The sequence below is a fragment of the Streptomyces longisporus genome (assembly GCF_039532765.1).
GTDB lineage: Bacteria > Actinomycetota > Actinomycetes > Streptomycetales > Streptomycetaceae > Streptomyces > Streptomyces longisporus.
In genome coordinates this window covers 242,938-295,162 of record NZ_BAAASG010000024.1, presented here as the reverse complement: position 1 = coordinate 295,162, position 52,225 = coordinate 242,938, and the positions used below count along the sequence as shown (strand labels likewise).

At 71.5% G+C, this 52,225-nt stretch carries 40 protein-coding genes; 20 read left to right on the top strand and 20 right to left on the bottom strand.

What is annotated here, in order from left to right; genetic code table 11:
- Window positions 1-508: 508 nt before the first annotated feature.
- Window positions 509-958: a PTS sugar transporter subunit IIA gene (locus ABD355_RS39205; protein WP_344405899.1), complete on the top strand. Its 450-nt coding sequence runs from the start codon at window positions 509-511 to the stop codon at window positions 956-958.
- A 77-nt stretch (window positions 959-1,035) separates the two neighbouring features.
- Window positions 1,036-2,706 (top strand): phosphoenolpyruvate--protein phosphotransferase, encoded by a 1,671-nt coding sequence (ptsP, locus tag ABD355_RS39200; protein ID WP_344405898.1) that lies wholly within the window; start codon window positions 1,036-1,038, stop codon window positions 2,704-2,706.
- Between the two features lie 79 nt (window positions 2,707-2,785).
- On the opposite strand, the gene ABD355_RS39195 is transcribed toward ptsP, so the two are convergent.
- Window positions 2,786-3,679, bottom strand: a complete 894-nt coding sequence (locus ABD355_RS39195; RefSeq protein WP_344405897.1) for a hypothetical protein — start codon at window positions 3,677-3,679, stop codon at window positions 2,786-2,788.
- 22 nt (window positions 3,680-3,701) lie between these two features.
- Window positions 3,702-4,916, bottom strand: coding sequence for an MFS transporter (locus ABD355_RS39190; protein ID WP_344405896.1), 1,215 nt, complete (start codon window positions 4,914-4,916; stop codon window positions 3,702-3,704).
- 111 nt (window positions 4,917-5,027) lie between these two features.
- Here ABD355_RS39190 and ABD355_RS39185 point away from each other — a divergent pair, with 111 nt between their 5' ends.
- Window positions 5,028-6,347, top strand: coding sequence for an aminotransferase class I/II-fold pyridoxal phosphate-dependent enzyme (locus tag ABD355_RS39185; RefSeq protein WP_344405894.1), 1,320 nt, complete (start codon window positions 5,028-5,030; stop codon window positions 6,345-6,347).
- Window positions 6,348-6,357: 10 nt separating this feature from the next.
- Here ABD355_RS39185 and ABD355_RS39180 read toward each other — a convergent pair whose 3' ends face one another.
- Window positions 6,358-8,325: an acetoacetate--CoA ligase gene (locus ABD355_RS39180; RefSeq protein WP_344405893.1), complete on the bottom strand. Its 1,968-nt coding sequence runs from the start codon at window positions 8,323-8,325 to the stop codon at window positions 6,358-6,360.
- A 213-nt stretch (window positions 8,326-8,538) separates the two neighbouring features.
- Between ABD355_RS39180 and ABD355_RS39175 the strand changes: the two genes are divergently transcribed.
- Window positions 8,539-10,905 carry a glycoside hydrolase family 31 protein gene (locus tag ABD355_RS39175; protein ID WP_344405892.1) on the top strand — a complete coding sequence of 789 codons (2,367 nt, stop codon included), beginning with the start codon at window positions 8,539-8,541 and terminating at the stop codon, window positions 10,903-10,905.
- Window position 10,906: 1 nt separating this feature from the next.
- On the opposite strand, the gene ABD355_RS39170 is transcribed toward ABD355_RS39175, so the two are convergent.
- Together ABD355_RS39170 and ABD355_RS39165 are read right to left on the bottom strand one after the other, a co-directional pair.
- The gene (locus ABD355_RS39170; protein WP_344405891.1) at window positions 10,907-11,443 is read right to left on the bottom strand and encodes an NUDIX domain-containing protein; all 537 of its coding nucleotides are present in this window, start codon (window positions 11,441-11,443) and stop codon (window positions 10,907-10,909) included.
- 47 nt (window positions 11,444-11,490) lie between these two features.
- A complete protein-coding gene (locus tag ABD355_RS39165) occupies window positions 11,491-12,300 on the bottom strand; it encodes a M15 family metallopeptidase (protein ID WP_344405890.1) in 810 nt (269 codons plus the stop codon).
- Window positions 12,301-12,478: 178 nt separating this feature from the next.
- Between ABD355_RS39165 and ABD355_RS39160 the strand changes: the two genes are divergently transcribed.
- The 4 genes from ABD355_RS39160 (at window position 12,479) to glpK (ending at window position 17,847) form a co-directional block, all read left to right on the top strand.
- Window positions 12,479-12,904, top strand: a complete 426-nt coding sequence (locus tag ABD355_RS39160) for a Zn-ribbon domain-containing OB-fold protein (protein ID WP_344405908.1) — start codon at window positions 12,479-12,481, stop codon at window positions 12,902-12,904.
- On the top strand, window positions 12,901-14,091 hold the full coding sequence (locus ABD355_RS39155) for a lipid-transfer protein (protein WP_344405889.1): 1,191 nt from the start codon (window positions 12,901-12,903) through the stop codon (window positions 14,089-14,091). Before ABD355_RS39160 ends, ABD355_RS39155 begins: the two co-directional genes overlap by 4 nt.
- Before the next feature lie 107 nt (window positions 14,092-14,198).
- Window positions 14,199-15,851, top strand: coding sequence for a GGDEF domain-containing protein (locus ABD355_RS39150; protein ID WP_344405888.1), 1,653 nt, complete (start codon window positions 14,199-14,201; stop codon window positions 15,849-15,851).
- Between the two features lie 484 nt (window positions 15,852-16,335).
- Window positions 16,336-17,847, top strand: coding sequence for a glycerol kinase GlpK (gene glpK / locus ABD355_RS39145; RefSeq protein WP_344405887.1), 1,512 nt, complete (start codon window positions 16,336-16,338; stop codon window positions 17,845-17,847).
- 76 nt (window positions 17,848-17,923) lie between these two features.
- Here glpK and ABD355_RS39140 read toward each other — a convergent pair whose 3' ends face one another.
- From ABD355_RS39140 to ABD355_RS39120, 5 genes are read right to left on the bottom strand one after another with little or no spacing between them, the layout of a single operon-like run.
- On the bottom strand, window positions 17,924-18,529 hold the full coding sequence (locus ABD355_RS39140; protein ID WP_123963798.1) for a GTP-binding protein: 606 nt from the start codon (window positions 18,527-18,529) through the stop codon (window positions 17,924-17,926).
- The gene (locus ABD355_RS39135; protein ID WP_344405886.1) at window positions 18,510-22,139 is read right to left on the bottom strand and encodes a hydantoinase B/oxoprolinase family protein; all 3,630 of its coding nucleotides are present in this window, start codon (window positions 22,137-22,139) and stop codon (window positions 18,510-18,512) included. The genes ABD355_RS39140 and ABD355_RS39135 overlap by 20 nt, the downstream gene beginning before the upstream one ends.
- 24 nt (window positions 22,140-22,163) lie before the next feature.
- Entirely contained in the window at window positions 22,164-22,559 is a 396-nt protein-coding gene (locus ABD355_RS39130; protein WP_344405884.1) for a DUF742 domain-containing protein, read from the bottom strand.
- Window positions 22,560-22,568: 9 nt separating this feature from the next.
- On the bottom strand, window positions 22,569-23,006 hold the full coding sequence (locus ABD355_RS39125; protein ID WP_115909427.1) for a roadblock/LC7 domain-containing protein: 438 nt from the start codon (window positions 23,004-23,006) through the stop codon (window positions 22,569-22,571).
- Window positions 23,003-25,927: a sensor histidine kinase gene (locus ABD355_RS39120; protein WP_344405883.1), complete on the bottom strand. Its 2,925-nt coding sequence runs from the start codon at window positions 25,925-25,927 to the stop codon at window positions 23,003-23,005. Before ABD355_RS39120 ends, ABD355_RS39125 begins: the two co-directional genes overlap by 4 nt.
- Before the next feature lie 418 nt (window positions 25,928-26,345).
- Here ABD355_RS39120 and ABD355_RS39115 point away from each other — a divergent pair, with 418 nt between their 5' ends.
- Window positions 26,346-26,888 carry a hypothetical protein gene (locus ABD355_RS39115; protein WP_344405881.1) on the top strand — a complete coding sequence of 181 codons (543 nt, stop codon included), beginning with the start codon at window positions 26,346-26,348 and terminating at the stop codon, window positions 26,886-26,888.
- Window positions 26,889-26,917: 29 nt separating this feature from the next.
- Here the strand turns inward: ABD355_RS39115 and ABD355_RS39110 are convergent, their stop codons facing one another.
- The 4 genes from ABD355_RS39110 to ABD355_RS39095 form a co-directional block, all read right to left on the bottom strand.
- Window positions 26,918-31,555, bottom strand: a complete 4,638-nt coding sequence (locus ABD355_RS39110; protein WP_344405879.1) for a hypothetical protein — start codon at window positions 31,553-31,555, stop codon at window positions 26,918-26,920.
- A gap of 37 nt (window positions 31,556-31,592) precedes the next feature.
- Complete coding sequence (locus ABD355_RS39105; RefSeq protein ID WP_344405877.1) at window positions 31,593-32,483, bottom strand: hypothetical protein; 891 nt, start codon at window positions 32,481-32,483, stop codon at window positions 31,593-31,595.
- Window positions 32,484-32,514: 31 nt separating this feature from the next.
- Entirely contained in the window at window positions 32,515-34,041 is a 1,527-nt protein-coding gene (locus ABD355_RS39100) for a hypothetical protein (RefSeq protein ID WP_344405876.1), read from the bottom strand.
- 102 nt (window positions 34,042-34,143) lie between these two features.
- The gene (locus ABD355_RS39095) at window positions 34,144-34,839 is read right to left on the bottom strand and encodes a GntR family transcriptional regulator (RefSeq protein WP_344405874.1); all 696 of its coding nucleotides are present in this window, start codon (window positions 34,837-34,839) and stop codon (window positions 34,144-34,146) included.
- Between the two features lie 175 nt (window positions 34,840-35,014).
- On the opposite strand from ABD355_RS39095, the gene ABD355_RS39090 reads away from it, so the two are divergent.
- From ABD355_RS39090 to ABD355_RS39070, 5 genes are read left to right on the top strand one after another with little or no spacing between them, the layout of a single operon-like run.
- On the top strand, window positions 35,015-36,310 hold the full coding sequence (locus ABD355_RS39090; protein WP_344405873.1) for an MFS transporter: 1,296 nt from the start codon (window positions 35,015-35,017) through the stop codon (window positions 36,308-36,310).
- Entirely contained in the window at window positions 36,307-37,128 is an 822-nt protein-coding gene (locus ABD355_RS39085; protein WP_344405872.1) for a putative hydro-lyase, read from the top strand. The genes ABD355_RS39090 and ABD355_RS39085 overlap by 4 nt, the downstream gene beginning before the upstream one ends.
- An 18-nt stretch (window positions 37,129-37,146) precedes the next feature.
- On the top strand, window positions 37,147-37,905 hold the full coding sequence (locus ABD355_RS39080; RefSeq protein ID WP_344405871.1) for a LamB/YcsF family protein: 759 nt from the start codon (window positions 37,147-37,149) through the stop codon (window positions 37,903-37,905).
- Window positions 37,902-38,519, top strand: a complete 618-nt coding sequence (pxpB, locus tag ABD355_RS39075; RefSeq protein WP_344405870.1) for a 5-oxoprolinase subunit PxpB — start codon at window positions 37,902-37,904, stop codon at window positions 38,517-38,519. The genes ABD355_RS39080 and pxpB overlap by 4 nt, the downstream gene beginning before the upstream one ends.
- The gene (locus tag ABD355_RS39070) at window positions 38,516-39,394 is read left to right on the top strand and encodes a 5-oxoprolinase subunit C family protein (protein WP_344405869.1); all 879 of its coding nucleotides are present in this window, start codon (window positions 38,516-38,518) and stop codon (window positions 39,392-39,394) included. Before pxpB ends, ABD355_RS39070 begins: the two co-directional genes overlap by 4 nt.
- On the opposite strand, the gene ABD355_RS39065 is transcribed toward ABD355_RS39070, so the two are convergent.
- From ABD355_RS39065 to ABD355_RS39045, 5 genes are all read right to left on the bottom strand, one after another.
- Window positions 39,363-40,274 (bottom strand): SGNH/GDSL hydrolase family protein, encoded by a 912-nt coding sequence (locus ABD355_RS39065; RefSeq protein ID WP_344405868.1) that lies wholly within the window; start codon window positions 40,272-40,274, stop codon window positions 39,363-39,365. The genes ABD355_RS39070 and ABD355_RS39065 overlap by 32 nt on opposite strands.
- Window positions 40,271-41,428, bottom strand: a complete 1,158-nt coding sequence (locus ABD355_RS39060; RefSeq protein ID WP_344405867.1) for a glycosyltransferase — start codon at window positions 41,426-41,428, stop codon at window positions 40,271-40,273. Before ABD355_RS39060 ends, ABD355_RS39065 begins: the two co-directional genes overlap by 4 nt.
- On the bottom strand, window positions 41,425-42,570 hold the full coding sequence (locus tag ABD355_RS39055; protein WP_344405865.1) for a glycosyltransferase family 4 protein: 1,146 nt from the start codon (window positions 42,568-42,570) through the stop codon (window positions 41,425-41,427). Before ABD355_RS39055 ends, ABD355_RS39060 begins: the two co-directional genes overlap by 4 nt.
- A gap of 186 nt (window positions 42,571-42,756) precedes the next feature.
- On the bottom strand, window positions 42,757-44,175 hold the full coding sequence (locus tag ABD355_RS39050) for a HEAT repeat domain-containing protein (protein WP_344405864.1): 1,419 nt from the start codon (window positions 44,173-44,175) through the stop codon (window positions 42,757-42,759).
- A gap of 301 nt (window positions 44,176-44,476) precedes the next feature.
- Window positions 44,477-44,869, bottom strand: a complete 393-nt coding sequence (locus ABD355_RS39045; RefSeq protein ID WP_123963814.1) for an ankyrin repeat domain-containing protein — start codon at window positions 44,867-44,869, stop codon at window positions 44,477-44,479.
- Between the two features lie 260 nt (window positions 44,870-45,129).
- Between ABD355_RS39045 and ABD355_RS39040 the strand changes: the two genes are divergently transcribed.
- Together ABD355_RS39040 and ABD355_RS39035 are read left to right on the top strand one after the other, a co-directional pair.
- The gene (locus ABD355_RS39040) at window positions 45,130-45,324 is read left to right on the top strand and encodes a hypothetical protein (protein WP_016434155.1); all 195 of its coding nucleotides are present in this window, start codon (window positions 45,130-45,132) and stop codon (window positions 45,322-45,324) included.
- Between the two features lie 40 nt (window positions 45,325-45,364).
- Window positions 45,365-47,044: an ATP-binding protein gene (locus tag ABD355_RS39035; protein ID WP_344405863.1), complete on the top strand. Its 1,680-nt coding sequence runs from the start codon at window positions 45,365-45,367 to the stop codon at window positions 47,042-47,044.
- 48 nt (window positions 47,045-47,092) lie between these two features.
- Here the strand turns inward: ABD355_RS39035 and ABD355_RS39030 are convergent, their stop codons facing one another.
- Window positions 47,093-48,592, bottom strand: a complete 1,500-nt coding sequence (locus ABD355_RS39030) for an SCO1417 family PLP biosynthesis transcription factor (protein WP_344405862.1) — start codon at window positions 48,590-48,592, stop codon at window positions 47,093-47,095.
- A gap of 100 nt (window positions 48,593-48,692) precedes the next feature.
- Here ABD355_RS39030 and yczE point away from each other — a divergent pair, with 100 nt between their 5' ends.
- The 4 genes from yczE (at window position 48,693) to ABD355_RS39010 (ending at window position 52,147) form a co-directional block, all read left to right on the top strand.
- Window positions 48,693-49,346: a membrane protein YczE gene (gene yczE / locus ABD355_RS39025; RefSeq protein ID WP_344405860.1), complete on the top strand. Its 654-nt coding sequence runs from the start codon at window positions 48,693-48,695 to the stop codon at window positions 49,344-49,346.
- Window positions 49,343-50,110, top strand: coding sequence for a glycerophosphodiester phosphodiesterase family protein (locus tag ABD355_RS39020; RefSeq protein WP_344405858.1), 768 nt, complete (start codon window positions 49,343-49,345; stop codon window positions 50,108-50,110). The genes yczE and ABD355_RS39020 overlap by 4 nt, the downstream gene beginning before the upstream one ends.
- A gap of 60 nt (window positions 50,111-50,170) precedes the next feature.
- Complete coding sequence (locus ABD355_RS39015; RefSeq protein ID WP_344405856.1) at window positions 50,171-51,505, top strand: MFS transporter; 1,335 nt, start codon at window positions 50,171-50,173, stop codon at window positions 51,503-51,505.
- A gap of 267 nt (window positions 51,506-51,772) precedes the next feature.
- On the top strand, window positions 51,773-52,147 hold the full coding sequence (locus tag ABD355_RS39010; protein ID WP_003977404.1) for an RNA polymerase-binding protein RbpA: 375 nt from the start codon (window positions 51,773-51,775) through the stop codon (window positions 52,145-52,147).
- Window positions 52,148-52,225 lie beyond the last annotated feature (78 nt).

Genomic DNA, 52,225 nt, shown 5'->3' with positions numbered 1-52,225 from the left:
ATAAGCCCGGCCGTTCACAGCGTCCTCGCTGTGTATTTCAAAGGAACCTCGCCACCAGGAAAAGCTTCCCGGTGTCGGGGTATCAACATATCTGGCGTTGATTTTTGGCACGCTGTTGAGTTCTCAAAGAACGGACGCTTCCTTTGTACTCACCCTCTCGGGCTTTCCTCCGGGCGCTTCCCTTCGGTGTTCCAAACTCTATCAGTGTTTTTCCGTCCCCCTGACCACCTCCCTGCAGGCATGCAGAAGGTGACCCAGAGATAGGATCTGACAAGTGTGGGTGCCGCTGAAGCCAGGACGCTCAGTCGCGCCGCTCGGCCCCAAGCAGGAGTACGACTGTACACGCGGCCGGGAAGCGGGTGCAAATCGATGGAGCTGGTGGTCTAGACCACTATCCGGTATCTTCCATGCGGAACCGGCAGTTCATCTGACATACCCTGCTCCACAGTGCGCCGTCCGGCACAAGCAGTGACGGCCCCTATGGATCTCCACCTCTGGGAGGCTTCCCATGACCACCGTGACGTCCCCGATTGCAGGACGCGCCATCGGCCTGGCAGCAGTGCCGGATCCAGTCTTCTCCGGGGCCATGGTGGGCCCGGGTACGGCCATCGACCCCGTGCGCGAGCCGTCAGAGGCCGTTGCTCCCGTGGCCGGAGTCATCGTCTCTCTCCATCCGCACGCCTTCGTCGTTGTCGACGAGCACGGGCATGGCGTCCTCACACACTTGGGTATCGACACCGTGCAGCTCAACGGTGACGGCTTCGAGCTGCTCGTGAACAAGGGCGACACCGTGACGCGGGGACAGGGCGTGGTCCGCTGGAACCCGGCCGCCGTGGAAGCCGCCGGCAAGTCGGCGGTGTGCCCCATCGTGGCGCTCGAGGCCGCTGCCGAGGCTCTCTCCGATCTTCGTGACGATGGGGACGTGAAGGCGGGCGACAGTCTCTTCGTCTGGAAGTGACGTCAGTGCCGTCCTATGACGGCGAGCAGGACAACCACAGCGGCGGCGGGACCCGCCGCACTATCGGAGACGGTGAGATGGAGACAACGCTGCGAGGCGTCGGTGTGAGTCACGGTGTGGCGATCGGCGAGGTTCGGCACATGGGAACTGCGGTGCTGGAGCCGCCTGCCAAGCAGATACCGGCGGAGGACGCGGAGCGTGAACAGGGGCGCGCCCGCCAGGCCGTGGACGCTGTGGCGGCCGATCTGATGGCGCGCGGCAATCTGGCCGGGGGTGAGGCCCAGGCGGTGCTCGAGGCGCAGGCCATGATGGCGCAGGACCCCGAGCTGATGGCGGATGTCGAACGGCGTATCACCGTCGGGAGCACGGCCGAGCGTGCCGTGTACGACGCTTTCGCCGCGTACCGGGCCCTGCTGGCCGGTGCCGGCGAGTACCTGGCGGGTCGTGTGGCCGACCTGGATGACGTGCGGAACCGTATCGTCGCCCGGCTGCTCGGGGTGCCGATGCCGGGTGTTCCGGACAGCGACGAGCCGTACGTTCTTATTGCACGGGACCTTGCGCCTGCCGACACGGCGCTGCTCGACCCCGCCCTGGTCCTCGGTTTCGTCACCGAGGAGGGTGGGCCGACCAGCCACAGCGCGATCCTGGCGCGGGCGCTGGGTGTTCCTGCCGTGGTGGCGCTGCCGGGTGCCGGTGAGCTGGCCGAGGGCACGGTGATCGCTGTCGACGGCAGCACCGGCGAGATCTTCGTGAACCCCAGCGAGGAGAAGAAGGGGCAGCTGGAGGCCGCGGCCGCCGAACGCAAGGCGGCGCTCGCCGCCTCGACCGGCCCGGGCGCCACCTCCGACGGTCACAAGGTGCCGCTGCTGGCCAACGTCGGCGGGCCTGCGGACGTACCGGCCGCGGTCGAGGCCGGGGCCGAGGGTGTAGGTCTGTTCCGCACTGAGTTCCTTTTCCTGGATGACAGCAAGAACGCCCCCTCGGAGGCGAAGCAGGTCGAGGCGTACCGGCAGGTACTCGAGGCGTTCCCCGAGGGCCGTGTGGTGGTCCGTGTGCTGGACGCCGGCGCGGACAAGCCGCTGGAGTTCCTCACGCCGGCCGACGAGCCGAACCCGGCGCTCGGCGTACGGGGTCTTCGGACGCTGCTCGACCACCCCGAGGTTCTGCGCACCCAGCTGACGGCACTCGCGAAGGCCGCGGAGGGGCTGCCGGTCTACCTCGAGGTCATGGCCCCCATGGTCGCGGACCGTGCCGACGCCAAGGCGTTCGCGGACGCGTGCCGTGAAGCGGGACTGCAGGCGAAGTTCGGCGCCATGGTCGAGATTCCTTCGGCCGCACTGCGGGCTCGGTCGATTCTGCAGGAGGTCGAGTTCCTGTCGCTGGGCACCAACGACCTCGCGCAGTACACGTTCGCGGCCGACCGTCAGGTGGGTGCGGTGTCCCGTCTGCAGGATCCGTGGCAGCCCGCGCTGCTCGACCTGGTGGCGCTGTCCGCGGAGGCGGCGAGGGCCGAGGGCAAGAGCTGTGGTGTCTGTGGTGAGGCGGCGTCCGACCCGCTGCTCGCGTGTGTGCTGACCGGTCTTGGTGTCACCTCCCTCTCCATGGGTGCGGCATCGATTCCCTATGTGCGGGCCACTCTCGGCAAGTACACGCTGGCCCAGTGCGAGCGTGCGGCCGCGGCGGCCCGGGCCGCGGAGAGCGCCGAGGATGCGCGCAACGCGGCTCAGGCGGTGCTGTCCGGCGAGTAGCCGAGTTCGGCCGTCGGCTGTTGTTGCACCGGCTGTTCTGAGGGGCGCTCCACCCGCGGGTGGAGCGCCCCCTCTGCTTTCAGTGGCGGTGCCCCGGTGTCTGTCCTTCCTCTCCGAGGTCCGGCGGTACGCAGTAGTCGACGTCCGATTCCGGGGAGATGATGTCTCCGGATTCGATGTCGGTGCAGTAGGCGTCGAACACCTCACCGGCCGTGAGGGGTTCGAGGCCTTCTCCGCGCAGACGCCAGCCGTAGACGCGGTCGGTGGTGCCGGAGGCGCTGGTACGGATGACGAGTCCGCCCGGGCTCCGGGTGGCGATGCCGAGGGCCAGGACTGTGGTGAATTCGAGGGCTTCGGCCTCGTCGAGTTGGATGGCGCCTTGGTCGTCCTCGTCTGCGTGGAGGACGGAGACGAGTGTTTCGGGTGTTGCCGTGACACTGCAGACGAGGTGGCGGTTGCCTGCCCCTGCTGTGTCGAGGATGCGGACGAGAAGATGCGAGGCGCGTGTGAAGGCGGCGCGGCCGATGTCCTCGCCGCAGGAGGCGCAGGCGCCGAGGCGGGCGAGGAGCGTGGAGGCGTACTCCCAGGTGGCCTGTCGGACCGCTTCGTCGACAAGGGCCGGGACAAGGTCGGCCAGGGGCTGGCCCTCGTAGGGAAGCACGGGTCCGGTGGTGGCCAGTTCAGCGGTGAAGCGTGTGCGGCTGGACTGGACGTCGGGGTCGAGGCCTGTGTCCGCGCAGAATTCTGCGTACTCCTGCGGGTCGAAGAGGGCCACCGTGGTGTGGCTGCCTTGGGAGGCGCGCGTCTTGAGGAGCGCCTCGACCTGTTGGAGGTAGCTCGTGTGGTTGTCGAAGGTGAAGCTGCGGTAGCGCCGCATGGCGCGGAAGTCGTGCTCGTCGGTCAGCAGGCCGATGGTGCCTGCGATTTCGCGGCGCAGGTCGCGTCGCATGGTCTGGTCGTCGGTGTGCGCCATGTTTCCCCCTGTGCACGGTCGATCAATGCTCACTCACAGTAACCGTCGGCACTGACAATGGCGTCCGAGCGAGGCGATCGCGGACCAGGCGGTGCTGAATCAGGCTGGTCAGGCCGATGATGGCGCCGAAGGTCAGCCAGCCGGCCGGGCCGGTGGTGATGGCCGCGGTGACGGCCAGTGGCCCGACGCTGCGTTGGGCTGACTGGGCCAAGCCGTGCACGCCGAGGTAGGCGCCCTGCGCGGTGCCGGGGGCGAGGGCGACGGAGAGTTCCCAGGAGACGGTGGCGTGGAGCATCTCGGCCAGGGTGAACGCGGTTGCCGAGGCTGTGAGGAGCAGGGTCGCGGTGGCGGTTTCCCGGGTGGCCGAGAGCGCCATGGCGATGCCGCCGAGAGCGAAGACGGCTGACAGCGGGAGGAGAAGCGCGCGGGCGGCCGAAGTGGTGGTTCCGAAGCGGGCCAGGGGACACTGGAGGGCCACCACCATCACGTTGTTGAGGACCAGTAGCAGGGGCGCGAGGCCGTGCGGCGCGTTGCCCGCGTGGGCGATCCACAGGGGCAGGCCGACCTTGAAGACGGCGTCGTCGAGGAAGAGAACGGTCTCGGTGGCGACGTAGGCGAGGTAGGTGCGGTCGCGCCAGGGATTTGTGCCGGCCGGCTTCGTCGGGGGTGCCGGGGTCTTCGAGGTGGCGACGATGCGGAAAGCGGACGGGGGCTCACCGCAGCGCAGGGTGAGGAGGGCCGAGGCGAGGAAGGAGAGGGCGTCGCCGGCGAGGAGCCACTGGTAGGCGGTGGTGGTGTCGAGGGCCAGGGCCGCCGCGGCGGCGAGGCCGCCCAGGGCCCAGCCCGCGTTGGCGATGGTGCGGTGGACCGCCTGATAGCGGACGCGGTCGGGTCCCGCCACCCGGGTGGCATAGAGCCTGGTGAGGACGCTCGCCGCACGGTCTCCGAGGCTGCCGAGCGCGGAAAAGGCGAGGAGCAGGGTGTAGTCGTTCGTGGTCAGGAGCGCCAGGGAGGCCAGTGCGCGCAGGAGTTGGACGGCGAGCAGAACGCGGGTGAGCGGGAATCGGTCGGCGATGCGGCCCCCGAGGGGCGCTCCGGCGATGCCGATGGCTCCGGCGGTTGCGGCGAGCGTGCCGACCTGGGTGACGGACAGGCCTGAGACGTAAGTGAAGTACAGGACGGACACGGAGGCCCACAAGCCGCTGCCGATGCGGTCGACGAGGGCGATGGTGAGCATTCTGCGTCCGTCTCGCCCTCCTGGTATGCGGCTCGACCATGCGGCTGCGCGGCGCATCGGTTGCACTGCTCCCCCTTGTCTTCCGTTATGTACTGGTACATAATTTCCAACGTGGCAACACAATATGGGATCTCTGGTACGACGGCCAAGGGAATTGCGGCGTCCGTCGAACGGGCCGTGGCGGAGGGGTCGTTGCGGCCCGAGGCCGCGCTGCCTCCCGTGCGACGGCTCGCGGACGACCTCGGGGTCAGTCCCGGCACCGTCGCCACTGCCTACAAGGAGCTGCGCGGGCGAGGCATCGTCGTCACGCGCGGGCGGGGCGGGACCGTGGTGGCGCCGGCTCCCGCGGTGGCGTCACGGCGGCCGCCCAAGGTCCCGCAGGGGCTGCGGGACTTGTCGGGCGGGCACCCGGATCCCGCGCTGCTGCCCGCTCTCGTGCCGCCGTCACAGCTGTCCCCCGGCGGCCGGTCGCACCGTTCGACGCCGAGGCTGGCGCGGCTGGAGGACGCCGCGCGGGACTGGATGGGGGCCGATGGGGTGCCCGTGGAGCATGTGACGTTCGCGCATGGGGCGTTGGATCTGATCGGGCGGCTGTTGTCCGTGGAGTTGCGGCCCGGCGACGCCGTGGCGATGGAGGACCCGGGGTATCACCATCTGCTGGACCTGATCACGGCGTTGGGGCTGCGCATCGTGCCGGTGGCCGTGGACGACGAGGGTGTACGGCCCGAGGCCCTGCGGGTGGCGCTGCGGGCCGGTGTGCGGGCTGTGGTGTGCAGTCCTCGGGCGCAGAATCCGTACGGCGGTTGCTTCTCAGTGGCACGCCGGGACGCGCTCGTTGACGTGCTCGAGAGCGAGCCGGACGTCCTGGTCGTCGAGAACGACCACGCGTCCGCCGTCGCCGCCGCGCCGCTGCACTCCCTGACCGGAAGCGGATTGACGCGATGGGTGCATGTGCGCACGGTGAGCAAGTTCCTCGGGACCGATCTGCGGTGGGCGGCAGCTGCGTGTGACGCGACCACCCTGGCCCGGCACGACGGACGATTGCTGCTGACCTCCGGCTGGGTCAGTCATCTCCTCCAGGAGACCGTTCACGGGTTGCTGACCGACGCCGCCACGCGCGCGTTGGTGGCGCGTGCGCAGGAGACGTACGAAGAGCGCCGCGGCGCACTCCTGCGAGAGCTGGACGATCGTGGCATTCCGGCGTGCGGGGCCAGCGGGATGAACCTGTGGGTGCCCGTGCAGGACGAGTCGGCCGTGGTGAACGGGTTGCGCTCGTACGGCTGGTGGGTTGCCGCCGGGGCCCGGTTCCGGTCGTCGTCACCCCCGGGGGTGCGGATCTCCGTGGCCGAGCTGGAGCCGACCGACGCGGCGCGGCTGGCCTCGGACTTCGCTGACGTGCTCGGCGAGTCCGAGGCCACCTACGGCGGTTGAGCCGCCCCTGTCAGGCGCGTTTGCGGGCGAGGTCCTCGTAGAAGTGCAGCAGATCCAGGTTGTCGATGGAGCCCGGATTGACGGCCTTTTCCAGCGGAGTGCCCTGGAGGAGGCGCTTGACGGGGACCTCGATGCGCTTTCCGGTGAGGGTGTGCGGAATGCCGGGGACCTCGATGATCTCGTCGGGGACGTGGCGCGGTGAGAGCTGCTCGCGAATGGTCTGCTTGATGCGGGCCAGCAGGGCATCGTCCAGGGTGGCGCCGGGAACCAGGTGCACGAACAGAGGCATCCAGTAGCCGCCGTCGGGTTGTTCGACGCCGATGACGAGGGATTCCCTGATCTCGGGGATGCGCTCGACGGCTTCGTAGATGTCGGCCGATCCCATGCGCACGCCCTGGCGGTTCAGGGTGGAGTCGGAGCGGCCGTGGATGACGACGGAGCCGCGGGAGGTGACGGTGATCCAGTCGCCGTGGCGCCACACACCGGGATAGGTGTCGAAGTAGCTGTCGTGGTAGCGGCTGCCGTCGGGGTCGTTCCAGAAGCGGATCGGCATCGACGGCATGGGGTTGGTGACCACGAGCTCGCCGACCTCGTCGATCACGGGCTTGCCGGTCGGATCCCAGGACTGCAGGTCCGTGCCGAGGCCGGGCGCCTGGAGCTCGCCGATGTACACCGGGAGGGTCGGTACGGCCCCCGCGAAGCAGGAGCACACATCCGTGCCGCCGCTGACGGATGCGATCCACAGATCGTCGCGCACCTCCTCGTGCAGCCAGCGGAATCCGTCGGGCGGCAGGGGAGATCCGGTGGTGGCGACACACTGCACCTTGGAGAGGTCGAAGTCGCGGGCCGGGTGGACGCCGGCCTTGCGGCAGGCCATGACGTACGCCGCCGAGGTGCCGTAGAGGGTGGCTCCGGTCCGTTCGGCGATGCGCCATTGGGCGCCCGTGTCCGGGAAGCCGGGGCTGCCGTCGTAGAGCACGATCGTCGTTCCGGTGAGGAGGCCGGAGACGAGGAAGTTCCACATCATCCAGCCGGTCGAGGTATACCAGAAGAAACGGTCCTCCGGGCCCAGGTCGCAGTGCAGGCCGAGCTGTTTGAGGTGCTCGGTCAGGATGCCGCCCTGGGACTGGACGATCGCCTTGGGCAGGCCGGTCGTGCCGGAGGAGTAGAGCACCCAGAGGGGGTGGTCGAAGGGCACCTGCTCGAAGACCGGTTCCACGTCCGCGCCGGTCAGGGCGGACCAGTCCAGGGCACCTGCGGGGGGCTCCGTCCCGAGAAGGGGGATGTGGACGACGGCACGCAGCGTGGGCAGTTCGTGGCGCAGCTCGGCGACGATGTCGCGTCGGTCGTGCTCCTTGCCGCCGTAGCGGTAGCCGTCGACGGCGAACAGGACGACCGGTTCGACCTGCTGGAAGCGGTCCAGGACGCTGCGGGCGCCGAAGTCGGGGGCGCAGGAGGTCCAGACTCCGCCCACGGCGGCCGTGGCGAGGAGGGCGACGACGGCCTGCGGGATGTTCGGGAGGTAGCCGCTGACCCGGTCCCCGGGGCGTACGCCGAGGGCGCGCAGTTCGGCGGCCAGGGAGCCGACCTGGCGGCGCAGCTCGGACCAGGTCACCGGGCGCGGCTCGTGTGTCTCGTCGACGTGCAGGAGGGCCGGTTCGTCCGCGCGGGTGGCGGCCGCCCGCAGGGCGTGCTCGGCGTAGTTGAGAGTCGCCCCGGGGAACCACTGGGCGCCCGGCATCGAGCGGTCGCCGAGTACGCGCGCGTAGGGTGTCGAGAACCGTACGTCGAACCACTGGGTGACGGCTTTCCAGAACGTGTCCAGTTCGTCGACGGACCAGCGGTGCAGTGCCGCGTAGCCGCCCTCGGCGGGAGCGCCGTGCTGCTCGGCCGCCCAGGCCTGGAACTTTGTGACCTGCGCCTGGGCGATGCGCTCCGGATCTGGCTGCCAGAGGGGCTGGGGGTTCACGGTCGACATGGGGCGGCTCCCGGACTGTGCGCGTCGTATGCGTCGGTCGCGCACGAGCTGGGGTGTGCGCGTGACGCGGCTGACACGGACGATGCCATGTGATCGACTTCTGCACCAGGGCGCGCCCCACATAGTCGGCGTCGTGAAGATGTGGTCCCGGCACGGGTGAACGGCAGTTGAACGACACACGCGCGTGGGGCGGTCAATGGCAGGGTGAGCAGCATGGACGGTCGTGACCTGGTGCGTTCGATAAGGGTGGTCGGTTCGGTGAGGTCGGCCCAGGGGTTGCGTACCGTGCGGGCGGCGTGGCGCAGGAGGCGTGCCGACGCCTCCGCGCTGCCGTCGCGGGGTGCCGAGCGCGCGCGGGTGCCCGGGCCCGTGCAGGAGGTGGAGCCCGGTCCGGGCGGTGGCATCGTCCGGTTCGGACGGTCCGAGCTGCGCATCTTCGTCGCGGTGAACGGAGCGGTCTTCTGGGGCTGGGACGGGGCCTCTCCCGAGCCGTCGTACGCGCTCCCGGGCCGCTGTCCGGAGCCGGATCCCCGGGCGGTCCTGGAGCCGGACAAGGACGGCGGCTGGCGGGTCGTGGCCGAGCGGGTGACGGTCGTCGTCTCGCGGCACGGCGCGATCGAGGTGCTCACGCCCGGAGGTGTACCCCTGCGTCGTGATCTGCCGCCCCGTTGGTGGGAGCCGGTCGGGGGCGGCACCGCACGCTGGATGCAACGCTCGGAGGTGGCCGCGGACGCGCGATTCTTCGGGCTCGGCGGGCGGGCGTCGGGCCCGCGGCTGCGCGAAGGAACGTACCGCCTGTGGAATACGGACCCGGGGCGCGCGTTCGGTCCCGGTGAGGATCCGCTGTACCTCACGATGCCGGTGCAGCTGGTGGTGGCCGACGCGGCGGCGCATCTGGTGTTCCACGACACCTCGTGGGACGGCACGGTGACGTTGCGCGAGGGCGAGGAGGGCGCCGGTTCCGGGCACGACCGGGCGGGGACGTGCGAGCTGCGGATGGACGGCGGCCCGCTGCGCTGCTGGGTGGTCGTGGGCACCCCCGCGCGCGTGCTGCTCACCTGGGCCTCGCTGACGGGCGCGCCCGCGCTCCCGCCGGCGTGGGCGCTGGGGCATCACCACGCGCGCTGGGGCTTCGGCAGTGAGCAGGAGGTGCGGCGGATCGTCTCCGGCTACCAGGAGCGCGGGCTGCCGCTCGACGCCGTCCATCTGGACATCGACCACTACGACGAGCATCAGGTGTTCACGGTCGACCACGAGAACTTTCCGAAGCTGCCGGTGCTGGCCGAGGAACTGCGCCGGGACGGGATCCGGCTGGTGTCGATCGTCGACCCTGCGGTCAGGGCCGCAGAGGGCAACGCGGTGTACGACAGCGGGGCCGCCGTGGACGCCTTTGTGCGGGACGCTTCGGGGCGGCTCGTGCGCGGGGTCGTGTGGCCCGGGGAGGCGGTCTTCCCGGATTTCACGCACGCGCGCGTGCGTCAGTGGTGGGGCGGTCTGTACGAGGAGCGGCTCGCCCAGGGCTTCTCGGGTTTCTGGCACGACATGAACGAGCCCACTTCGTTCGCCGCGTTCGGGGAGTCGACTCTGCCGCGTTCGGCCAGGCACTCGCTGGAAGGGCGGGACGGAGACCACCGGGAGGCACACAACGTCTACGCGCTGTGCATGGCCAGGGCTGCCTACGAGGGGCTGCGCGAACTGGCTCCCGAAGAACGGCCGTTCATCTTCTCGCGTTCCGGTTGGGCCGGTCTGCAGCGCTACGGGGGAACGTGGTCCGGTGACGTGGCCACGGGCTGGCCGGGGCTGCGTGCCTCGCTGTCGCTGGTCATGGGGCTGGGGCTGTGCGGAGTGCCGTATTCGGGGCCGGATGTGGGCGGTTTCGACGGCAGCCCGTCGCCGGAGCTGTATCTGCGCTGGCTCCAACTGGGGGCGTACCTGCCGCTGTTCCGCACGCACGCGAGCCTGCGGGCGGGGCGGCGGGAGCCCTGGGAGTTCGGTGCCGAAGTGCTGGAGCACGCGCGCGTGGCGCTCGTCGAACGTCGTCGGCTGCTGCCGTACTTCATGACGCTCGCGCATCTGGCCCGGCGCACGGGAGCGCCCTATGTTCGGCCGCTGTGGTGGACGGCGCCCGAGGACCGTGCGCTGCGCGACTGCGAGGATGCGTTCCTGCTGGGCGACTGTCTGCTGGTGGCGCCGGTGCTCGACCCGGGCGCGGACCGGCGGGCGGTGCAGCTGCCCCGGGGGCGCTGGTACGACACGGTGACCGAGCAGGTGTACGAGGGGCCGGCGCACGTGCTCCTCGACGCCCCCCTGTCGCGGATCCCGGTGCTCGCGCGCGCCGGTGCCGTCGTCCCCGTTCGTGGGGACGACGGCGGGCTGGAGTTGGAGGTCTGGGCGCCCGCCCGGGGACGGACCGGGGGCGGACTGGTGGTGCAGGACGCGGGTGACGGATGGGACGAGCCGGAACTGGAGCGTTATGTCACCCGTTGGACGAGACGGCGGCTCATCGTCGAGCGGCAGGGCGAGGGCGGCACGAGCGAGCCGCCCTACCCGGTGCGTGTGCGAGGCCTGGAGGAGGGCTGACTCAGACGTACCGGCCCTCGAACCAAGCCCGTACGGCGAGCGTGTGCAGGGGGAAGGCGAGTTCCTCCGGCCTGCGCAGGAGGTGCCAGCCCTCCGTCTCGTCGGTGGCCGTGGACTGCGGGAGGCCTTCGGCCGGGCGCTCCGGGAGGAGCCCGAACAGCAGCAGATGCCCGTCGGGTGAGCTCATGGCGTCGACGAGCCGCACGTCGCGCCCGGCTGCGTCGATGCCGGTCTCTTCCTTGAGCTCGCGGACGACGGCCTGCCGCCAGTCCTCACGGTCGTCGATGTAACCACCGGGCAACGCGATGCCTCCGCGCGCGGGGGCGACGGTTCGGGTGATGACGACCAGGGCGGTGCCCTTCGTGTCGTACACGGGCTGGAGCGCGATGGCCACCGGCAGGGGATTGCGGTAGGCCACCGCGTGGCAGGCCGGGCAGGTGCGGGGCCAGCCTGAGACGCCCTCTCCATAGGGCGCTCCGCAGCTCGAACAGTGGGAGTCGGGCGCGGAGTTGGGGGTAGAGGCATGAGTTTCGGACACGAAGCGGAATGTATCCGATCAACTGATGGACGTCTTCGGGGGGCGGCTCAGTGGCCGCCCGTGAGCGATTTCCAGGAGACGGGGAAGTCGAAGTAGGTGTCCGGGTACGGCTCGGGCTTGTACGTGTAGTGCCACCACTCCTCGGCGAGGTTCACAAATCCGAGCCCCTCCATGGTGGTCTTGAGGAGCAGCCTGTTGGCGCGCTGTTCGCCCTGGATACGCGGGTCGAGGGTGTGGGCGAGGGTGTCGAAGCAGTCGAACCCGGTGCCCATGTCGACGGAGTTGTCGGGAAAGCGCTCGCCCTTGGGGGCGTAGCAGGGCACCAGGGGCTCCCCCGGGTGGTACGGCCTGGTCGGTTCGGCGGGGAGCTTCACGATGGTGAGGTCCATGGTCGAGCCGCGGCTGTGGCCGGATTTCTTCGCGATGTAACCGTCCTCGAACAGACGGGCCTTGTCGACGTTCGGATAGAACTCGCTCTTCATCGCCTGGTCGTCGAGGTCCTCGGCCCAGCGCACGAAGTGGTTCACGGCGCGCTGCGGCCGGTAGCAGTCGTAGACCTTGAGGGTGTAGCCCTTGCGCAACAGCGTCAGCTGGGCCTTGTGGAGTGCTTCGGCGGCCGGCCGGGTGAGCAGGCAGATCGGCTGCTGGTAGCCGTCGATGCGCTCGCCGACGAAGTTGTGCGGGGTGAAGTAGCGCATCTCCTGGATGATCGTCGGGTCCACGGTTCTCAGGGCCACGAAGTCCTTCGGCGCCCTGGGCTCCGTCGCGGCCCGGGTGGGGGCGGAGGCGGCGGTCACGGCCAGCACGGCGGCGAGTGCGGTGATCAGACCGCGTACTGCACTGGGGAGACGTGTCATGTCTCCTGCATCTATCAGGTCGACCTCCCTCTCGGGAAGCGATCGGATGCAGTTCACCCCGATGCACACGGGGACGGCCGGAACGGAGCCCTGCCCATTTCCGGGCGCCCGTGCCAGACTCCTGACGTTCCGTCAGATTCCGTAGTGGGGAGGGACTGTGTCGCGTACGCGCACACCTGTGGTCGACCGTTGGTTCGCCGGCGATGGGGACGGTTTCAGGCTCCTCGGCACGCGCTGCGTCGCGTGCGCCGCGGTCTTCTTCCCACGGGAGGACGCCCACTGCCGCAATCCAGGGTGCCCCGGCGGAGATCTCGAGGAGGTGCCCCTCTCGCGGCGCGGGCGCGTCTGGTCGTACACCGACAGCCGGTATCGGCCACCGTCACCCTATGTGACCAATCCGGAACTTCCGTGGGAGCCGTACGCGTTGATCGCTGTGGAGCTGGAGCCCGAGCGGATCGTGGTGCTGGGGCAGGCGGCTCCCGGGGTCACCGTCGCCGATCTGACGGTGGGCATGGAGGTGGAGGTCGTCCCGGGGGTGCTCCATGAGGACGCAGAGACGATCTGGACGACCTGGCACTGGCGGCCGACGGGGGTGAGGGCATGACAGGTGAGGTGGCGGTGCTCGGCGCGGGCATGCATCCGTGGGGCAAGTGGGGGCGCAGCTTCGTCGAGTACGGGACCGCGGCGGCCCGTGCGGCGCTGGCCGACGCCGGGCTGGAGTGGCGGGACGTCGGCTCGGTCGTCGGCGCCGGCACCGTGCGGGGCGGCTATCCGGGCTATGTGGCCGGTGCGACCTACGCGAAGGCTCTGGGCTGGCAGGGGGCCAGAGTGACGAGTGTGTACGCGGCGTGCGCGTCCGGGGCGCAGGCCGTCAGCACCGCCCGGGCGCAGATCCTTTCCGGTCTCGCGGACGTGGTCCTCGTGGTGGGCGCCGACGCGGCGCCCAAGGGCTTCTTCCGGCCGGCGGGAGGTGACCGGCCCGACGATCCGGACTGGCTGCGCTTCCGGGTGCTGGGGGCCACGAATCCGACGTACTTCGGGCTGTACGCGCGCCGCCGCATGGCCGTGCACGGCGACACCATGGAGGACTTCGCCCAGGTCAAAGTGAAGAACTCGGCCCTGGGGGCGCTCAATCCCCACGCGCGCTACCGCAAGCGGGTCACCGCCGAGGAGGTCGCCGCCTCGGCGGTGGTCGCCGATCCACTGCGGCTGCTCGACATCTGCGCGACGTCGGACGGGGGCGCGGCTCTGGTGCTGTCGAGCATGGACTTCGCACATCGGCACGGAGTGAGCCGGCCGGTGCGGATCCGGGCCGTGTCCACGGTGACGCCGCGCTATCCCAACACGGTCCTGGATCTGCCCGACATCGCGACGGACTCCGCGCAGGCGGTGGAGCCCGCCACCGACACGTTCCGCGCGTCGATCGCGCGGGCGGCCTACGAGGAGGCGGGCCTCGGCCCCGAGGACCTCTCCCTCGCGGAGGTATACGACCTGTCCACCGCCCTGGAGCTGCAGTGGTACGAGGATCTGGGGCTGTGCGGGCAGGGCGAGGGAGCGAAGCTGCTGCGGGAGGGGGCGACGGCCCCGGGCGGGCGAATACCGGTGAACGTGAGCGGTGGGCTGGCCTCTTTCGGAGAGGCGGTTCCCGCTCAGGCGATTGCCCAAGTGTGCGAGCTGACCTGGCAGTTGAGGCAGCAGGCGGGTGAGCGGCAGGTCACGGGGGCGCGGGTGGGCATCACGGCGAACCAGGGGCTGTTCGGACATGGGTCGGCGGTCGTCGCGCTGCGGTAGGCGGCGGGGCAAGCCCTTTCTCGTACGCTGCGTGATCGACCAGGAATGCTGCGTGAACGTCTCATGAACTGGGCCTGGGCGTGCGCCGACGGAGCCATCATGCTCCCGTGCACTCCTGGACGGATACTCTCCGCTTCGCCTTCCAGCCCGTGGTCAATCTGACCACCGGAGGGGTCGCAGGGCTGGAGATACTCGCCCGCCCGGAGACCGGCGACATCCTGGCCGAGGCCCGTCGAGACCCCGAACTCGACAGCAGGCTTGCGGTGTTGGCGGTCCGGGCGGCGGCTCGCAAGGAGACGCTGCTGCCGCTGCACGTCAACGTGTTCGCGGGCACCCTGGCCGATCTCGGGGGCCTCACTCCGCTGCACACCGCCGTGCGGGAGGCGGGACGGCTGCCGTGGGAGGTCACGATCGACATCGGGCCGCCGTACACGCACGTCCCGCAGCAGGCGCTGCTGGAGGCGCTGAGCGCGCTGCGAGCACAGGGCTTCCGGATCAGTGCCGACGGCATCGGGGACGGGGACGTACCCCTGCGGCTGCTCACCGACATGGGGCCCGACCTGGTGAAACTGGATGCGTCGCTGCTGACGCGGCCGGCGGCGGTCAAGGCGATGCGGACGCTGTGCGAGCAGTTGGGAGCGCTCCTGTCCGTCGAGGGAGTCGAGACGGAACTGCAGTGCGCGGCAGCGGTCTCGGCCGGGGCCCAGCTGGCCCAGGGCGAGCTGTTCGCACCGCCGGCCCGGCTGCCCGCGGCGGACGTATACGTTCCGCCCCGCTCCCCCGGCGCCGTGGCAGTCCCGAGGTCGGGGCCTTCGGTGCTGGAATTCGTACGGCCCGCCGCGCTGCTGCCCGCCACCGCCTCGGCCGGTCAGGTACGGGCACTGCTGACCAGCTCTCCGGAGGTGTCGGGCGTGCTGCTCGTGGACGCGCACGGGCTGCCCGTCCGGTCGGTGCACCGCTCACGCTTCCTGCTCTCGATGTCGGGGCGCTACGGACATGCGCTGTACGCCGACCGGCCTGCGGCCAAGCTCGGGGACGTGCCGCGGACGGTGGGCGTCGACGCCACCGCCTGGGAGGTCCTGGACGTGGTGGCCGTCGGCGACCGTGGCCGCACCTCGGACGATGTGGCGGTGGTGGACCGGACCGGGCGGTGCGTGGGTGTCGTACGGCTCGCGGACCTCGTGCGGGCACTGGCCGAGAGCCGGGTCGAGGAGGCGGCCGGCCTCAATCCGCTGACCCGGCTGCCCGGCTCGGACGCGATCACCGGGGAGGTGGACCGCCGCATCGCGGACGGCCGGCCGTTCGCGCTGAGCTGGCTGGACGTGGACCACTTCAAGCAGGTCAACGACGGGGCCGGGTTCGCGGCCGGGGACGAGCTGATCCGCTCCGTGGGGCGGGCGCTGGAACACGCGGCGTCCGGGAGCACTCGCGTCGGCCACATCGGCGGGGACGACTTCCTGGTGCTCGCCGAACCGGAGTGGCTGGATCCGCTGGCCGCCTCGGTGCTGGACGCACCCTGGTCGGCCGGTGGGCGTCCCGTCACGTTGTCCCTGGCCACGGTCGTGTGCCCGCCGGGCAGCGTGACAGACCACCGGCAGGCCGCCGCGTGTCTGGCGCCGCTGAAGAAGGCCGCGAAATCGCTGCACGGAGCGAGTTGGGTGCTGGGCCGGGCGGGTCTGCCGGGCCACGAGATCCGGCGCGGCTCGGGGACGGTGCCCGCCCAGGCCGGGTGCGCGGTGGCGGAACCCGGCCTAGGCTGATCGTCGTAAGCGACCGACCGTCTCTCCTTCGCTCGGGCACAACGGCGGCTGTCACCGTTGCCGTCGGCGACCTTGACGCTCTGTGGGCGCCGGTGAACACTTCCGGTGTCAGTCGACATCGCCGTACATACACGGTGTATCCAGGCACGCGCCGCGCGGGCCCCGCCTGAAGAACAGGCCCGTTCCCCCACGGGCGATTCGGCTGCGACGGCACGCTCGTCACGGACGCCGGGCGGGGCGCGGGAGCTTCCCTGCCTTCGGCTGAAGTCGCCACGGGAAACGCACCCTGCACCGAGGACCGGGGTCGATCACCCCGGGACAGGGCCTAGGAGCCGCCATGAGCAACGCAGACACCCACGGCAAAGGCCGCGGCACGTGGAACCCGGTGGTCGGACCGCTGATCGGCGGGGTGCTTTCCGGGCTCATCGGCACAGCAGCCCTCTGATTCAAAGCAGCCTTCTGAAGGAACGACGAAGGGGACGTCATGACGGACAAGTTCGTCGCCGCAATCGACCAGGGCACCACCTCCAGCCGCTGCATCGTGTTCAACCAGGACGGTGCGATCGTCGCTGTCGACCAGCGCGAACACCGCCAGATCTTCCCGAAGCCGGGCTGGGTGGAGCACGACGCCACGGAGATCTGGTCCAAGGTGCAGGCGGTGGTCGCCGGAGCGATCGCCAAAGCCGGGCTGCGCGCCGACCAGCTCAGCGCACTCGGCATCACCAACCAGCGCGAGACCACGGTCCTGTGGGACCGCGCGACGGGCAAGCCCGTGCACAACGCCATCGTGTGGCAGGACACCCGCACCGCGGCGCTGACCAACCAGCTCGGCGGCTCGGACGGCCAGGACCGTTTCCGCGAGCAGACCGGACTGCCGCTGGCCACGTACTTCTCCGGTCCCAAGGCCGCCTGGCTGCTGGACAACGTGCCCGGGCTCAGGGCCCGCGCCGAGAACGGCGAGATCGCCTTCGGCACCATCGACTCCTGGCTCATCTGGAACCTGACGGGCGGCACCGACGGCGGACAGCACGTCACGGACGTCACCAACGCCGGGCGCACCATGCTGATGAACCTGGAAACCCTCCAGTGGGACCCGTCCATCCTCTCCGCGATGAACATTCCCGAAGCCGTCCTCCCCGAGATCAGGTCCTCGGCCGAGGTGTACGGCACCGCCGTGGGCCAGCTGGCCGGGGTGCCGGTCGCCTCGGCCCTCGGCGATCAGCAGGCGGCCGTGTTCGGACAGGCCTGCTATGACGTGGGCACGGCGAAGAACACCTACGGCACGGGCAGCTTCCTGCTGCTGAACACCGGCAACCGGCCGGTGGCGTCGAAGAGCGGGCTGCTGACGACCATGGGCTACAAGATCGGCAGCGAGGCGCCGGTCTACTGTCTGGAGGGGTCGATCGCGATAACGGGCGCGCTCGTCCAGTGGTTCCGCGACCAGCTGGGCATCATCCGGACCGCCGACGAGATCGAGCCTCTGGCGGCGAGCGTCGAGGACAACGGCGGCGCGTACATCGTGCCTGCCTTCTCCGGCCTGTTCGCGCCGTACTGGCGCTCCGACGCGCGCGGTGTCATCACCGGCCTGACCCGCTACGTCACCAAGGCCCACCTCGCCCGGGCCGTGCTCGAGGCGACGAGCTGGCAGACGCGCGAGGTCGTGGACGCCATGTACCAGGACTCCGGGGTGCACATCACCACCCTCAAGGTGGACGGCGGTATGACCAAGAACAACCTGCTCATGCAGCACCAAGCGGACGTGCTCGACGTTCCTGTGGTCCGCCCGAAGGTCTCCGAGACCACCTGTCTCGGCGCCGCGTACGCGGCCGGGCTCGCCACCGGCGTGTGGAACGACCTCGACGAGCTGAAGTCCCACTGGCAGAAGGACGTCGAGTGGACGCCCGCCATGGAAGCTTCCGTACGGGACCGCCAGTACCACAACTGGCGCAAGGCCGTGGAGAAGAGCTTCGCCTGGGAGGAGGAGGGCGAGAACTAGGCCCACGCGCGCGTGCGTGAGCCCTGTGGCTGCGGCCCGTACCCCGGTCGGCGGGGGTACGGGCCGCGCACTCGGTTCAGGTGGTGACGGTCTGGCGGCGGTCGGCCGCGTACGCCATGGCGTGCTGGACCACGCCGATGAGGACCTCCTTGACGGACTCGCGGTCGCGGGCGTCGCACAGCACGAGCGGTACGTCCTCGTCCAGGTCGAGGGCCTGGCGGACATCGTCGGCCGGGTACCGGGCGGAGCCCTCGAAGCAGTTGACGCCGACGAGGAAGGGTATGGAGCGCCGCTCGAAGTAGTCGACCGCGGCGAAGCAGTCCTCCAGGCGGCGGGTGTCGGCGAGCACGACAGCTCCGAGGGCTCCCTCGGAGAGCTCGTCCCACATGAACCAGAACCGTTCCTGCCCGGGCGTGCCGAACAAGTACAGCACGAGGTCCTCACGGAGGGTGATACGGCCGAAGTCCATGGCCACGGTGGTGGTGTGCTTGCCCTCCACACCGCTCGTGTCGTCGACGGGCCGTCCGGCCTCGGTGAGCAGCTCCTCGGTACGCAGCGGCCTGATCTCGCTGACCGCGCCGACGAGGGTGGTCTTGCCCACGCCGAAACCGCCGGCCACCAGGATCTTGAGCGTGACGGGCTCGACCGGAGGCTTCCCGCGCTCAGAACGCCCGAAGATCATCGATCTCTTCTCCTGCTTGCTGGGGGTGGGACGGCGGCGGCCCGTAGCCTCCGCCGCCGGGGGTTTCGATGACGAGTACGTCGCCGGGCCCGACGTCGGCCGAGTCGCTTCCGGCGAGTTGGGTGACCGTGCCGTCCGCATGCTCCACCCGGTTGGCGCCCAGCGCACCGGGCTTGCCGCCCGCCATGCCGTAGGGCGGGACCCGGCGGTGCTGGGACAGCGTGGAGACCGTCATGGGTTCGTGGAAGCGGATGCGGCGCACCGCGCCGTCCCCGCCGGGCCAGCGGCCGGCGCCGCCACTGCCGTACCGGACGGCGAACTCGTCGAGTTGCACGGGCAGCCGCCACTCCAGGACCTCGGGGTCGGTGAGCCGTGAGTTGGTCATGTGGGTCTGCACGACGGGCGCTCCCGGGAAGCCCTCGCCGGCGCCGGAGCCGGAGGCCACGGTCTCGTAGTACTGGTGCCGCTCGTTCCCGAAGGTGACGTTGTTCATGGTTCCGGAGCCTTCGGCCTGGACGCCGAGAGCGGCGTAGAGGGCGCCGGTGATGGCCTGGGAGGTCTCGACGTTGCCCGCGACCACTGCGGCCGGCGGCGCGGGCGCGAGCATGGAACCGGGCGGGACGACGATGTCGAGGGGGCGGAGACAACCGTCGTTGAGCGGGATGTCGTCGGCGACAAGGGTGCGGAACACGTACAGGACGGCCGCGTTGACCACGGCGAAGGGGGCGTTGAAGTTGCTCGCCAGCTGTGAGGAGGTACCGGTGAAGTCGACGGTCGCGCGGCGGTTTTCGCGGTCCACGCACACGCGTACGCGGATGACGGCCCCCGAGTCGGTCTCGTAGGCGTACTCACCGTCGTCCAGGGCGTCGACGACCCGTCGTACGGCCTCCTCGGCGTTGTCCTGGACGTGCTTCATGTAGGCCTGCACCACGTCGAGGCCGAAGTTCTCGATCATGCGGGCGACTTCGTCGACGCCCTTCTGGTTGGCGGCGATCTGGGCGCGCAGGTCGGCGAGGTTGGTCCTGGGGTTGCGGGAGGGGTAGGGCGCCTCGGTGAGCAGGCCGAGGGTCTCCTCCTCGCGGAAGCGGCCGTTCTCGGCGAGGAGCCAGTTGTCGAAGAGGATGCCTTCCTCGTCGATCGTGCGGCTGTTGGCAGGCATGGAGCCCGGGGCGATGCCGCCGATCTCGGCATGGTGGCCACGGGAGGCGACGTAGAAGAGGATTCGATCACCCTGCGTGCTGAAGACCGGGGTGATCACCGTGACGTCCGGCAGGTGGGTGCCCCCGTGGTACGGGTCGTTGACGGCGTAGGTGTCGCCCGGCCGCATCGAGGTGCCCCGACGCCGGATGACCTCCTTGACGCTGGTGCCCATCGAGCCCAGGTGGACGGGGATGTGCGGCGCGTTGGCCACCAGGTTTCCGTCCGGGTCGAAGAGGGCGCAGGAGAAGTCGAGGCGCTCCTTGATGTTGACGGACTGGGCGGTGGACTCCAGCCGGGCACCCATCTGTTCGGCGATCGACATGAAGAGGTTGTTGAAGACCTCGAGGAGAACCGGATCAGCTTTTGTGTCGAGGTCGGAACTCTCCGTAATCACCGCACGTTCCATGACCAGATGCCCGTCGTCTCGTGCCACGGCCTGCCAGCCGTCGTCGACGACGGTCGTCGCACTGGCCTCGGTGATGATCGCGGGGCCGGAGACGGTTTCGCCGGGAGGGAGGTCCTCGCGGCGGTGGAGGGGGACGTCGCGCCAGGCGCCGCCGCTGTGGAGGCGGACGGTCCCGGGCGTGGCCGCGCCGCCTGCGCGGGCGGCTCGGTACGGGGCGAGGACAGAGAGATCGGGGGGTTCTGTGATGCCGGTGGCTTCGACGGAGAGGGCTTCGACGACGATCGGGCGGTCGAGCGTGAAGGAGTACGTGGCGCGATGACGTTCTTCGAAGGTGTGACGCATCGTGTCGGGCTCGGTCAGCTCGACGGTGAGGGTGGTGTCGGTGCCGTCGTAGCGCAGCTGTGCGCGGCGGGTGACCTGGATGCGGTCCTCGGGGACGTCCTCGGCGAGGAGTTCCGCTCGGGCCGCTCCCTCCAGGTCGTCGGCCGTCTTGAGGACGGCGGGCATGGACGCCGGCTCCAGGGGTGCCTCGACGGACTGTTCGCGCATGGCGGTGGTGTCCGCGAGTCCGATGCCGAGTGCGGACAGGACGCCCGCCATGGGTGGTACGAGGACGGTGCGGATGCCGAGCGAGTCGGCGACCTTGCACGCGTGCTGGCCGCCCGCACCGCCGAAGGTGGTGAGGGCGTAGCGGGTGACGTCGTGGCCCTTCTGGACGGAGATCCGCTTGACGGCGTTGGCGATGTTGGCGACGGCGATCTGCAGGTAGCCCTCGGCGACCTGCTCCGGGGTGCGGTCGTCCCCGGTCCTGGTGCGGATCTCGCGGGCGAGGGCGGTGAAGCGGTCACGGACGAGGGCCGCGTCGAGGGGCTGGTCGCCGCCCGGGCCGAACACCCTGGGGAAGTGGGCGGGTTGGATCCGACCCAGCATGACGTTGGCGTCGGTGACGGCGAGCGGGCCGCCGCCGCGGTAGCAGGCGGGTCCCGGGTCCGCGCCCGCCGAGTCCGGCCCTACGCGGTAGCGGGAGCCGTCGAAGTGGAGGATCGAGCCGCCACCGGCTGCGACGGTGTGGATGTCCAGCATCGGCGCGCGCAGCCGGACGCCGGCGATCTGGGTGGTGAAGACGCGCTCGTACTCGCCCGCGTAGTGCGAGACATCGGTGGAGGTGCCGCCCATGTCGAAGCCGATGACGCGGTCGAAGCCGGCCAACTGCGACATCCGGGCCATGCCGACGATGCCTCCGGCCGGCCCGGAGAGGATGGCGTCCTTGCCGCGGAACTGCCCGGCCTCGGCGAGCCCGCCGTTGGACTGCATGAACATCAGCCGTACGCCGTGGAGTTCGTCGGCGACGTGCTGGACGTAGCGGCGCAGTACGGGCGACAGGTAGGCGTCGACGACCGCGGTGTCCCCGCGCGGCACGAGCTTCATCAGCGGGCTGACCTCACTGGACAGCGAGATCTGCGCAAATCCGACGCGTGCGGCCAGCGCCCCCACGGCCTGCTCGTGGGCGGGGTGCAGATGACTGTGCATGCAGACGACGGCCACGGCGCGGATGCCGTCGTCATACGCCTCCTGGAGGGGGCCGAGGAGGGCGTCCAGGTCGGGGGCGCGCAGGACGGTGCCGTCCGCGGCGATCCGCTCGTCGACCTCCACGACCCGCTCGTGGAGCAGTTCGGGGAGGTCGATGCGGCGGGCGAAGATGTGCGGACGGTTCTGGTAGGCGATACGCAGCGCGTCACGGAAGCCCCGGGTGACGACGAGCAGTGTGCGTTCGCCCTTGCGTTCCAGCAGCGCGTTGGTGGCGACCGTCGTCCCCATCCGGACGGCCTCGATGGGGTCCTGGGAGCCGTCCAGCAGTTCGCGTACGCCCGCGACCGCCGCGTCGGAGTATCGCGCCGGGTTCTCCGACAGCAGCTTGTGCGTGAGCAGGCGGCCGTCCGGGCGTCGCGCGACGATGTCGGTGAACGTCCCGCCGCGGTCGACCCAGAACTGCCAGCCTGTCACGTCAGTACCCCGCTCCCGCGCCTCTCACAGTGCCCGGAGGCCGTTGATCACGTCGCGCAGAATACTCTCGTCGGGCAGTTCGGCAGGGGGCACCGGCCGCGTCACATGGACGAATTCCCCGGCGACGAGGTCACCGACGAGGACGCGCACCACTCCGATCGGCAGATCGAGTCCGGCGGCGAGCTCGGCGACCGACTGGGGGGTGTCACGGCACATGTCGACGATGTCCACGTGTTCCGGGGACAGTGTCGAGTCGGCGTCCGGATCGTCCGCATGAGGCTCCGTGACGACCACCGCGATCAGGTCGAGGCGGTGCTGGCCCGCACTGGTGGTGCGGCCGCGCGTCATCGCGTACGGACGGACGACCGGACCGGCTTCGTCGTCGAACCAGTGGCTTCTTCCCTGACCGTCAGCGCTCATGACATCCCACTACCCGCCTGCGGGCAGATCGGTGCGCGGAGCGGCCCCCAGATGTACACCGACCCTCTTGACGAGGAGCGTCATCTCATAGGCGACCTGGCCGACGTCCGAGTCGGCGTCCGAGAGGACGGCCAGGCAGCTGCCGTCGCCGGCGGCCGTCACGAAGAGAAAGGCGTCGTCCAGCTCGACGACGGTCTGCCGGACGTTGCCGGCCTCGAAGTGCCGGCCCACTCCCTTGGCCAGGCTGTGGAATCCGGAGGCGACGGCGGCGAGGTGCTCGCTGTCCTCCCGGGTCAGGTCCTTGGACACGCCCGTCGGCAGGCCGTCGCCGGAGAGCACGAGGGCTTTGCGGATGCTCGCCACACGGTCCACCAGGTCGTCCAGGAGCCAGTTGAGCTCCCCGGCCTTGCCGGTGTCGGTGTGGCCGCTCGCCTTCGGTGCGGTCATCGACCGTCCCCCTTTGTCGTTCGTTGTGGTGCTGTGCCGCTGTGGGCGTCGTCGCCCGCGGCGTTCTCGTCACGGCCGCGCTGCCAGCCGCGCTGGAGCGAGGCCATACGGCTGCGTACCTCGTCGGCGTCCCGCTCCACGAGCTCCGGGCCGTCCTCCGTGCGCCGCTGGGCGCTCTGCTTGAGCTGGGGAGCCAGGTTGGCCTGCCGTACGCGCCGGGGCAGGGGGCCGGCGCCGGGGCCTGGCTCCTGCCGTGCGGTGCCGGGGCGCGGGTCGCCGGTGTCCTGGCCGCCCGGTGCGATCGCGGTGGGGCGGCTGCGCATGGGGAGGGCGGGGGGCTGCGGGCTCCCGCCACGGCCCCCCGGCTCGGGGGCCGCGGATGCGGGGCGCTCGGCAGGCCGGTCGGCCCCGCCGGTGCCCGGGCGCAGCGGTGAAGCACCGCGCCGGCGGGTCGGCAGCGGGGGCGCGGACTCCTCGTCGAACCGGCCAGGGCCCCGGCCGGTCGGCGGCTGTTCGGCCCGGCGGCGGGACGGCAACGATGCGGGGACTTCCGGCTCGGGGCGCCCCGAACCCGTCGGCGGCTCGTCGGCAGGGTCCTCGCGCCACGGCCGCTGCTCCGTGACCGGGCGTCCGTGCGAGCTGACCAGCTTGGGCGTGCGGCGGCGGGGCAGCGGGACGGGCGCATCCATGTCGTCGGCGGCGTCGCCGCCGGCCGGTTCGCGGAGCTCGGGCTCGCCATGGAGCGAGCCGCCACCGGTGGTCTCGTCCTGTGCGAGCGCGATGGAGCGGCGCGGGCGGAAGAGCCCGCCGCGTTCGCTGTCCTCGTCGTCGAGCGCCCCGGGGAAGTCCTCGATGGCGTCGAGGTCGACCGGTGCCTCCAGTTCGACCGGGCCGTCCAGGAGCCCGGCCGGGAGACCGGGAAGCTGCGCCGGTGTCCGGGAGAGCGCGTTGCCCGGCCGCTCCTCCGGCCCGGTCTCCTTCGAGTGGTGGGGCCGGTCGAGACGGAAGCCGATGCCGTTGGTGTCCGGCACGTCGTCCGTCAGCAGCGCGTCGGGGACGAACAGCACCGCGGTGGTGCCGCCGTACGGGGACGGCTGCAGGGAGACTCGGACGTTCTGCCGCTGGGCGAGCCGGCTGACCACGAACAGTCCGAGGCGGTCGGTGTCGGACAGTTCGAACTCCGGTGTCTCGGCGAGCCGGAGGTTGGCGTCCAGAAGGGCGTCGGCCGCCATGCCGAGGCCGCGGTCGTGGATCTCCAGGGTGAAGCCGTTGGCGACCCGTTCGCCCAGCACCTGGACGGCCGTGTGCGGCGGAGAGAACACCGTGGCGTTCTCCAGGAGTTCCGCCACGAGATGGGTCAGGTCGGCGACGGCCGGACCGGTCACGGCGATCCGCGGCAGGCGGCGGACCTCGATGCGTTCGTAGTCCTCGACCTCGGCGACGGCGGCCCGGACGACGTCCATGAGCTGGACGGGCTTGCGCCACTGCCGGGAGGGGGCGGCGCCGGAGAGGATCACGAGACCCTCGGCGTGCCGTCGCATACGGGTGGTCAGATGGTCGAGGCGGAACAGGTCGGCGAGTTCGTCGGTGTCCTCGGTCCGGCGTTCCATGGTGTCCAGCAGGGTGAGCTGCTTGTGCAGCAGGACCTGGCTGCGGCGGGCGAGGTTGACGAACACTTCGGAGACCCCGGCGCGCAGTTCGGCCTGTTTGACGGCGGCCTCGACGGCGGCACGCTGCAGGGTGTTGAGGGCCTGGCCGACCTCGCCGATCTCGTTCTTGTCGTACTCCAGGCGCGGGACCTCGGTCTCCACGTCGACCTGTTCCCCCGCGGACAGGCGCCGCATGACGCTCGGCAGCCGCACACCGGACGCCTCGTGGGCCTCCAGGCGCAGTTGACGCAGGTCGCGGATGAGAGTGCGGCCGATGCGCGCCGAGACGACGAGCGAGAGGACCACGGCGACCAGGCCCAGGACTCCGGCGACGGCCGCCTTGACGATGACGTTCATCGCGACCGGTTGTACCCGGTCCTGCAGGCGGTCGCCGGCCTGGTCGTCGAGGGTGGCGAGTGCGGTCAGGGCGCTGTCCGCGTCGGCGTCCCAGCTCTTGGCGCTGACGGAACGGGGCGTACCGGCGCCGGAGTCGATGACGGACCGTTCGGCCGAGCGCAGCGGGGCGGTGGCGGCGTTCTTCCAGAACCGGTCGTAGCGTGCGCGCTCGGCCGACGGCAGCACCGGCAGGCTGATGTCGTACAACTGGGTGCGCTGCGCGACCAGGTCGGAGACCTGGCGGACCTCCTCGCGGGTGAGCGTGCCGACGACCAGGGAGGAGCCGAGCAGGGCGTCCTCCCGGGAGAGGAGTTCGCGGGCGCGGGTGATGTTGACGAGGGCGCGCGCCTGCCGGTCGATCTCCACGTTGTCGACCGCGTCGAGGGCGGCCAGGAAGGCGTAGCAGGGATCCACAAGGCGGTTGTAGAGGTGGAGGGCCTCGGCGCGGGTCATCGTGCCCTGCTCGGCGCTGCTGCGCAGGGACTCGACGCCGTTGAAGGCGTCCAGGACGGCGGTGAGGCGTTCGTCGTCGCCCGCGTTCAGTCCGTCGCGGACGTCGGGGTCGTTTGCATTCTTGCGGACCTTGGCGATGGCCTCGTCGGAGGCGCGGCGTGTGGTGCGCAGCGCGGCGAGCGCGTCGGAAGCCCGCGGGTCGGCGAGATAGACGAGGGTCTGCCGGCGTTCCTGCTGGAGGACGCGGACGGTGTCCTCGATGGGATAGCCCATGTCCTTGACGGCCGTGGACACCTGGAACAGCTGAGTGACCGCCCGTCCCGTGAGTACCGTGGCGAATCCCCAGATCGCGGTGAGGGACACCAGCGGCACGAGAAGCAGCGCCACGATCTTCCGGCGGATCGACTTCCCGCGAAAGCGCATGGCCTCCCCCAGCTCGACCCCCTCCGGCCGGGGGCACACATGTGCGTCAACAAACGGCGCGAGCCTACTACCGACGCACAGTTAACTCGAAGACCCGTCCGGAGGCTGAACTTCCGCACTGGCTCGGTGAGATGGGGAGTTGTCCGGGCATTGCGGGAGATTGCCGCCCGCGTTCGCGCGAGGACCGACCGTGCGGATCCGGTCGGTGTGGGCGGTCAGTTGGCCAGAATTTTTCGTTTCCTGGGAATCTTCGGCCCGCGTCGTTCGTCCTTCTCTTCGGGAAATGGGGGCGGAATCGGCCACACGAGCCGCATCCCGCAACCGGGCGGCGTAAAACAGCGCAAGCCGGGCAGCCACTGGGGAGCCGTGTGTTCGGACACGGACGGGGGGTTTACTGGCGGTGGGGAGTGACACGTTGATGGGCACGGCGGAGCGGTACGAGGCGCCCACGGCGGGCGACGCGGCGCACCAGAGGGTGCAGCGGAGCCCCGAGGCACTGGATCACGACATTCCGGCGAGCAGAGGCGGGCCCGAACCCGCTGGGCGCGCCACGGCTGAAGAGCAGCCGCCCTACCGGCCCTTGTGGATCGAGGAGCCCGCGCGACGGCGCCGTATGCCCGATCCGGTGCGTACGGCCGCGGTGCGGGCGGTGCTGATCATCGCCGTGACGCTGATCCAGGCGATGGTCGCGTTCCTGTGCACGCTGGCAGGATCATGGCTGGCCTTCCCCATGGTCCTCAGCAGCGTGGCGAGCACCGTGGCGGCGACGTGGGCTGCGCTCGACGTCTGGGTGACCCGCCAGGTGTGGAACCAGCGCAATGGCGTGGTGTCGGTCCCGAGCAGCACCGCCCGTGCCCTGCGGCGCGAGCGGCGAAGGGCACGGCGGCAGGCACGGGCCGCGGAACGGGCTCAGCGGCGCATACAGCGGCGGGGTGGAGCAGGGCAGTTGTCGCACCCCTGAGCGACGAGTGGTGACGCGGTCGCCCGCCCCTAGGGGTTTGCAGGAGCGGGGCGTTTGAACATCCGCGTCGCGGTGATCTCGCTGTGCACCGCCTCCTCCGCCTGGGGCTGCTGCGGCAGCCCGGGGCGGAGGTGTTCCTCCACGCTGATGTACTTCAGGCCGGCGCGCAGATCGGCATCGTTGCGCAGCCGGATCACCAGCGGGAACTCCGCGAGCGCTGTCGTGTCGAACAGGCCGGTGGTGTAGAGGAGTTGGACACCCAGCGCGTCCGACACGGCCCGCTGCAGCTCCAGCAGATAGGTCGCGTTGGCGCGGCCGATGGGGTTGTCCAGGAACAGCGTGCCCGCGTGGCGGTGCTTGTCGCGGCCCCGGTCGTTCGAGCGCAGCGCGGCCATCGTGCAGTACAGGGCGATGGCCGCGGTGAGCAGCTGACCGCCGGAGAACACGTCGCCCATCTGCCCGACCGGCACCCGCTCGGCGCGCAGTACGGCGTCCGGCTTGAGGATCTCGACGGCGACGCCCTTGGGCTGGAGCGCCGCACCCACGCCCCGCAGCAGCAGGGACATGCCGTCGCGTCGCAGGTCGGAGTTCTTCTTCACGGCCGCCCGGGTGGCCTCGTCGATGACCTCGCCGAGCCGCTCGGTGAGTGTGGCCTGATCGGGCTCCTCGAAGCGGATACGCAGGAACTCCTGCCCGGACCACTCCCCCAGGCCCTCCGGCAGCCGGGACAGACGCTGGGCGGACCGCAGCGTCGCCAGCGCCGACTCCACGAGCCCGCGCAGCCGGTCCACGATCGAGTCCCGGTTCCGCTCCAGCTGCGCCAACTCGTCGGTGAGGACGCGCAGTCGGGGCGCGAACGCGTCCGCCCACTTCTGGGCGTGCTCGGGCAGCGCGGCGGCGGGCAGCTCACGGATCTGCTGCCGCGCCGGGGTGCGGACCTGCTCGTAGCGGGTGGAGTTGGCGTGCCGCACGAGCACATCGCTCGCCTCGCGTACGGCGGCCTCGGCGGCCGACAGGTCGGCGGCGCAGCCGCGCAGGGAGCGGCGGGCCTCCGCGGCGGACTGCCGGGCCTCCTCCAGGCTGCCGGGGTACGGCTCCGGCTCCTCCTGCTCCTCGTCCAGGGCATGCTCGCGGAGCAGGTCGCGGAGCATCGCGGCGATCTCGTCGAAGCCGCCGGCCGCGTCCTCGGCGGCGCGGTGGGCGTCCAGGAGCTCGGCGTGGGCCTCGCGGGCCTGGCTCAAGGCCTCGGTACGCGAGGCGAGTTCGGCGGTCGCGGTGCGCAGCAGTGCCTGTGCGTGCTCGGCGTCGCGCGGCTCGAGTTCCTCGGGCAGCTCGGTGTGCGCCTCGGCGTCCTCGGGCGCGTGCCGCTCGGCCTCGCCGCGCAGCCGTCCGAGTTGCTCGCTCGCGGTCGACATCCGGGTCTCCAGGAGCTGCACCAGCTCCTCGGCCCGGGCGGCGGCCGCCTGCCGGGACGGTCCGTCGGAACCGTCCGGCGACTGCAGCAGCTGCTCCGCGCGGCTGCGGACCTTGTTGCTGAGGCGGTCCAGCTCGGCGCGGGCCGCGCTCTCGTCGCTCTCCGCGCGAGCCTGTTCGGCGCGCAGATCGGCGCCGACGCCGACCTTCTCGTAGACCTGGGAGGCGGTGCGGTAGGCCTCGCGGAGTGCGGGCAGCGACGACTTCGGGGCCGCCGCGTCGTCCTCGGGCACGTCGTCGGGTGCACCCGCGATCTCCGCGCGTTCGGCGCGCAGTGCCCGTGCGGTGCGGCGGGCGTCGTCGGCGGCGCGCTGGGCGCCGCGGCGGTCCTCGTCGGCGGCGCGGGCGCGCTCCAGGCAGGCCTGGGCGCGAGCCTCCGCCTCGACGCCGTCGTCGGCCAGTTCGCGCAGTTTGACCTGCCAGCCGGCCCGCTCGCGCAGCCGGAAGGCGAGCCCGGCAAGGGCGTCGGCCGCGCGCCGGGCCTTCTGCGCCGCCTCCTGCCGCTCGTCCCGCAGCTGCGCGGCCTCGGCGGCGACCTCGTCGGCCTCGGCCCGCGCCGAACGCGCCTCGGTCAGCTCGGCCTCGGCCTCCTCGGCGAACACCCGCGCGTCGTGCGCGGCCCGGGCCAGCTCGACGAGCCGGCCCGCCGGGCAGCCGGTGCGCCAGGAGGCGAGGCGCGCCGCCAGCTCGCGGTCCTTGCCGAGGCGTGCGGCGAGCGTCCTGATCTCCTCGTCCCGCTCACTCGCCCGCTCGCGCAGCGCCTGCCGCTCCTGGTCCGCGGCGTGCTCGTCGTGCATGGCGGGGTTCGGCGGTACGAGGAAGACGTTGCTGTCGCCCGAGTCGGCGGCCGGGGTGGGGGCGAGCAGGGCGGCGGCCGTACCGACGGCCACGGCGGACCGCGGCAGCAGCGCCGCCTCGCTGAGGGCCTCGCGGGCGCGGGCGTGGGTGTCGGGATCGGTGATGATCACGCCGTCGACCAGCTCCGGGCGGGCGGCCAGCACGCGCGCGTGGTCGGCGGGGTCCACGGCCTGGGCGAGATAGCGCCAGCCGGGCAGGGCCGGGATGCCGTGCTCGCCCAGGAACTCCACGGTGGCCAGCACATCCGGTCCGGGCGGCAGCAGCCCGCCGTCGCCCAGTGCGCCGAGGATCCGCGCGTCGTCGGCCGCAGCGGTCCGCAGTTCGAAGAGCTGCCGCTCGGCAAAGGACACGGAGTCGTCGAGCAGCTCGCGCAGTTCGTCGGCGAAGCGGTCGAGCTCCTCCGGGGTGAGGGCGGCTTCGTCGCTGTCCGTGTCGTGGCGGGGGTGCGGGACCGAGGGGCGTGCTTCCGGGGCCGACGGCCGGGCGTCCTTGCCGGACAGGTTCAGCAGCTCCGCCAGTCGCTCCTCGGCCGCCAGCGACTGTGCGATGCGGCGCTCGGCCTCGTACGACCGCCGCGTCGCTGCCGCCGCGTCCGCCGCGCGGGCCGCGGTCAGCTCGGCGCGGGACTCGGCGGAAGCCGCCTCGCGCGCGTGCTCCGTCGCCTTGTGCGAGGCCTCACGTGCGGTGTCCCAGGCGGCGACCGCCGTCTTCTCGGCGTCGCTGGCCGCGAGGGCGGCGCGGGCCGGGTCGGCGTCGGGTGCGCTGTCGTCGAGCCATCCCGCGCGGACCGCCTCGGCGGTCTCCTGCTCCACCTCCGTGAGGCGCTGTCGCAGATGCCCGATCTCGCTGCGGGCCCGCTGCGCCTCGGTGGCGGCGGCGGTCGAGTCCCGGTAGGCGGCCTCGCCGACCTCCTGCAGCGCGGCGGATCGCTCCTCCTCCTCGTTGGCGAGGCTCTCGGCGCTCTCCGCGGCCGCGTGCAGGGCCCGTACGAGATCCACTGCGGCCTTGGCCCGGGCGGCGAGCGCGGGCGCCGCGTCCCGTTCGGCTTCCTGGATGGCGGCGGCCACGCGCGCGACGCGGTCGGCGGCGGCACGGTGGCGCAGTACGGCCTCGGCGGCCTGCCAGGCGGAGTGCAGTGTGCGGGCCTCGGCGAGTTCGCGTTTCTGCCCGGCGGCGGACTTCTCGGCGGCGGCGAGCGCCAAGGAGGCGTTGCGGTAGGCGAGTTCCGCGGCGATCAGTGCGCTGCGCTCGCGAGCCGCCTCGCAGTGCGTGACGGCGTACGCGGCGGCGGTGACGCGCTGGGCGAGGTCGGCGGCCCGGACCCGCTCCTGCACCCCCCGCGCCGACAGCCGACGCGCCAGTGTGCGGGTGCGGCGCTCGGCGCCGGTGTGGATGTCACGCGCGCGTGCCCGGGCCTCGGCGGCCTCGACGATCCGTCCGAGCAGATCCACCGACCCGGCGGTGAACTCCCGTTCGGCGATCAGCTCGGCCCGGCGGCCCAGCTTGTTGCCGAAGCCGCTGACCAGGTCGGCGAGCCCGTCGGTGTCCCGGGTGTCGGTCACCGCGCGCAGCAGCAGGTCGGTGAAGTCGGAGTCCTTCTTGACCGCGAAGAGGCCGGCCGCCTCGCCCTCGTCGGCGTTCATCTCCCGCTGGTAGCGGAAGAGTTCGGGGTCGAGGCCGAGGTCGCCGAGGTGTTCGATCCAGCGGTCGTGGATCTCCTCCCAGTGCACCTCCAGATGCGGATACGCCTTGCCCGCCTCGGTGAGGGCGTCCCTGAAGCCCTTCATGGTGCGCCGACGGCCCTGCGCGCCCGACTGGCCCTCGACGGCCGGCCGTACGGCGGTGGCCTCGGCGACGGGCAGGTTGTCCAGGGACAGCCCTGGGCCGGGCCGGAAGGAGTACCAGGCCTCGGCGAACTTCCGCGGGTCGTTGGACACTTGCCGTCCGCGCCACTCGCTGACCTTGCCGACGACGACGCATTCGCCGGTCAGCGTGTGCTGCCACTCCAGGGCGACGTGCCCGCAGTCGTCGGCGAGCAGGAACTTGCGCAGCACGCCGGAGCTGGCGCCGCCGAGGGTGTTGCGGTGGCCCGGCAGCATCACCGAGAAGATCAGCTTCAGCAGGACCGACTTGCCACCACCGTTCTCCAGGAAGAGCACGCCGGCGGGCGCGGGGCGGCGCGGCGGGCCGACGGGCTCCTCCTCGAAGAACTCCGCCTGGGTGGGCGCGGGGTCGGGCACGGGCTCGCCCACGCCCCGCAGGTCGAGCACGGTGTCGGCGTAGCGCGCACCGGCTGGACCGATGGAGTAGAGGCGGACCCGGGACAGCTCGTACATGGCGGACTCTCGTAAGTCTTCGGCAGGTCGGGGGAGTTCAGGAGTGTGACGGCGCGTGGAACGGCAGCCCGGCGTCGGCCGCCAGCTCCAGGTCGTCGGTGTTCTCGGGCGGCAGCAGCGTCGGGGTGCCGTCGGTCACCGGGACCACGCCCAGCTCCAGCAGCTCGGCCATCGCGGCGCTGCCCGCCATGTCGCGCACCTGAAGCTGGTAGCGGGAGGTCGTGCGGTACGTGCCGCCGTTGTCGTCGCCGGTGCGCTGCAGGAATCCGGAGTCGGTGAGGAACGCCGCCGCCTTGCCGACGATGCCGGTGGTCGAACCGGCGAGCCTGCGCGCGTCCTTGGTGGCACCGGCCGCGCTGCGTCTCGCCCAGATCCGCCACGCTGCCTCGAGGCCGGGCGCGTCGGTGGCCGGGTCGGTGTTGTCGCCGTGTTCCTCGGCACGCTCCTCCAGACGGCGGCAGGCCTGCCGTACGAACGCGTCGACACCGTTGACCGTCACACGCCCGATGTATCCGTCGTCGGCGAGGTCCTCGGGGCGCGGGAACGCCATGGCGGCGACGGCGAGATGGGCCAGTCCGTGCAGGAAGCGGTCGCCGCCGTCGGCGGACGTACGACGCGCGTAGTCGCCCATGCGGACGGTGAACACCGAGTCCTCGGCGGCCGTCACGGCCATCCCCGCGCGCGGGGAGACCTCCAGCACCACCAGCCCGAGGCCGGCGGCCACGGCGTCCGCGAGCCGCGCGAAAGGGGGGTCCTCGCGGTAGCGGCGCAGCAGCTCGGCGTACTCCTGGTCCCGCGCGGGCTGCAGCTTGGGCTGCAGCCCGAACGCGACGAGCCGCGCCGCGTCGGCGGCGTCGGCGGGCGTGACGGCGGCGGTCGCCGCAGGGGCCGGGGCCTCCGCTTCACTCCACTCGACGTGCTCACTCACTGCTCGGGCTCCTTGTCGCGTTCCTGCTCACTCATGCTGCTTCCGTCCGGTCCGCCGCCATGCCCGCCGCGTCCAGCAGGGCCGTGCCGACGATGAGATCGGCGCCGCCGAACTCCGGATCGTCCAGCTCCGTCCCGTCGTCCACGGCGAACAGCAGCTTCTCCTCGCCCTGGCGGTATGCGGTACCGACCGCCGGGCTGGCCGCGTGCACCGCCAACAGGGCCACCAGATACGGCAGATCGGGGTCCTGTCTCCGGGCCTCGGCCAGCAACCCCGACAACCGGCGCGGTGCATCGGCGGGCAGGTCCAGCAGTTCCGTCGCTGCGGCCAGCTGCTCCTCGCTGAACCGGCTGTCGTCCGGCGTCGCGATCAGATCCGGCTCGGGCATCTCCGCGCCCAGGTGCTCCCGCTCCACCGGCGGCGTCAGCAATATGTCCACGAGGTCGCCCAACCGCACGGAGACCGGCGTACGCAAACCGGTGCCCCGGGCGAAGAAGGCGTCCGTGACCCGGACCGCCTGTTCCAGCGGCAGGGGCAGCACGGGGGCGACGAGGTGCCCGTACAGGTCGATCCCGGACGAGGCCATGGGGGTCGCGAACGCCTGCCGGTCCTGCTCCGCACGGAACAGCGGGCCGGCCTCCAGGAGGCGGGACTGCAGCTGGGTGTGCCTGCGGATGCAGTCCTTGACGATGTCGACGAGCTCGGCCGCGCGCCGCTTGTGCTCGGGGTCCTCGGTCTCGTCACGGGCCTTGCGGATGTTGGTGAGGATCGCGTTCTCGTGCCGGTAGCGGTCGGCGACGTGGTCCAGCGCCTCGGCGATCATGTCGGGCACGGAGTTGAGCCAGTCCACCGCCCGGACGTTGCGCCGGGTCGCGTCCAGGGCTCTGCGCAGGGTTTCCGAGTACTGCACCGTCCGGTAGCGGGCCTGTTCGGCGGCGAGCTGGGCGTCGGCGAGGCGGCCCCGGTTGATCAGGACCTCCAGTTTGACCTCGGCGGCGATCTGCGCGCTGGTGACGTCCGTGTCCAGGGCGCCGACCAGGACGTTGACCGCCTCGTCCGTGGTACGGAGGTAGACGGTGCCGCCGGGGCCCGGCACCTCCTCGATCAGCTTGAAGTCGTAGTCACGGCGGACATAGCTGCCGTCGCTCGTGAACGTGCCGTAGACGGCACGGAAGCCGCGGTCGACGCTGCCGACGTTGATCAGGTTCTCCAGGACCCAGCGGGCCACGCGCTCGTGCTCGGCGACGGGCCGCTGCGGGGCCTGCGCGGCGATGCGCGGAATGAGCCGGGCGACTATCTGGTCGTGGTCGGCGCCCGTGTCGAAGTCCATGTTCAGGGTGACCAGGTCGATGGCGGCCAGCGCCACCTCCGCCATGCCGTACACCGAGTACTCGCCGGCGAGGTTGGCCTTGCGTGCGTCGAGGTCGTGCAGCGGCGCGGTGCAGGCGAGCGCGCGCAGGCGCCGCGCCAGCCCCTCGTCGGCGGCCGGGCCCGGTGCGGGGCGCGGCCCCGCGCTGAGCTGGGGCGGAACGCTGTCCGTCGATGCAGGCGAAGTCACGGTGCACAGACTAGGTCCTCGGTCTGACATCGACCCAAACGACTCAGATGCCACCAGGCGTCACGCTCGCCACAGCAGTGAACCCGGCACTCCTGCGTCCCGCTAACCGTCCTCCCCGACCCGCCGCCGGTACACCTCGACGACCCGCTCGAGCGAGTCGTCGAGGTAGACCTCAAGGAGTTTCTCGGCCGCCGGCCGGTCCCCCGCCTGCAGGGCCTGCAGAATCTGCCGGTTGCGGGCCAGGTACGGCTCGTGCAGGGCTTTGGGGTCGTCCACGATGTGGAAGGCCAGGCGAAGTTCTGCGAAGACGCTGCGCATCAGCTCGTCGGTGCGGGCGCTGCCGGCGAGGGCCACCAGCTCCCGGTGGAAGTGGATGTTGGCGGTACCCACGCCTTTCCAGTCACCCTCGCGCGCCGCCCGCTGCCCCTCTTCGACGACCTCGGCGAGTGCGTCCAGGCCGTACGGCGGCTGTCCGAGCCCGCGGACGACGGCGCACTCGACGAGGCGCCGGGTGCGGTAGATGTCCTCGACGTCCTCGACGGTGAGGACCCGGACGAAGACGCCCCGGTTCAGCTCGTGCACGAGCAGACGTTCGTGGGTGAGCAGCCGGAACGCCTCGCGGAGCGTGTTGCGGGAGACTCCGAGCGCGCCCCCGATGCTGTCCTCCGACAGCCGGGTGCCGGGCGGGAAGAACCCCTCGGCGATGCGGCCCCTGAGGATGTCCGAGACGCGCTCGGCGGTGCTGGTGCGCCCCAGGAGAGCCCGGTCGTCGGCCAGTCCTGTCAGCTGCTCTGCCATGCCCGGAATTCAATCGCAGATACAAGAACGAAACAACGTGGGTATTGAAGGATCGTTCAACGATCCTCTACCTTGCTACACACGGCGCCGTCGTTCGCTCCGGGCGCCGACCGCTCCTCCTGCACGGCACGGCTCATTTCTGAAGCACCCTTCGTCCTCCCACTGCGAGGTGCCCATGAGTACGACCCCTCCGCCCCAGGCCCTGACCGAACACCCCGGAACCGAGGAAAGCGCCCTGGATGACGGCGCGTTGGGCTGGCTGCGCGCCCTCGGGCCGCGCGGCCGCCGCGCCTTCGCGGGCGCGTTCGGCGGCTATGCCCTGGACTCGTACGACTACTTCACGCTGCCCCTGAGCATGGTCGCGCTGGCCGCGTACTTCGGCCTGGACAGCGGTCAGACCGGCCTGTTCACGACGGTCACCCTCGTGGTCTCCGCGGTGGGCGGCGCCGTCGCGGGCGTGGTGGCGGACCGGGTCGGCCGGGTCAGGGCACTGATGATCACCGTGATCACCTACGCGGTCTTCACCGTGGCCTGCGGCTTCGCCCCCAACTACGAGACGCTGCTGGTCTTCCGCGCTCTGCAGGGCCTCGGTTTCGGCGGTGAGTGGGCGGTCGGCGCGATCCTCGTCGCCGAGTACGCGAGCGCCAGGCACCGGGGCCGTACCCTCGGCGCCGTCCAGAGTTCGTGGGCCGTGGGCTGGGCGCTGGCCGCGGTCGTGTACACCCTGGTCTTCTCGTTCGCCGGCGACGATCTGGCCTGGCGCATCATGTTCTGGACCGGCGCGCTGCCCGCGCTGCTGGTGATCTGGATGCGCCGCCGGGTGCACGACGCCCCGGAGGCGGCGGCCGTACGCGAACAGAGCACACAGAAGGGCTCGTTCACCGCGATCTTCAAACCCGGCCTGCTGCGCACGACCGTCTTCGCCGCACTCCTGTCCACCGGCGTCCAGGGCGGCTACTACACGCTCGCCACCTGGGTACCGACGTACCTGAAGACCGACCGCGGGCTGTCGGTCGTCGGCACCGGCGGGTATCTGACGTTCCTGATCTCCGGCGCCTTCCTGGGCTATCTGACCGGCGGCTACCTCACCGACCGGCTGGGCCGCAGGCGCAACATCTGGCTGTTCGCCCTGCTGTCGGCCGTGTGCATCCTGGCGTACGCGAACATCCCGCACGGCGCCAACACCCTGCTCCTGGTGCTCGGTTTCCCGCTCGGGTTCTGCATGTCGGCGATCTTCAGCGGCTTCGGCTCCTATCTGAGCGAGCTGTACCCGACGGCGGTACGGGGCACGGGACAGGGCTTCACGTACAACACCGGGCGCGCCGTGGGCGCCGTCTTCCCCACGACCGTCGGCTTCCTGGCCGACAGCTGGGGCGTGGGCGGCGCGCTGGTGTTCGGTGCGATCGGCTACGGCCTCGCGGCGCTGGCGCTGCTGGGGCTGCCGGAGACCCATGGGAAGGAACTCGCGTGAACCGTACGGAAGAGCGCCCTGTGACCGCAGTCGACGAGCACGCGCACGCGTGGAGCCCGAAAGCCGCCCGGGCTCGCTTCCGGGAAGGACTCAGCGGACCCACCGCCGGGGTGGCGGCCGGACACACCCAGGTCAATCTGATCTCGGTGCCCGCCGACTGGGCGTACGACATGCTGCTGTTCTGCCAGCGCAACCCCAAGCCCTGTCCGGTGCTCGACGTCACGGACGCCGGCTCCGCCACGACGATCCTGGCGGACGGCGCGGACCTGCGTACCGATCTGCCGCGCTACCGGGTGTGGCAGGACGGCGTGCTGGTGGACGAGCCGACGGACGTCCGCGCGCACTGGCGCGAGGACCTGGTGTCGTTCCTGATCGGCTGCAGCTTCACTTTCGAGTGGGCGCTGGCCGAGGCGGGCGTGCCGATCCGCCACGTCGAGCAGGGCCGCAACGTCCCGATGTATGTGACGAGTCGTCAGTGCCGTCCGGCGGGGCGGCTGCACGGCCCGATGGTGGTGTCCATGCGGCCGGTGCCGCCGCAGCACCTGGCGGCGGCGATCCGGGAGAGCAGTCTGCTCCCGGCAGTGCACGGCAGCCCCGTGCACTGCGGCGATCCTTCTGGGCTGGGCATCGACGACCTCGGCCGCCCCGACTTCGGCGACCCGGTGGACCTCGAACCGGACGACATCCCGGTGTTCTGGGCCTGCGGAGTGACCCCGCAGGCGGCCGTGATGGCCTCGCTCCCGCCCTTCGCCATCACACACGCACCCGGCCAGATGTTCCTGACCGACGCCCGCGACGAGCAGTACCGCGTGGCCTGAGAGAAACACGAAGGACCCATGACCTCGATCGATCTCAACGCCGACCTCGGCGAGGGCTTCGGCCGCTGGCAGCTGACCGACGACGAGCAGCTGCTGTCCGTCGTCACCAGCGCCAACGTGGCCTGCGGCTTCCACGCCGGGGACGCGGCCACCATGCGGCGGGTGTGCGACCTGGCGGCCGAGCGCGGCGTCCGGATCGGCGCCCAGGTCTCCTACCGGGACCTGGCGGGGTTCGGGCGGCGCGCGATGGACGTGCCGCCCGCGGAGCTCGCGGCCGAGGTGGCCTACCAGATCGGCGCCCTGGAGGTCTTCGCGCGCGCGGCCGGCACGCGCGTGTCGTACGTCAAGCCGCACGGCGCGCTCTACAACCGCGTCGTGCACGACGAGGAGCAGGCCGGTGCGGTCGTGGACGGCGTACGGCTCGCCGACGCCTCGCTGCCCGTCCTCGGACTGCCCGGCTCGCGCCTGCTGGAGCTCGCCGGCAAGGCGGGTATGCCGGCCGTCGCGGAGGCCTTCGCGGACCGTGCGTACACCCCGGAGGGAACGCTCGTGCCGCGCGGCCACGAGGGCGCCGTGGTCAGCGACCCGGAAGCCGTGGTGGAGCGCTCGGTGGGCCTGGCCCGCTTCGGCACGGTCACCTCGCACTCCGGTGCGCGCGTCGACGTACGCGCGCGTTCCCTGTGCCTGCACGGGGACACGCCGGGCGCCGTCGCACTCGCCCGGCGCGTCCGGGACCGCCTGCAGGAGTCGGGGATCCGGGTGGAGGCCTTCGCATGAGGGCGCTGCCCGTCGGGGACAGCGCCCTGCTCGTCGAGCTGACCTCCGGGGACGAGGCACAGGCCCTGCACGCGGAGCTGCTGCGGCGCCGTGCGGAAGGCCTGCTCACGGTGCGCGAGATCGTCCCCGCGGCCCGCACCGTCCTGCTCGACGGCCTCGACGACCCGGTCCGTCTGGCTTCCGAACTGACCGCCTCCGAGGTGCCCCCGGCTCCCCCTCGGGAACAGGCGGTCGTGGACATCCCGGTCCGCTACGACGGTCCCGACCTGGCCGACGTCGCCGCGCACTGGGGCGTCGGCGAGCGCGAAGTGGCCCGTATCCACGCGGCCACCGAGTTCAGCGTCGCCTTCTGCGGGTTCGCCCCGGGCTTCGGCTACCTCACCGGCCTGCCGCCGCGGTACGACGTCCCGCGCCGGGCCACCCCGCGCACGGCCGTCCCGGCGGGTTCGGTGGCGCTGGCGGGCCCGTACACGGGTGTGTACCCGCGCTCGTCGCCGGGCGGCTGGCAGCTGATCGGGCGCACGGACACCGTGCTGTGGGACCACGCGCGCGTGCCCGCCGCACTGTTGTCGCCCGGCACGCGCGTGCGCTTCGTCCCGGTGGGGTGCCCGTGACGGACCGCGCACTCGTCGTCGTACGCGCCGGAGCGCTCACCACGGTGCAGGACCGGGGACGCCCCGGCCACGCCCACCTCGGCGTGCCGCGCTCCGGCGCGCTCGACGCCCCGGCGGCGGCGCTCGTCAACCGGCTGGTCGGCAACCCGCCCGAGGCGGCCGTCCTGGAGACCACGGTCAACGGGTGCGCCCTGCGGCCGCGTTCGACGGCCACGCTCGCGGTCGGCGGCGCGCCCTGCCCGGTCACGGTGGACGGCCGGCCGGTGGCCTGGGGAGCCCCGGTGTGCGTGCCCGCGGGTGCGCTCCTGGAGGTCGGCACCGTCGTCTCCGGAGTACGCAGCTATGTGGCCGTCTCGGGCGGCATCACCGTCGAGCCGGTGCTCGGCAGCCGCTCGACGGACCTGCTGTCCGGCCTCGGCCCCGCACCTCTCACGGACGGCATGGTGCTCCCCCTGGGGACGCCGAAACGCGTCCACGCGCGCGTGGACTTCGCTCCGCAGCCCGCTCCTCGGGCCGAACTCGTCCTACGGGTGACGCTGGGACCGCGCGACGACTGGTTCACACAAGAGGCCTTGCGTACGTTCACGTCCCGCCCGTACCGCGTGTCCGCCGCGAGCAACCGCATCGGCCTGCGCACGGAAGGCCCCGCGCTGGAACGGGCCCTGCCGGGTGAACTCCCCAGCGAGGGCATGGTGCTGGGGGCCGTCCAGGTCCCGCCCGACGGCAGACCGGTCGTCTTCCTGGCCGACCATCCGACCACCGGGGGCTACCCGGTGATGGGCGTGGTTTGCGCCCAGGACATTCCCTCCGTGGCCCAAGCGGCACCGGGCACGCCGGTCCGCTTCATCGAGGTACGCACACGGGACCGCCGTTAGGGACCGACCTCTCATCGCCCACCCCGCGGAGCTGGGCGGCATCCGGCTGCTCCCCAACAGACACCGCAGCCAAAGCCGCCGAAACCGCAGCAGCGGCCCGCAGATCCAGCCGCGCACTGGTCCCCCGCACCCGGTGCCGCATCTCGTCGGCGGCGAGCCGCAGCAGCTGCGGCAGCAGATCCGTGCACCGCCGTGCAACCCACGCCGTACCCGCCGTGGCCAGCCACAACAGGCTCGCCGACCGCGAGGGCACGGGGAACTCCGGCTCCGGCGAAGGCGCGGGACCCGCCGCACGGGCCGCCTCCGCCAGCAGCGCGTGGAAGCGCACGGCGAGCTGCCGATGCCCCTGCTCGCCCGGGTGCAGCCGGTCCGCGCTCCACATCGCGCGGTCGGTGATCCAGGCTTCCTCGGCCGCGTGCAGATGGACGGCCCCGTAGCGGTCGGAGAGGGCGTGGACCACCCGATTGACCGCCCGTTGCCGCCGGGCCAGCGGACGGGCCAGGGAGCCGGGCAGGCCGAGCATCGAGCCGGGGTCGGGCAGACAGGCCGTGAGCAGGGTCGCCCCCTGCTCGGTGAAGGCGGCGTACACCTCGTCGAGCCGTTCGGCCACGGCGTGGATGTCGAAGGTGCAGCGCAGGGTGTCGTTGACGCCGATGACCACGGACACCACGTCCGGCTGCAGGGCGAGCCCGGCCGGCGTCTGCTGCTCCAGCACCTCCCGGGTCTGGGCACCGCTGACAGCGAGGTTGGTGAACTCCACGGGCTCCTCGGCGAGCCCGCCGGCGAGCAGTGCGGCCCAGCCGCGCCACCCGTCGCTGACGGGATCGCCCACGCCCTCGGTCAGCGAGTCCCCGAGGGCGACGAAACGCACCGGTCTCATGCCACGCCCCCGGGCACGGAACGTCGCACCGGAACCGGCGCGTCGTGCGCGGCGAGAAACGCGTCCACGGCCGTGTTCCACCCGAAGCACTCCGCACGCGCGCGTGCGGTCTCGCGTCGCTCCCGCTCGGGGAGTTCGAGCAGCATGTCGACGGCGTCCGCGAAGGCCTCCCCGTGGTCCGCGGCGACGGCTCCGGCGGAGCCGATCACCTCGGGCAGCGCGGACGAGGTGCTCACCACCACGGGCGTACCGCAGGCCATCGCCTCCAGCGCGGCGAGCCCGAAGGTCTCGGCGGGCCCGGGTGCCAGGCACACGTCGGCGGAGGCCTGGAGGGCGCCGAGCGCGCCGCGGTCGGAGACGTGCCCGAGGAAGGTGACCGGCAGCCCGCGCTCCCGCGCCCGCTGTTCGAGCCGCGGCCGCAGCGGCCCGTCCCCTGCCACCACCAGCACCGCCCGCCGGCCCCGCCGCAGCAGTGCCTCGAGGGCGTCCAGCGCCGTGCCGGGCCGCTTCTCCACCGACAGCCGGGTGCACGTCACGAGCAGCGACTCGGCCACGCGCGCGTAGCGTGCCCGCAGCCCCGGGTCGCGCAGCGCGGGATGCCGCTCGACCAGGTCGACGCCGAGCGGGGCCCGTACGACATTGCGGGCGCCGATCCGCACGAACTCCCGCTCGGCGAACTCGGTGGTGCACACCACGCGCGCGTACGTGTGTGCCGTACGCACGTTGAGCGCGTCGGCGGCGCGGCGGGCGGCCCCCTCCGGCAGCCCCCAGGTGCGCAGCACGCCGTCGGCGGTCTCGTGGGAGACCATCACGGCGGGGATGCGGGCGCGCCGCGCCCACTTGCCGGTCCAGCGCAGGGTCGTGCGGTCGGAGACCTCCAGGCGGTCGGGGGCCAGCTCCTCCAGGACCCGGGCCACCCGTCGCTTGTCGGTGAGCACGCGGTATCCGCCCGTGCCGGGCAGCAGCGGCCCGGGCAGGGTGATGACGCGGCCCTGCTCTGTGTCGCGGTCGTCGGCGCGTTCGCCGGGGACGATGAGCACGGGCTCGTGCCCTGCGGCCTGGAAGCCCTTGCCGAGTTCCCGCAGGGCGGTGCGCAGACCGCCGGAGGAGGGGGCGACGAAGTTGGCGAGTCGCACGATCCGCAGGGAGGTCATGCCGCCACCGCCGTCTTCTGGCGCGCGGCGAGCACGTCCGCGTAGTGCCCGATCAGCTGATCGCCCACGGCTGCCCAGGTGCGTCCCTCGACGGTGGCGCGGGCGGTGGCGCCGAAGGTGATCCGCCGCTCCGGGTCCGCGGCCAGGGACTGCACGGCGTCCCGTACGGCGTCCGCGTCGTGGGGCGGCACCAGCAGCCCGGTGCGCCCGTGGGCGACCAGGTCGAGGGGGCCGCCGGCGGCAGGCGCGACGACGGGGACACCGCTCGCCATGGCCTCCTGCACGGTCTGACAGAACGTCTCGAAGGGGCCGGTGTGCGCGAAGACGTCCAGCGAGGCGTAGATGCGGGCGAGTTCGTCGCCGGTGCGGCGGCCGAGGAAGACCGCGCCCGGCAGCGCCTCGGCGAGGCTCGGCTGGCTCGGACCGTCGCCCACGACCACGACCTTCACTCCGTCGAGGCCGCAGACGCCGGCCAGGAGCTCGATGTGCTTCTCGGGGGCGAGCCGGCCGACGTAGCCGACGATCAGCTCGCCGTTCGGGGCGAGTTCGCGGCGCAGGGCCTCGTCGCGCAGGTGCGGCCGGAAACGGACGGTGTCCACGCCGCGCTGCCAGAGCTTGACCCGGGGCACCTCATGGGTCTTCAGGTCGTGCATCGAGGCGCTGGAGGGGGCGAGGGTGAGGTCGGCGGCGGAGTGGACGGAGCGGATGCGCCGCCACGCCGCGGCCTCACCGGCGCCCATGTAGGTACGGGCGTATCCGGCCAGATCCGTCTGGTAGACGGCCACGGCCGGGACGCCGAGCCGGGCGGCGACCGTCATGCCGCGGACACCGAGGACGAAGGGGCTGGCCAGGTGGACGATGTCGGCCCGGTGCTCCATGACGGCCGCGGCCAGGCGGCGGCTGGGCAGGGCGACACGGACCTGGGGATAGCCCGGGAGCGGGAGGGAGGGGACACGGACGACGGGGCACGGCGCCTGGGCGTCGGGCCCGGTCCCGGCCCGGACGGCAAGAGCGGTACTGGCCGGGGCGACGACGAGCGGAAGGTGACCGCGATCTACGAGGTGCCGGGCGGTCTGGAGCGCGCAGTGGGCCACGCCGTTCACGTCGGGGGGAAAGGATTCGGTCACTATGACGACACGCATACGGGTGTTGTCGCCGGGCTGGACGTGGTCGCGTCAAAGTGGATCTTTGCGAACGATGAACGTCCCGTGAGCGTTCCTGTGCACACCCGAGCAGGTCAGGCCGTGTCCATGACCGCCTGACCCGCGGGTCATCCGCTGTTCATCCAGTGGCCCTGCCGCGGCCCGCGGAGCCCGTGTGTGGCCGGCTCAGACTGCGGGTCCCTCAGGTGCGATGCGACTTCGTACGGCGGTCTGCACTTCGGCTTCCTCGGCCGGGTCGGCGGCGAGCCGGCGGAGCTGTTCGACGACCCGTGCGTCACCGGTCTCGGCGTGCCGGGCGGCGATTTCGCGGGTGGTCTCCTCGCAGTCCCAGAGGCACTCGACGGCGAAGCCTGCGGGGAAGGAGGGGTCGGTGGCGGCCAGGGCGCGGGCGGCCCGGCCGCGGAGATGGGAGGAGGCGGTTTCGCGGTAGATATGGCGCAGTACGGGGGCTGCGCAGGCGATGCCGAGCCGGCCGGTGCCGTCCACGAGGGTCCACAGCGTGGGGGCGTCCGGCCCCTCGCCCCGTACGGCTTCGCGCAACGCCCCCAGGACGAGATCCTTGTCCCCGGTCCCCCCGCGGCAGGCGAGCATACGGCCGGCGGCGGCGCCCAGGGGGTCGGGCCGGTGGGCCCAGCCGCGGGCCCGGTCGACGGCGGCGACGCTGCGCATCCGTTCGAAGGCGTCCACGGCAGCCTCCACGACGGCCGGTGAGCCGGTGAGCACAGCCCCCTCGATCAGGTCGAGGGCGTCGGGATCATTGCTGTCGGCGAGATAGCGCAGTGCGGTGCAGCGGGCTCCGTCGGTGCCGTCCTTGGCGGCCTGCACGATCTCGGGCCGGTCCTCGGGGCCAGCGACGGCGGTCAGGCAGCGGGCGGCCGGGACATGCAGCGCCGCGCCCCGTTCGACGCCCTGCTGGGCCCACTCGAACACGGCCTGCACGCTCCACCCCGGACGGGGCCCGGATGGTCGCATCTGGCGCTGCCAGCGGTCGAAACAGCCGGTCTCCTGAGCGGCACGCACACGCGTGGCGATCGATTCGCGCGGATCCTCCGCCCACAGCCGCCACGGCCGGGGCTCGAAGGCGTCACGCACGACGGCGGCGAGTTCGGCCTCGCCCTCGGCGTCGGTGGCGAAGCGGGCCAGCACGGGTGCCGCGAGGGCCCGCAGGCCGGCGTCGTCGTCGCGCAGCGCCAGTTCGTCCAGGGCCCAGGCCCAGTTGGAGCCGGAGGCGGCGTACCTGCGCAGCAGCTGGAGCGCGTCCCGTCGGCCGTAGGAGGCGAGATGGCCGAGGACGGCCAGGGCCAGTCCCGTGCGGGACTCCTCGGTGTCGAAGACGTCCTCGACGTCGAAGAGGTGCGCCTCGATCTCGTCCAGCTCGCCGTTCAGGTCGAGGTAGAGACGGGCGTAATAGAGGGAGCGGTTCTCCACCTGCCAGTCGTGGCGGGGGTCGCGCAGCACACAGTGGTTCAGCGCCGCGAGCGCCTCGGCGCGCGGGGCGGTGAGCGCGTGCAGTGTGCCGTCGCCGCGGCCCCGCTGGAGCAGGCCGAGCAGCGTACCGCTGGGCGCTATGACCGGATCGAACATGGGAAACAGCCTCACATCAAGCGTCGACGCAACCGGGGAACACGCATTACCTGGCCGCGTGACACAACGTCGGGGCGCCCGCCGTCTCGTGCTTGCTGTAGACCATCTTCCTCTGCCTCTCGTCAGTGGCCCTCGCGGACCGCATCACGGCCCGCGCGGTGCGGCAACACCTGCCCAGCCATCGCGTCCGTGAATCACGACGTCATGATGACTCGGCACTTCGACCTGCCGCGACCGAAATTTCGGCGGCCCTGTACCGCCTCCCCCGTTTTCTGTGTTTGTGCTGGTCAGAACATTCGGATCAGTGTGCGCCGAACAACTCGAGCAGTTCCGTCTTGCCGAACATCCGCGCCGTGTCGACGGCCGACGGGGTTCCCGCGGCCGGATCGGCACCGCCCTCCAGGAGGGCCTTGATGACGTCGGTCTCGCCCTTGAAGACGGCCCCGGCGAGCGGGGTCTGGCCCCGGTCGTTGATCCGGTCGCCCTCGGCGCCCCGGGCGAGCAGGGCGCGCACCGCGTCCGCGTGTCCGTGGTAGGCGGCGAGCATCACGAGCGAGTCACCGCGGTCGTTGGTGAGGTTGGCCGGAACACCCGCGTCGACGTACGCCACGAGCGCCTCGGTCTGCCCCTGCCGGGCCAGATCGAAGATCTTGGTCGCCAGCTCCACGACCTCGGGGTCGGGGGCTTCTGTCATCGGCCGGACCGCCTCTCAATACAACCGTTCAGGTGAATCGCCAGGGTACTGGCTTCCGCGGTACATGACCCGGTGCGCCGGAGGTAAAGATCACCACAGACCAGGCAGGCCACGGGGGTTCGGCCCGGTCGGCCCGAGTCGGCTCGACCAGTTGAGGGAAATCTACCGAGATTCATCCATTTGCACCTTTAATACTATGGATACATGCTGTGATCCTGGAAGTACTCATGGTGACTGTCCCCGTGAACCAGGAGAAAAAAATGATCCTGTCCATCTCCGGCGTGGTCCTGCTCGGCATCATCGTCTTCCTGTTCTTCCGCAAGGACGGCCTGAAGGCGTCGCACGCCCTGGTCTCGGCCCTGTTCGGCTTCTACCTCGCGAGCACTGCGATCGCCCCGAGCATCAAGGCCGGCGGCGAGAGCCTCGCGAGTCTCCTCGGCGGCATCAAGTTCTGACGCCGCCCCTCCCGCCCGTACGCACCACCAGGAGAATGCAGTGGCCCGGCGCCCCCTCCCCCGCATCCTGAGCAAGGACAACGCGCAGATCGCCCGGATGCAGCTCGCCCGGAGCCGGGAGCTGGCCCGGACGGCGGCCGACAGCGCCACCGACGTCCTCCACCCGCTGATCACGCTCACCCGGGGTCTGCGCCGACTGGCGGCGGCCGGGCGGCACAAGTGGGCGGACACCCCCAAGGACCGGCGTGGGCCGCTGCTGTTCCTGGCTGCCTCCGTGATCATGGTCGTGGCACTCGTGCCGTACGGCCCCCTACTCGCCGTCATCGGCCTGATGACGGCGGCGGCCCTGCACGGCCGGGACCGCCCTCCGGCGGCGCCCGAAGGGCCGGACGAGTCCCAGGTGCAGCGCCTCAAGTCGCTGTACGAGGCCCTGATCCCGTACTTCTCGATCGCCGAGGACCCCTCCCCGCTGTACGCCTACGGCGGCGAGTGGGAGAAGGCCTTCCCCGCATACGAGTTCGACGAGTCGGGCCGTGTCACCCGGCTCGTGATCCGCTACCCGGCGTACTTCACCGACGGCGAGGCCGAGTCCCGCGCCCGGATCGAACAGCTGCTGCACGCCAAGTCGGGGCGCGGCCGCGAGTACCACTTCGCATGGGAGGAAGAGGGAAACGAGCTGACGGTCACGGTGCTGCCCCCGCTGCCCACCGACGTCGCCGCCCAGCGATTCGTCACGGCGCCGGGCGAGACGGTTCTCGGCTTCACGGACCCCACCCAGGTCCAGCGCACGCTTCCCCTCACCTACGGAGAGAACAAGCGCGACGTTCCGCCGGTCGTCTGGCGCACCGGCATCCGCTCCACCGAACCGCACCTCCTGATCATGGGCCGGCCCGGCAGCGGCACCTCGACCCTGCTGCGCTCCATCGCCGTGCAGGCGCTGCAGCACGGCGATGTCGTGATCGTCGAGGGCGGCATCGGCGAGTACGCGTGCCTGACCGGCCGGGACGGCGTTCTGGCCGTCGAGTGCGGGCTGACCGGCGCGCTGACGAGCCTCGAGTGGGCCGCCCTCGAGACGGAGCGCCGTCTGATCGCCGCGAACCGCGCCCGTCAGGCCGGGCAGCCGCCTCCGGAGGACACCAGGCGTCCCCTGTGGCTCCTCCTGGACCGCCCGAGCGCCTTCACCCACCTCGCCGCCGCGGACGGCCGTGAGGACCCGCAGTCCCTGCTCCAGGTCCCGCTCCGGCACGGCCGCGCGGTGAATGTGACGGTCGTGGTGGGCGAGCAGTTCGACCACGCCGAAGCGCTGAGCGACGACGTACGGCAGCACACACGCGCGCGTGTCGTGCTGGGTCCCGCCACGGCGGAGCAGCTGTCAGGCGTCCTGGGTGCCGTTCCGTCCACCACTCCGGCCGCCGAGGTCCCGCCCGGCCGCGGCTACGCCCGTCTCGGCACGGGCCCGGTGCTCCGGCTTCAGGTGCCGTCGACTCCGGACCCGTACGACGACACGGCGAGCGACGCGCACCGCAAGGCGGTGCTGGCGCTGCTGCCGCCGCGGACCACGCCGGCCGACCAGGAGTCCGCCGAGGCCAAGCCGTTCGAGTCCATTCCGACCGAGGTTGTGCCGGTCGAGTCCGTGCCGATCGAGGCCGTGCCCATCGACGAGGAGCCGGCCGAGGTGAAGGCGGTCCCCGCGGAGGCCATGGCGGCGGAGGCGCAGTAGGTTCCCACGCCGGATGCCGCAGTGCTGGAGAACGGCCCCTGACCGCAGCTACGCCACGAACGTCCGCGGCGACTCCCCGCCCCCCGACGCCCCGCTCTGCACCAGCCGGGCCGCCGCGGCCAGCCGCATCGCCGCCTCGTCGGCCAGCGCACCGCCCACGGTGAACGGCAGCCGCACATACCCCTCGAAGGCACCGTCGACCCCGAAGCGCGGCCCGGACGGCACCCGCACCCCGACCCGCTCCCCCACCTCCGCGAGCCGGGAGCCCGACAGCCCTCCGGTCCGCACCCACAGCGTCAGTCCGCCCCGCGGGACCTCGAACTCCCAGTCGGGCAGCTCCCGCCGCACCGCGGTGACCAGCGCGTCCCTGTTCTCCCGGGCCTGGCTGCGCCGCACTTCCACGGCCTCCTCCCAACCTCCCGTGCTGAACAGCCAGTTCACGGCGAGCTGCTCCAGCACGGGGGTGCCCAGATCGGCGTACGCGCGCGCGGCGACCAGGCTGCGGATCACATCCGGTGCCGCGCGCACCCAGCCGATGCGCATCCCCGCCCAGAAGGCCTTGCTGGCCGATCCGACGGTGATCACCGTGGACCCGGCCGGGTCGAAGCCGCACACGGGCCGCGGCATCTCGACCCCTTCGTCCAGCCACAGCTCGCTCATCGTCTCGTCGGCGATCAGCACGGTCCCCGCCGACCTGGCCGCCTCCACGAGCTGACGCCGCTGGTCGTCGTCGGCTAGGGCGCCGGTCGGATTGTGGAAGTCGGCGACGATGTAGGCGATCCGGGGTGCGGCCTCGCGCAGCACCTGCCGCCAGCGGTCCAGGTCCCAGCCGGCCAGGCCCTCGGCCATCGCCACGGGCACCAGCCGCGCCCCCGCCTCCCGCATCAGCTGGAGGATGTTGGCGTACGACGGCGACTCGACGGCGACGCGCTCGCCCCGGCCCGCGAAGAGGTGACAGATCGCGTCGATCGCCCCCATGGCTCCCGTCGTCACCATGATCTGCTCGGGCATCGTCGGGATCCCGCGCGCGGTGTACCGGTCCGCGATCATCGAACGCAGCGCGGGCAGCCCGGCCGGGTAGTCGCCGTGCGTGTGGGCGTACGGCGGCAGTTCCTCCAGGGCGCCCTGGACAGCACGGGTCAGCCATGGCTCGGGCGCGGGGAGCGCCGCGGTGCCCAGGTCGATCATCGAGCCCAGGGCCTCGGGCGGCAGGGGCTCCAGACCGCGGGCGGGGAGCGGGTTTCCGGCCGGAACGGCGGTCCAGCTGCCCGCGCCGCGCCGGGACTCCAGGAATCCCTCGGTGCGCAGCGCCTCGTAGGCCGCCGCGACCGTCGTACGGCTGACGGACAGCGCCAGGGCCAGCTCGCGCTCTGCGGGCAGCCGGGCGGCCACCGGAACGCGGCCCTCCAGGACCAGCAGCCGGATGCCGTCGGCCAGGGCACGGTAGGCGGGCGGGCGGCGGGTGCCGGGGCCGGCCGGGCGGTCCTGCTGGGAGTTGAGCAGCCGGGCGAGCTGCGCCGCCCCCATCGCCGAAGTCCACGTCGCCATGGAAATCAGTCCACCTTCCCCGGATTGGCCATGGATGAAGCTTCCACCCAAGCCACAGGGTGTCACGAACCAGGCCGCTGCGACCACAGGGGGGCACCTCTTGTCCACGAAGAACCGTCTCGGGCGACGGTTGATCCAGCTCTACGTCGGTCTCGCGCTGTACGGCGTGAGTTCCGCACTCCTCGTGGAGGCGGGCCTGGGACTGGAACCCTGGGGGGTGCTGCACCAGGGCTTGGCCAGGCTCACCGGCCTGACCATCGGTGTCGTGTCGATCGTCGTGGGCGCGGCGGTACTGCTGCTGTGGATCCCGCTGCGCCAGCGCCCGGGCCTCGGCACGGTCTCCAATGTCTTCATGATCGGCCTCGCCATGGACGGCACGCTCGCCCTCGTCCCGGCCGTGCACTCCCTGGCCGCCCGGATCCCTCTCCTGTTGGCCGGCATCCTGCTCAACGGCGTGGCCACCGGGCTCTACATCTCCGCCCGTTTCGGGCCGGGCCCACGGGACGGGCTGATGACGGGCCTGCACCGGCGCACCGGCCGCTCGATCCGGCTGATGCGGACGGCGATCGAGGTGACGGTCGTGGCGACGGGCTTCACCCTCGGCGGCACCGTCGGCATCGGCACGGTCCTCTATGCGGTGTCGATCGGCCCGCTCGCCCAGCTCTTCCTGCGGGTGTTCGACGTCCCGTCGGCATCCGGCGGCAGCACGGTCGTTGCCGAAGGGCAACCCCACAGGGCCATACTTCGACGGTGACCACGCGGATACGCCACCCCTATCTCGACCATCCCGGCCCGATCCCCTTCGCCCACCGCGGCGGGGCCGCGGACGGCCTGGAGAACACCGTGCTGCAGTTCCGGCGGGCGGTGGAGGCGGGCTACCGCTACATCGAGACCGACGTGCACACCACGGCGGACGGCAAGCTGGTCGCCTTCCACGACTCGACGCTGGACCGGATGACGGACGGCGCCGGGCGCATAGCCGACCTGCCGTGGCAGGACGTGCGCCACGCGCGCGTGGCGGGCAAGGAGCCGGTGCCGCTCTTCGAGGAGCTGCTGGAGACCTTCCCCGAGGTGCGCTGGAACGTCGATCTGAAGGCGGAGTCCTCGCTGCACCCCTTCCTGGAGCTGATCGAGCGCACGCACGCGTGGGACCGGATCTGCGTCGGCTCCTTCTCCGAGGCGCGGGTGGTGCGTGCCCAGCGGCTGGCCGGTCCACGCCTGGCGACGTCGTACGGCACGCGTGGCGTGCTCAACCTCCGGCTGCGCTCCTGGGGCGTCCCGGCCGCACTGCGCGCCTCCGCGGTCGCCGCGCAGGTGCCCGAGGCGCAGTCCGGCATCCAGGTCGTCGACCACCGCTTCGTCCGCGCCGCCCACGCGCGCGGGCTGCAGGTGCACGTGTGGACCATCAACGATCCCGATCGCATGCACCGGCTCCTGGACCTGGGAGTCGATGGCATCATGACCGATCACATCGACACGTTGCGCAAGGTCATGGAAGAACGCGGCGTCTGGTCCTGAGTGCCCGGCCCCCGCCCCCGAGCCTTCGCACGGCACTTCAGCGGGGAAGCGAGGGCACGGGTGAGCACCGACACCGTGCGTACGGACGTCATCGACCGGCAGCGCGAGCAGCGTGGCTGGTACTTCTACGACTGGGCCTGCTCCGTCTACTCGACGAGCGTGCTCACCGTGTTCCTGGGCCCCTATCTGACGGCGGTGGCCAAGTCGGCGGCGGACTCGGACGGTTTCGTGCATCCGCTGGGCGTCCCGGTGCGTGCCGGGTCGTTCTTCGCGTACTGCGTCTCCGCGTCCGTGATCGTGTCGATCCTCGTGATGCCGCTGGTGGGCGCGGCCGCCGACCGCACGGGACGGAAGAAGCCGCTGCTCGCCGCCTGCGCCTATGTGGGCGCGACGGCCACCACGGGCCTGTTCTTCCTGTCCGGGGACCGCTATCTGCTGGGCGGCCTCCTGCTGATCGTCGCCAACTCGTCCGTGGCCGTCTCGATGGTCGTCTACAACTCCTACCTGCCGCAGATCGCACCGCCCGAGGACCGCGACCGGGTCTCCTCGCGCGGCTGGGCCTTCGGCTACGCGGCCGGCTCCTCGATGCTGATCGTGAACCTGGTGCTGTTCACCGGTCACGACTCCTTCGGCGTCTCCGAGTCGACAGCGGTCCGCATCTGCCTGGCCTCCGCCGGCCTGTGGTGGGGTGCCTTCACCCTCGTACCGCTGAAGCGACTGCGCGACCGCCGTACGACGTCCTCGGCGCCCGCGGTGCACGGCTGGCGGCAGCTGGCGTCCACCGTCCGGGACATGCGCGGCAAACCGCTCACCCTGGGCTTCCTGCTCGCCTACCTGATCTACAACGACGGCATTCAGACGGTGATCTCCCAGGCATCGGTGTACGGCTCCCAGGAGCTGGGCCTGAGCCAGTCCACGCTCATCACGGCCGTGCTGATGGTCCAGGTGCTGGCGGTGGCGGGCGCGCTCGGGATGGGCAGGCTGGCCCGGACGTACGGAGCCAAGCGCACCATCCTCGGCTCGCTGGTGGCGTGGACGGTGACCTTGGCGGCGGGGTACTTCCTGCCGACCGGGGCGCCGGTGTGGTTCTTCGTGCTGGCGGCCGGGATCGGCCTCGTACTGGGCGGCAGCCAGGCCCTGTCCCGCTCCCTGTTCTCGCATCTGGTCCCGCCCGGCAAGGAGGCCGAGTACTTCTCGGCGTACGAGATGAGCGACCGGGGCATGAGCTGGCTCGGACCCCTTCTGTTCGGGATCACCTACCAGCTGACCGGAAGTTATCGCGACGCGATCATCTCGCTCGTGGCCTTCTTCGTCATCGGATTTGCCCTGCTCGCACGGGTTCCGGTGCGGCAGGCGATCCTGGATGCGGGCAATCCGGTTCCCGAAAGGATTTAGCACTCACGGCCAAAGGGCTGTAGTGTACGCGTTTGGCCTGCCAGGCGTACCGTTACTGCGCGTCAAAGATGCCGAAACGCTGGGTGACATCTGCTAGCAGATGTGACAAACCGGGCGCTGGTGGGTACAACAAGGGGCGGCTACGACGGCGACGCATGACCCGGAACGGGACACGGAACGGGAATCTTTACCGCCGACCGGACGTTGACCGGATGACGACGACAGCGACACCTGTCCTGTGGGCGACAAGCCCGGGAGGCACGATTCATGAGTGAGCGAGCTCTTCGCGGCACGCGCCTCGTGGTGACCAGCTACGAGACGGACCGCGGCATCGACCTGGCCCCGCGCCAGGCCGTGGAGTACGCATGCGAGAAGGGGCACCGGTTCGAGATGCCCTTCTCGGTCGAGGCGGAGATCCCGCCGGAGTGGGAGTGCAAGGTCTGCGGGGCCCAGGCACTCCTCGTTGACGGCGACGGCCCTGAGGAAAAGAAGGCCAAGCCCGCGCGTACGCATTGGGACATGCTGATGGAGCGGCGCACCCGCGAGGAACTCGAAGAGGTCCTCGAGGAGCGTCTGGCCGTTCTCCGTTCGGGCGCGATGAACATCGCGGTTCACCCGCGGGACAGCCGCAAGTCGGCCTAGTTCCTGCCGGGGTCGGGCGGACCAACTACGCCCGCAGTCGTGTGTCCTGCCGCGTTCTCAGTGGGTCAGCGGCGGTCG

Excerpts from the sequence above, each read along its gene's own strand:
- ABD355_RS39190 (WP_344405896.1), bottom strand. The coding sequence starts at position 4,916 with ATGCTCACCATCGCCCTCGTCGACCGCATCGGCAGCGGCTTGTGGGCC.
- ABD355_RS39155 (WP_344405889.1), top strand. The coding sequence starts at position 12,901 with ATGACAGGTGAGGTGGCGGTGCTCGGCGCGGGCATGCATCCGTGGGGC.
- ABD355_RS39125 (WP_115909427.1), bottom strand. The coding sequence starts at position 23,006 with ATGACCGCACCGAAGGCGAGCGGCCACACCGACACCGGCAAGGCCGGG.
- ABD355_RS39080 (WP_344405871.1), top strand. The coding sequence starts at position 37,147 with ATGACCTCGATCGATCTCAACGCCGACCTCGGCGAGGGCTTCGGCCGC.
- ABD355_RS39110 (WP_344405879.1), bottom strand. The coding sequence starts at position 31,555 with ATGTACGAGCTGTCCCGGGTCCGCCTCTACTCCATCGGTCCAGCCGGT.
- ABD355_RS39095 (WP_344405874.1), bottom strand. The coding sequence starts at position 34,839 with ATGGCAGAGCAGCTGACAGGACTGGCCGACGACCGGGCTCTCCTGGGG.
- ABD355_RS39090 (WP_344405873.1), top strand. The coding sequence starts at position 35,015 with ATGAGTACGACCCCTCCGCCCCAGGCCCTGACCGAACACCCCGGAACC.
- ABD355_RS39010 (WP_003977404.1), top strand. The coding sequence starts at position 51,773 with ATGAGTGAGCGAGCTCTTCGCGGCACGCGCCTCGTGGTGACCAGCTAC.
- glpK (WP_344405887.1), top strand. The coding sequence starts at position 16,336 with ATGACGGACAAGTTCGTCGCCGCAATCGACCAGGGCACCACCTCCAGC.
- ABD355_RS39180 (WP_344405893.1), bottom strand. The coding sequence starts at position 8,325 with ATGTCGACCGTGAACCCCCAGCCCCTCTGGCAGCCAGATCCGGAGCGC.
- ABD355_RS39175 (WP_344405892.1), top strand. The coding sequence starts at position 8,539 with ATGGACGGTCGTGACCTGGTGCGTTCGATAAGGGTGGTCGGTTCGGTG.
- ABD355_RS39045 (WP_123963814.1), bottom strand. The coding sequence starts at position 44,869 with ATGACAGAAGCCCCCGACCCCGAGGTCGTGGAGCTGGCGACCAAGATC.
- ABD355_RS39115 (WP_344405881.1), top strand. The coding sequence starts at position 26,346 with ATGGGCACGGCGGAGCGGTACGAGGCGCCCACGGCGGGCGACGCGGCG.
- ABD355_RS39140 (WP_123963798.1), bottom strand. The coding sequence starts at position 18,529 with ATGATCTTCGGGCGTTCTGAGCGCGGGAAGCCTCCGGTCGAGCCCGTC.
- ABD355_RS39205 (WP_344405899.1), top strand. The coding sequence starts at position 509 with ATGACCACCGTGACGTCCCCGATTGCAGGACGCGCCATCGGCCTGGCA.
- ABD355_RS39030 (WP_344405862.1), bottom strand. The coding sequence starts at position 48,592 with ATGGCGACGTGGACTTCGGCGATGGGGGCGGCGCAGCTCGCCCGGCTG.
- ptsP (WP_344405898.1), top strand. The coding sequence starts at position 1,036 with ATGGAGACAACGCTGCGAGGCGTCGGTGTGAGTCACGGTGTGGCGATC.
- ABD355_RS39165 (WP_344405890.1), bottom strand. The coding sequence starts at position 12,300 with ATGACACGTCTCCCCAGTGCAGTACGCGGTCTGATCACCGCACTCGCC.
- ABD355_RS39050 (WP_344405864.1), bottom strand. The coding sequence starts at position 44,175 with ATGTTCGATCCGGTCATAGCGCCCAGCGGTACGCTGCTCGGCCTGCTC.
- ABD355_RS39195 (WP_344405897.1), bottom strand. The coding sequence starts at position 3,679 with ATGGCGCACACCGACGACCAGACCATGCGACGCGACCTGCGCCGCGAA.
- ABD355_RS39055 (WP_344405865.1), bottom strand. The coding sequence starts at position 42,570 with ATGCGTGTCGTCATAGTGACCGAATCCTTTCCCCCCGACGTGAACGGC.
- ABD355_RS39040 (WP_016434155.1), top strand. The coding sequence starts at position 45,130 with ATGATCCTGTCCATCTCCGGCGTGGTCCTGCTCGGCATCATCGTCTTC.
- ABD355_RS39065 (WP_344405868.1), bottom strand. The coding sequence starts at position 40,274 with ATGAGACCGGTGCGTTTCGTCGCCCTCGGGGACTCGCTGACCGAGGGC.
- ABD355_RS39130 (WP_344405884.1), bottom strand. The coding sequence starts at position 22,559 with ATGAGCGCTGACGGTCAGGGAAGAAGCCACTGGTTCGACGACGAAGCC.
- ABD355_RS39120 (WP_344405883.1), bottom strand. The coding sequence starts at position 25,927 with ATGCGCTTTCGCGGGAAGTCGATCCGCCGGAAGATCGTGGCGCTGCTT.
- ABD355_RS39060 (WP_344405867.1), bottom strand. The coding sequence starts at position 41,428 with ATGACCTCCCTGCGGATCGTGCGACTCGCCAACTTCGTCGCCCCCTCC.
- pxpB (WP_344405870.1), top strand. The coding sequence starts at position 37,902 with ATGAGGGCGCTGCCCGTCGGGGACAGCGCCCTGCTCGTCGAGCTGACC.